At 63.9% G+C, this 49916-nt stretch carries 24 protein-coding genes, 1 tRNA gene and 2 pseudogenes (1 of these 27 running past the window's edge); 15 read left to right on the top strand and 12 right to left on the bottom strand.

Annotation, left to right across the window (positions count from 1 at the left end):
* Window positions 1-261 precede the first annotated feature (261 nt).
* From ACTHN9_RS11400 to ACTHN9_RS11390, 3 genes are all read right to left on the bottom strand, one after another.
* A tRNA-Leu gene (locus ACTHN9_RS11400) sits at window positions 262-348 on the bottom strand.
* A gap of 101 nt (window positions 349-449) precedes the next feature.
* A complete protein-coding gene (locus ACTHN9_RS11395; RefSeq protein ID WP_440536863.1) occupies window positions 450-2207 on the bottom strand; it encodes a ShlB/FhaC/HecB family hemolysin secretion/activation protein in 1758 nt (585 codons plus the stop codon).
* A gap of 61 nt (window positions 2208-2268) precedes the next feature.
* Window positions 2269-2802 carry an acyltransferase gene (locus ACTHN9_RS11390; RefSeq protein ID WP_440536862.1) on the bottom strand — a complete coding sequence of 178 codons (534 nt, stop codon included), beginning with the start codon at window positions 2800-2802 and terminating at the stop codon, window positions 2269-2271.
* A 689-nt stretch (window positions 2803-3491) separates the two neighbouring features.
* Here ACTHN9_RS11390 and ACTHN9_RS11385 point away from each other — a divergent pair.
* Window positions 3492-5060 carry a hypothetical protein gene (locus ACTHN9_RS11385; protein WP_440536861.1) on the top strand — a complete coding sequence of 523 codons (1569 nt, stop codon included), beginning with the start codon at window positions 3492-3494 and terminating at the stop codon, window positions 5058-5060.
* Between the two features lie 111 nt (window positions 5061-5171).
* Here the strand turns inward: ACTHN9_RS11385 and ACTHN9_RS11380 are convergent, their stop codons facing one another.
* From ACTHN9_RS11380 to ACTHN9_RS11365, 4 genes are read right to left on the bottom strand one after another with little or no spacing between them, the layout of a single operon-like run.
* Entirely contained in the window at window positions 5172-6503 is a 1332-nt protein-coding gene (locus ACTHN9_RS11380) for an O-antigen ligase family protein (protein WP_440536860.1), read from the bottom strand.
* Window positions 6504-6520: 17 nt separating this feature from the next.
* Complete coding sequence (locus tag ACTHN9_RS11375; protein WP_440536859.1) at window positions 6521-7696, bottom strand: polysaccharide biosynthesis/export family protein; 1176 nt, start codon at window positions 7694-7696, stop codon at window positions 6521-6523.
* Between the two features lie 17 nt (window positions 7697-7713).
* Window positions 7714-9096, bottom strand: a complete 1383-nt coding sequence (locus tag ACTHN9_RS11370; RefSeq protein ID WP_440536858.1) for an undecaprenyl-phosphate glucose phosphotransferase — start codon at window positions 9094-9096, stop codon at window positions 7714-7716.
* Window positions 9097-9140: 44 nt separating this feature from the next.
* Window positions 9141-10100 (bottom strand): helix-turn-helix domain-containing protein, encoded by a 960-nt coding sequence (locus ACTHN9_RS11365; RefSeq protein ID WP_440536857.1) that lies wholly within the window; start codon window positions 10098-10100, stop codon window positions 9141-9143.
* 530 nt (window positions 10101-10630) lie between these two features.
* Between ACTHN9_RS11365 and ACTHN9_RS11360 the strand changes: the two genes are divergently transcribed.
* The 8 genes from ACTHN9_RS11360 to ACTHN9_RS11325 all read left to right on the top strand — a co-directional run bounded on the left by ACTHN9_RS11360 (window position 10631) and on the right by ACTHN9_RS11325 (window position 21218).
* Complete coding sequence (locus tag ACTHN9_RS11360) at window positions 10631-12166, top strand: mannose-1-phosphate guanylyltransferase/mannose-6-phosphate isomerase (protein ID WP_440536856.1); 1536 nt, start codon at window positions 10631-10633, stop codon at window positions 12164-12166.
* Between the two features lie 89 nt (window positions 12167-12255).
* A complete protein-coding gene (locus ACTHN9_RS11355; RefSeq protein ID WP_440536855.1) occupies window positions 12256-12426 on the top strand; it encodes a hypothetical protein in 171 nt (56 codons plus the stop codon).
* 46 nt (window positions 12427-12472) lie between these two features.
* On the top strand, window positions 12473-14827 hold the full coding sequence (locus ACTHN9_RS11350) for a polysaccharide biosynthesis tyrosine autokinase (protein WP_440536854.1): 2355 nt from the start codon (window positions 12473-12475) through the stop codon (window positions 14825-14827).
* Window positions 14828-14864: 37 nt separating this feature from the next.
* Window positions 14865-15995, top strand: coding sequence for a glycosyltransferase family 4 protein (locus ACTHN9_RS11345; protein WP_440536853.1), 1131 nt, complete (start codon window positions 14865-14867; stop codon window positions 15993-15995).
* Between the two features lie 30 nt (window positions 15996-16025).
* Window positions 16026-17510: a hypothetical protein gene (locus ACTHN9_RS11340; RefSeq protein WP_440536852.1), complete on the top strand. Its 1485-nt coding sequence runs from the start codon at window positions 16026-16028 to the stop codon at window positions 17508-17510.
* A 44-nt stretch (window positions 17511-17554) separates the two neighbouring features.
* Window positions 17555-18589, top strand: coding sequence for an ATP-grasp fold amidoligase family protein (locus ACTHN9_RS11335; RefSeq protein ID WP_440536851.1), 1035 nt, complete (start codon window positions 17555-17557; stop codon window positions 18587-18589).
* Between the two features lie 230 nt (window positions 18590-18819).
* Complete coding sequence (locus ACTHN9_RS11330) at window positions 18820-19830, top strand: glycosyltransferase family 2 protein (RefSeq protein ID WP_440536850.1); 1011 nt, start codon at window positions 18820-18822, stop codon at window positions 19828-19830.
* A 65-nt stretch (window positions 19831-19895) separates the two neighbouring features.
* Entirely contained in the window at window positions 19896-21218 is a 1323-nt protein-coding gene (locus tag ACTHN9_RS11325) for a lipopolysaccharide biosynthesis protein (RefSeq protein WP_440536849.1), read from the top strand.
* 29 nt (window positions 21219-21247) lie between these two features.
* Here ACTHN9_RS11325 and ACTHN9_RS11320 read toward each other — a convergent pair whose 3' ends face one another.
* Window positions 21248-22894 carry an IclR family transcriptional regulator gene (locus tag ACTHN9_RS11320; protein ID WP_440536848.1) on the bottom strand — a complete coding sequence of 549 codons (1647 nt, stop codon included), beginning with the start codon at window positions 22892-22894 and terminating at the stop codon, window positions 21248-21250.
* Between the two features lie 287 nt (window positions 22895-23181).
* Between ACTHN9_RS11320 and ACTHN9_RS11315 the strand changes: the two genes are divergently transcribed.
* The 4 genes from ACTHN9_RS11315 to ACTHN9_RS11300 all read left to right on the top strand — a co-directional run bounded on the left by ACTHN9_RS11315 (window position 23182) and on the right by ACTHN9_RS11300 (window position 27629).
* The gene (locus ACTHN9_RS11315) at window positions 23182-24141 is read left to right on the top strand and encodes an MBL fold metallo-hydrolase (protein WP_440536847.1); all 960 of its coding nucleotides are present in this window, start codon (window positions 23182-23184) and stop codon (window positions 24139-24141) included.
* Window positions 24142-24164: 23 nt separating this feature from the next.
* Window positions 24165-25898, top strand: a complete 1734-nt coding sequence (locus tag ACTHN9_RS11310; protein ID WP_440536846.1) for an FAD-dependent oxidoreductase — start codon at window positions 24165-24167, stop codon at window positions 25896-25898.
* Window positions 25899-25993: 95 nt separating this feature from the next.
* Window positions 25994-26224 carry a DUF2783 domain-containing protein gene (locus ACTHN9_RS11305; RefSeq protein WP_440536845.1) on the top strand — a complete coding sequence of 77 codons (231 nt, stop codon included), beginning with the start codon at window positions 25994-25996 and terminating at the stop codon, window positions 26222-26224.
* Window positions 26225-26300: 76 nt separating this feature from the next.
* Entirely contained in the window at window positions 26301-27629 is a 1329-nt protein-coding gene (locus tag ACTHN9_RS11300; RefSeq protein WP_440536844.1) for an MFS transporter, read from the top strand.
* A gap of 48 nt (window positions 27630-27677) precedes the next feature.
* On the opposite strand, the gene ACTHN9_RS11295 is transcribed toward ACTHN9_RS11300, so the two are convergent.
* From ACTHN9_RS11295 to ACTHN9_RS11280, 4 genes and pseudogenes are all read right to left on the bottom strand, one after another.
* Window positions 27678-42803 (bottom strand): amino acid adenylation domain-containing protein, encoded by a 15126-nt coding sequence (locus ACTHN9_RS11295; protein WP_440536843.1) that lies wholly within the window; start codon window positions 42801-42803, stop codon window positions 27678-27680.
* 520 nt (window positions 42804-43323) lie between these two features.
* Window positions 43324-43491 (bottom strand): annotated as a pseudogene (locus ACTHN9_RS11290) (methyl-accepting chemotaxis protein); the annotation flags it as partial.
* A 117-nt stretch (window positions 43492-43608) separates the two neighbouring features.
* Window positions 43609-45105, bottom strand: a complete 1497-nt coding sequence (locus tag ACTHN9_RS11285; RefSeq protein WP_440536842.1) for a trypsin-like peptidase domain-containing protein — start codon at window positions 45103-45105, stop codon at window positions 43609-43611.
* Between the two features lie 237 nt (window positions 45106-45342).
* Entirely contained in the window at window positions 45343-47274 is a 1932-nt protein-coding gene (locus tag ACTHN9_RS11280) for a diguanylate cyclase (protein WP_440536841.1), read from the bottom strand.
* Between the two features lie 490 nt (window positions 47275-47764).
* On the opposite strand from ACTHN9_RS11280, the gene ACTHN9_RS11275 reads away from it, so the two are divergent.
* Together ACTHN9_RS11275 and ACTHN9_RS11270 are read left to right on the top strand one after the other, a co-directional pair.
* Window positions 47765-49150, top strand: coding sequence for an NCS2 family permease (locus ACTHN9_RS11275; RefSeq protein WP_440536840.1), 1386 nt, complete (start codon window positions 47765-47767; stop codon window positions 49148-49150).
* 442 nt (window positions 49151-49592) lie between these two features.
* Window positions 49593-49916: pseudogene (locus ACTHN9_RS11270) on the top strand (type II toxin-antitoxin system RelE/ParE family toxin) (it continues 34 nt past the right edge of the window).

Here is a 49916-nt window from a genome sequence, read left to right as displayed (position 1 = left end):
CTGCGCTTGCAAGCGCAGCCTTTCGAGTCCCCACGCAAGGTGCGCAGGCACCTTGCTTCCTGGGCGGAATAATGAAAAAAGGCCAGCAAAGCTGACCTTTTTTAAATACGTGGTGCCCAGGAGAGGACTCGGTCACACGAGCGCGACCCCGGCTGCGCTTGCAAGCGCAGCCTTTCGAGTCCCCACGTAAGGTGCGCAGGCACCTTACTTCCTGGGCGGAATAATGAAAAAAGGCCAGCAAAGCTGACCTTTTTAAATACTTGGTGCCCAGGAGAGGACTCGAACCTCCACGATGTTGCCACCGCTAGGACCTGAACCTAGTGCGTCTACCAATTCCGCCACCTGGGCTTCGCTGCGAAAGCGAAGGCGCTATTGTAGCCACTTCGGCGCCGCTGTCAACAATCTCGACAATAAAATTTCGCCGCCCCTCGCCCGCACCGCACCGCCGCTCAACTCCCGATCACCACCGACACCTGCGCAATCGGCGCCTTGGACCCGCCCGGCACCACCGCGCGCAAAGGCTGCCCGTAAGTCAGCCGCGCATTGACGAAACGCGACCACTGAAACCGCACCCCCACGCCCACGCTCGATAACATCCCGGCCTGCACCTCGCTCGGCTGATCGAACTTATTCCAAACGTGCCCCGCATCGAGAAACACATACGGCTGAAACGCCGGCCCGTCGTCGCCGAAGAACGCAAACGCCGGCGTGCGCAATTCCGCCTGCACGTTCCACCCGCGATCGCCCTGCACGCTGTACGGCTCGTACCCGCGCAACGTGTCGTCGCCGCCAAGGCCCATTTCCTCGCTAGGCAACAACGTGTTCGGCGTCCATTGGAATTGCCCGCGCGCCGACAATGCGAAGCCCGCGCCAATCGATAACGTGCGCTCGGCGAGAAGCTGGAGGTACGTATAGCGCGCGGTCGCACCGTTGCGCATGTCCTGAAACGCCGTATCGGTGTTGTTGCCGTCGAGGTGCCCAGGGCTCGCAAACAACGCGACGTTGCCATGCGTTTGACCGAGCGCGTCGCTCTTGCTGGCGTCGTAAGCGGCGACGAACTGGTGAACGTGCGAGTTCGCAGTGAAGACCTGCGTGCCGCCGAATTCCAAGTCGTTGTTCGATCGCTTGAAGTCGTAACCGAACTGCACCTGTTGCTGCCAGCCGTCGACAAACGGCAAATGCCGGTCGTAACGGAAACTGAATTGCGAAGACACCCCCGTTTGATTGAAGTCCTTATCCATGCGTGGGGTGCTCTGGGCATAGACACCGAAGAACTCTACCCGATCGAACCATGGCAATGGCGCCGAATAGCTGAACGAATGCGCCTGGAATCGCGGCCGGTCCGGCCGCCCCGCGAGCGCCGGGTTGCCGCCGAATAAATCGTTGCTGGCTGTATACCGGTAGGCGATCTGCTGATCGAGTCCGAACAGGTTGCCGTAGTCGATGCCCGCGAAGAACCGATCACGCCCGAGCTGCGCCACGCCGCTGTTGTCGTAGCCCGCGCTCACGCGCAGCGGCAGGCGATCGCGCGTCTGCAAGATCACGTCCGTCGCATTCGGTCCCGTGCCCGGCGCATAGACGATATCCACGCTCCGATACGGATTCGCATTGAGCAGCGCCAATCCCGCTGAGACGTCCGATTCGCGTATTGACCCGCCGCGCTTCAACGGCATCTCTCGGACAAGTTGCGCCTCGGAGAAATAGCGATTGCCGCGCGCAGCGACCTTGCCGAGATGAAACTCGGTGACGGCAATGCGCACGACGCCGTCGTCGACATCCTGCTCCGGCACATAAACGTCGACGAGCGGCTCGCCCGCGGCGCGAAACCGTTCGATGACGGCCCGGCGTATCCGCGCTAAGCCCGCAAACGTCAAAGGTTGGCCGATGTCGCTCGCGAATCCGGCCAGAAACGACGCGTCGAGGACCGGTAGATCGACCGCCGCCACAGCTCGGCCCGGCGGTAGCGTTTGCGACCGGACGGCCGTGCGTCCGTCGTCTTTCACGAAGATAAGACCGTGCAGCACCGGGACCGCCACCTGTTGCGAGTCGCTCTGAGGCCCAGGAGGCGAGGGCGGAGCGGTCGGCCGGCTCGGCGCCGGCGGCGGGTTGGGCGCCACGTCCCGGTACGATTGCGCCGTGGCCGTGGCACTGATCGCGGCCAAAATCGCCGCAGTCCATTTGAACTGGCCGCCGACGGTGCGGCTCATGCGCTGGCTTGCTGCGTCATAGCTTTTTTGTCCCCGTGCCGTGCGCGAATGCTTAAGCGCGCTAGCTGCGTTCGATATCCTTGATTTTCCGCGCCGGCACCCCGCCGACGAGCGTATAGGCCGGCACGCTCTTCGTCACCACGGCGCCGGCCGCCACCACCGCGGCCTCGTGAATTGTCACGCCAGGCAAGATCGTTGCACCCGCACCTATCCAAACCTTGTCTTCCACGCAAATTGCCTGATGATCGAGCCCGCGCCCGACGTCGGGTGCATAGACGATGTCGTGCGTCGCCGTCTCGAACGACACGCGCGGCCCGATCTGGACGTCGGCCCCGATCGAAATCCGGCTGTTGCGGCAGGCCAGCCGCGTTTCGGCGTTCAAGTAAGCACGGTCGCCGATCGAAATGCCGCGAATCGTCTCTTCGTTCAAGCTCAACTCGACGCACAACGGGCCGATGATCGTGACGCCTTGCCCGATCGCCATCCCCGCCCGGCGATAGAACGCAGGGCGGATGCGATTAAAAGGGCCGTAAATCGGCATGGCATTGCCGAGGCTCATGAACAAGTGTCGTTTGAATGCCGTCAATAGCTTCATTGTGCTGCCTGCGTACGAGCGCGTCGCGCCACAACGAATAAGCCTACCGCGCCCCGCTCGTTCGGTCCCTTAACTGGCGCATTGAGCGGGAATTTTGGCGCAAATCTCGGCGTATCGAGCATCGCCGCCATGCCACGCCCGTTGAAGCCGTCGGCTGTTGACGCTATCGGCGTTTCGGCGCGAAGCGACTGAAATCGTCATTCGACCGACAATACGACGTCATATATAGGGTCGGCGTCTTTTTTATTTACCCAGTTCGCATCGATGAAAAGCGTCGAAACGATTTCGGAAATTCCTACAAACAATTTTCGAAAACTAGGGGATCCACCTATGTGGTATCGGTAATAACGCGTCGCCAAGCCGTAACAAAATAATACGAAAATACACACTTCGGCAAATCTGACCGTTCGGCGTCTTCGACGCGCGGATTGTCGGAAGAATCCTACATTTTTCGCAGACGACCTACGCGATGTTCCTCCTACGCTGATTTCGCCAGCAGGGGCGTTCGCCCATACTGCGCGTCAACGAGTAGCAGCCGAGTTGTTCCGATCGAGAAGCTTCGCTTCGAAGAGGGCTCGACGAGTCGTGCGCTTGGCCTCGAAGCGGCGCTCGGGTAATAGCCCGAAAGTGTCGAATTTAGTTAGGAATCCTGATCATTTTTTGATTGTACGCGTAGAGAGACCCGCAAGATGAAACGACGTCAATTTCTCGGCTGCCTGACGGCAGCGGCAAGCAGCTACGTTCTGGTCGCCTGTGGCGGCGGCGGAGCAAGCCCGGGCAGCGCGTCGAGCGCGGGTGGCACGAATGCGGTGGCCAACGCCAGTACCACAGCCACGTCGACGGCCTCGCCGAACGGGACCACCGTGCCCTCGGCCGCCTCGATCGTGGACAACGGCGCAAACGTTTGGACCCTCTCGAACGGCTACATCTACAAGAACGGCGTGAAGGACCCGAACTCGTACAACGTCATCATGCTGTTGTGGTACGGCGGTTCGGTCTATCAAGAAAACACGAGCAAGGCGTTCTATCAGTACACGGGCACGACCTGGGTGGCGTGTCTGGATCCGCGCCTGGGCGGCACTTCGGCGGACGGCACGGCGATTCCGCCGGCGTCGTACATCATCGATAAGCAGAACAACCAATACACGCTGTCGAACGGGTATATCTACAAGAACGGGGTCAAAGATCCCTATTCGTACAACGTGAGCTTGCTGCTCTGGTACGGCGGCATGATCTACCAAGCGGGAACGGGCGGCCAGTTCTACGTCAAGACGTGGATGAACACCTGGAAGCCTTGCCGCGATCCGCGCATCAACATGGCGGCGACGGCCGGTTCGTTTTACGGCATCAACGGCCACTACGATTACCCGTTCACGCCGACGCAAGTCGTGGCCGCGCTGCAAGCGCTCGGTTGCACGACCTATCGCGTGGGCTGCGTCAATACGTCGTCGCAAGTGAATGCGCTCGTCGGTTTGGCGCGGGCCTTCCAGACGGCGAACATGACGCTCTTCACGCTCCTCGATTACGGCCTGCGCGATTCCACCGGCGCGCTCTATACGAGCGAATCGGCCGCCTATAACGCCTCGCATTCCGGTGCGGCCGCGATCGCTACGGCTTTGGCGCCGTATGGCGTGACGATGTACGAATGCGGCAACGAACTCTCGCGCGATCCGGCGATCATTCTCAATTCGGCGACGGCCGGCACGAGCAACGCCGACTTCAACAATGCGAATTGGCCGATCCTGCGCGGCGCGATTCGCGGCATGATCGACGGGATCAAATCGGTGCAGCCGAGCGCCAAGGTGGGCGTGAACTTCTGCGTGGCCGATATCGCGGCCTCCGACATGCTCTGGGACGGGATGCAGCCGGACGGATCGGGCGGCTACCCGACGGTGCGCTGGGACATCACGACGTGGCATAACTACTCGCCCTACGGCGATATCTTCAACATCGGCACGGACGGCGCGGGCCCCGGCTTCAACTTGCCGTCGTACTGCAAGGCGCGTTACGGCGTTCCGTTCATGATCACCGAATGGAACCTCGCGCCCGAGCAAAACGAAACGGCCCGTGCGAGCTACGTGACCCAGCAACTCGGCGAGTTTTACGCGGCTCGCAAGACGCAAGGTATTCAGTCGGTCATGTATTACGAGCTGACGAGCGGCGACTACACCTACGGGATCGTGCTCGATAACCTCACGCCGATTCAGCCGACGTACGGCTCGTTCCAATCGTTCGTGGCGAGCAATCCGGACACCTGATTGCCGGATCGGTACCTAGCCGCAACGAGCGAAAGGCCCGAAGCCCTGACGGTTGACGTCGAGGCTTCGGGCCTTATCGTTGGAGCCGCGTAAGTTTTAGCGGTTGTCGCGTCAGCGCCCCGCCGTGGCCGTTGGGGTGGGCGTGGCCGCCACGCGCGGACCGCGCGGTCGAGGCGGGGGCGGGTAAGGCACACGCGGCGCCCTCGGCGGTGCGCTGGGCACCACCGGCCGCCGCATGAACGCGGGGTACGCGACGCGTGCGCGCGATGCCAGCAGCAGCGAGATGACGAGCGCGATAGGCAGCATATTCGACGGGGTCGTCAAGCGATGCTCGGTGCCCGACATCACCAGCAGGCAAACCGATGCCAGCTCGACGAAGCGGAACGCGACGAAGTTGCGGCCGCCATCGCGCATCGCGGCCCAACTGCCTTGCCGGCACCAGGCCACGAGCCGCCAATAGAACGTCAGCATCAGAATCAAGCCGACGACGCCGAGTTCGGCGAGGATATTCAGATACGAATTGTGCGCGTGCGAATCGGTGTGGTTCGCGGTGATGCCGACGGCCCGCCCGAATAGTCCGAAGTAATTGACGACGAGTGCAATCTGATCGTCGAACGAGCCGAAGCCCATGCCGACGATCGGGCTTTGCCGGAAATAGGCGAGGGCACGCGGCCATAGCCACTCGTAGCGAATATCGAGGTTGGCCACTTTTTCGTCGGCATTCTCGATGCTGAACTGATAGCCCATGTAATCGGTCGCGCCGTGCGTGTGATAGGCGGCGATCGCAAGCGACGCCGCGACCATCGCCGCGAGCAGCGTGGCGAGCATCCAACGCTTGCGGCCGAACACAACGTACGGCAGCAGCACGAGGATCCCGAGCATCGATCCCCGGCTGTAGGTCGAGAACAACATCAGCGCATTGGCGGCCATCAGCGCGAGCAGGGAACGGCTGCGCTTCATCGAGTAGCAGGCGATGCCCAGGCACAGCAAGATGGCAAGGAATCCCCCGGCCGCATTACGCGCGATGAAATAGCTGCCGAACGTATCCGCCGGATGACGGAAGATGGTCAGCAAGCCGTTTTGCGCGACGTACCACAGATAGAAGGGGATGTTGATCAGCACCGCAAAATAGTAAAAGCGGCGCAAGACCTTGTTCAGATCCCAGCGGTGCACATACACGCAGCCCGCCAGGATCGGCGCATACGAGATAAAAAAATTCCCGTCGTGTCGGTAAAAATCGAACTCCAAGAACGATGCGGGGTTGTAGTAAAGCGTCGAAAGAACGGCGAACGCGCCGAAGATCGCGAGCGGCGCCACGAAGGCGGGATAGCGGCGTCCGAAGAACCGCCACCCGCAGAGCAGGATCGGCGCGAAGCCGATCGCGCTGATCGGAACGAAATTCGTGACGCTGAAGATCAGCGCGATCAATGAAACGTAGGCCACGCTCGCTCGCCCTCGACTTATTTGGTGACGATCGCCGCTGTCAAGCCGGCATTGATCGCAGGCAACAGCAAGCTCAGCACGCGGTTGAAACGGACCAGCGGGCCGTTATCGACGTAGACGACGTCCTTCGGCTGCAGGTTGAACTGATTGGCCAGCAGCATCGACACGGGCGAGGCGGAATCCAGGTGGTACACCTGCGGCTTGCCGTCCTGTTCGCGAATCACGTAGAGCTGCCGTGCGTTCGCCGTGCCCTGATTGATGAACCCTGCCTGGCTCAGTGCTTCGCCGAGCGTGAGCTGGCCATCGGTGGTCGGCGTCGCGGCCGTCGGCTTGTTCACCTCGCCCATTACGTAGGCTTGGTTTTGGTCGCGTCCGGTGACGCGCAGCATATCGCCCGGCTTGAGCATGATGTCTTGCGGATTCTTGCCGGCGGCGATCAACTGCGTCAGATCGATCGGATAGGACGTGCCGTTGCGCGTAAGCGTCAGGTGCGCGCGATCCGCGTTCGACGTGAAGCCGCCCGCGCGATTGATCGCTTCGGTCAGCGTCATCGGGATGTCGTTGAACGCCTGTCCGCCCGGTGCGCGAACTTCGCCGTCGACATAGACTTGCGCCGAGCGGTACGACGCGACGCGAACCGTGACTTGCGGCTCCTTGAATTCGCGGCTCAGATCTTTGCGAACTTCGCGCTGGACGTCGCTGATCGTTTGCCCGGCCGCGTGGATGGGATGCGATAGATAGGGGAAGCTCAGATTGCCTCGATCGTCGATCACGAAGCCTTGGCCCGGATCGGCGGCCTTGTTGTCTTGCACCTGTTGACCGAGCGCGGCTGCGAGTTCGGGGTGATCCCAAACGGTGATCTGCAGCACGTCGCCAGGGCCGAGCTTATACGGGGCGGGCTTGGAGAACAGGTCGAGGTTTTTCGCCTGCTGCATCTGGCTCGCGCCCGAGCGCATTTGGTTGATCAGATTCAGATCGATGGCCTGAATCGGGATCTGCTCGGCCTGCTGCACCGCCCCATCGGGCGTGGCGGAAACGGGCAGAGAAGGGGGCGTCTCCATATGCTGTCCCGGCACCACCGAGCATGCGGCGAGCAGCGTAGAGAGTACGGCGAGCGCCGCCGCACGTGTCTTCGCGGCGCGCGCGCGCGTCGTACTACTTATCGGGGCAAGCTGTTGTAATGTCTTTTTCATTGTAGTCACTCCATGCATCAATAAGCGTTCGTGTGGCGTAGGCCCTTGAAGATCGTCGCGAGGATGATCCGCATGTCGAGCCGGAACGACCAGTTGCGCAGGTAATAGAGATCGTGGGCAACGCGCTGCTCCATCTTCTCCACTCGCTCCGTTTCACCCCGGAAGCCATTCACTTGCGCCCAGCCCGTGATGCCCGGTTTGATGCGGTATCGATGGATGTAGCCCTGAACGATCGGCTGATAAAGGTTGTCGTGCTCGATCGCATGCGGACGAGGCCCGACCACCGACATCTCGCCGCGCAGCACGTTGATGAACTGCGGCAGCTCATCTAGGCTCGTGCGACGAAGGAATGCGCCCACGCGCGTCACGCGCGGATCGCCTCGCTTGGCCTGTTCGACCACGCCTGCCTTTTGCTGGTGCACGCGCATCGAACGGAATTTGTAGATCGTGAAGACACGCCCGTCCACGCCCTTGCGGCGCTGCTTGAAGAACACGGGTCCGGGCGAACTGAGTTTGACGGCGATGGCGATCGCGATCATGACCGGCGCGAGCGCCAGCAGCGCGGCGGCCGCGAACAATCGGTCGAACAGATCCTTCTTGATCAGCGCGCTCGGCGGCACGGGCGAGGCGATTAGATTGATCGTCGGCAGTCCCAACAAATTGGTGACGCTGCCTTCGAACAGCGATAGCGTGCGCACGTCCGGCATGAAGCGGATGTTCAGCAGGTCGTTACGGAATTCGTTGACGAGCTTCAGAATCGCCGCTTCCTCGGTGAGCGGCAATGCGAGCCACACCTCGTCCAGCTCCTGCTCGCGCACGAACGCGGCGAACGATTCGTGCTCGTCGAAGACGGGAATCTCCGGGTGCGCGAGCGGCGCGCCGCCGGGCTTGATGTTGTAGATGGCCGTGGCGCGAAAGCCCGTCGTCGGCGAAATTTCGATCTTACGGATGATGTCGTCGCAATGGCCGCCGCATCCCGCGATTGCGACTTGATGCAAGTTCATGCCCGCCGTGCGCATGCGTGCCAGCAACGCGTGCATCCAGAGCCGGCCGCCGATCATGGCGACGGCCGACAACACCGTCCAATAGCCGAACCACAGGCGCGAGACGAGCGTGACCATGTGCAGCGAAAACATCAGCGCCATAGCGCCGACCTGCACGACACCCCATGCGAAGGCGACTTGTCGGATCAGCGCGCGCTTGGACCGGCCGCGCCAGGATTCGTAGACGCCGAACGTGGGGAACACGAGCAGCGACAAGGTGGCCGAGAAGGCCACGAAGGCCCAGTACAGACGTCCGTCGGCAACGTCCTCGAATCGCAGCCGCGATGCGATCAGGGCGCCCAGCACGATCATGCCGACATCGAATACGCGCGCCCATAAGTCTTGCAGTCCTCGCATTTCATCACTCCCAACCGTTGATCGGCGACGTGTCGCCTCGGGCCCTACTGACTCAGCGCATGTTTGCGATAGACAGTGGGCGAGACGCCGTAGCGCTTGCGAAAGAGCCGCCCGAGGCGGTCGCCGTTGCCCATGCCGCAACGACGCGCGATTTTGTCGACGGGCAGCTTCGTGCCCACGAGCATTGCGCAGATCGCTTCGAATCTCAGTTGCATGAGGTACTCGAGCGGCGTCACGCCGAATTCGCTCTTGAAGCGGCGCAAGTAGTTGCGCACGCTCATCGCGGCGACGGCCGCGGCGTCCGACACGGAAATGTCGCCGCCGAAGTTCTCGCGCATCCAGCGCGTCGATTCGTGAATCTTGTCGACGGTGGTATTCATGCTCGGCGTTTCGCTGCGCGTCTTGACGACCTCGCCGACCGATGGGGGCAAGCTGCTTGCGATCCGAAGCGACATGTCCTCGCCGTGATCGGACGCGATTTGCGTCAGCGCCATTTGCGCCGCTTTTTGATTGAGCGCCCAGGCCGGCATCGAACCGGAACCGATCCAGAAGACGGGCACGCTCGGACGCACGCGCTCGCCGATATCCACGCCGAATGCCGATGCATGGTGGCCACCGGCCGCATGGGCGGCGTGATTGGCCCCGGACAGCCAGCGCGCGAGTTGCACGTCGAAGCCCGATGTCACACGCACGTCGTTGCTCGCGACGTATAACGCGTGGAAATCGCCGACCGAGTACGCGTCGAGCCGCTGCGTCATCACGGCGATCGACGATGAACTCGTGACGGGGCCGCCGAGCTTGGAGAGCAGCGACACCCGGTAGGGGGGCTGATCGCTCGAAAAGCGCATGAGTGCGTTGGCCAGTTGAAAGACTTCGCTGATCACGCCCGTCGTAAAAAGGCAGTGACCGTCGAAGATGAGGATCCCGATATGGCGCGCGTCTGCGAGCGAGGTCATCTCTCGGCGCATGACGTGCGGTGAAGTGAGTACTGTGGCGCGATCCACGAAGCTTTCCTCCGCATGGTGAACACACATAGGGTGTTGCGGTGCATCATCGTAATCATCATGATGCCATGTCGATTTTTGTAGAAAAAGCTGGCCGAAATCGACGTGTATTTGGCGCCAGAGGTCGCCTCTCGAAAAGTTATTCGCTGAAGTATTTTTTATATTTTTGTTATAGTTTTTTACAAACTCCGCTTTTTTTCATGCACCCCCTTTGGGCCGCTGGGGTCGGGTCTGTCAGCCTTGTAGGGCCTCGGTCGGTAAAAAGTTGGCGGATTAATCGGAAAGATTGGCGATTCGCATAATTGCACGGGTCTGCCATTTACCGATGTTAAGCGTTTGGGCATTCGTAATGTTTGTCCTGCTTCAACTAAATCCGCCAACACCTCGGGATTTTGCGACCATCGGGATTGCGCACTAGGTTGTCTGGCTATGCTTCACAGCAACATGAGCCGATGCGGCTAGGGGCGTGATCGTTTGCGCAACGTCTACCGCTCGCTTCATGCTTTCGCACACACTAGGAGAACAAGCAGATGAGTACTCCTGTTGAAACGAGGGAGAGGCCACGTACGACCGGTGCGGCCACGCAGTTGCGTGCCCCGCATACGCTGGCCGCGCAAACCGCGCTCCGTACGCGAGCCGTCGTGCTCGCGGGCGGCTCGGGTACACGGTTATGGCCGCTCTCGCGCAAACACTTTCCGAAGCAGCTAGTCGATGTGCTCGGCGCGGGATCGCTGTTGCAAATGACGGTCCGGCGACTGCGCAAGCTGGCCGATGTCGAGCTTGCGCTCGACGAATCGCCGATCATCGTATGCGGCGCCGAACACCGCGCCGTCAGCGCGCAGCAGTTGGAACAGCTCGGCACCCGGGCGCGCTTCATCATCGAGCCCAGCGGGCGCAATACGGCGCCGGCGCTATCGCTGGCGGCGCTCCATGCGCTCGAGGACGGCGGCGACGCCGTGCTCGTCGTGATGCCGGCCGATCATTTGATCGGCGACGTGGCGGCGTTTCAGCGTGCAGTGGCGGCCGCTACGCGTCACGCCGAGCGCGGTGCGATCGTCACGCTCGGCATTCGCCCGACGCGCGCCGAGACGGGCTACGGTTACATCGAGCCCGGCGACGACGTCGACGGCTCCGCGCGAAAGATTGCCCGCTTCGTCGAGAAACCTCCGATCGAAGTTGCGCGTTCTTACCTCGCATCGGGCAAGCATTTCTGGAACAGCGGCATCTTCGTGCTGCGTGCGAGTGTCTGGCTCTCGACCTTGCAGCAGATGCAACCCGAGACCTACTCGGCATGCTCGGCGGCATACGAAGCGGGAGAGGATAGCGCAGCGGGCTACAAGCCGAACGAAGAACTTTTCGCGAGCGTGCCGTCCGATTCGATCGACTATGCCGTCATGGAAAACCTCGTGCGCGGCGGCGACGTCGAAGGCATTGTCGTGCCGCTCGAGGCCGAGTGGTCCGATCTCGGCTCGTGGGATTCGGTATGGGACGTGCTGGGTAAGGACGAACACGGCAACGTCGCATCGGGCCGGGTCTTGATGGAAGACACGACCGATAGCTACGTGCGCGCCGAGAGCCGGCTCGTGACGTGCGTGGGCGTGTCCGACGTGGTGGTGGTGGAAACGGCGGATGCGGTGCTCGTCGTCGATCGCTCGCGCGTGCAGGACGTCAAGCGTATCGTCGGACGGATCGCGGAACAGCAAGGCCCGGAGGTCGACGCGCATCGAAAGGTGCAGCGGCCCTGGGGATGCTACGACTCGATCGACAAAGGCGAGCGCTTCCAGGTCAAGCACATCGTCGTCGAAGCAGGCGCGCAACTGTCGCTGCAATTGCACCATCATCGCGCCGAGCATTGGATCGTCGTTCGCGGTACAGCGCTGGTCACGCGCGGCGAGGAGCAGTTCCTGCTCGGAGAAAATCAATCCACGTACATTCCGCTCGGTGTCAAGCACCGGCTCGAAAATCCTGGGAAGGTGCCCCTCGAACTCATCGAGGTCCAATCGGGCGCTTACCTGGGGGAGGACGATATCGTCCGCTTCGAGGATGTCTACGGACGCGCGAACTAGCAGTGCGCGGCCGCGGGCCGAAGTCCTGCTCGCGGCTGCGGCGCGTTTGCCGGCGGAAGATGCATGGCAACCGTTTTTGAACTCGATCCATGAACGTATACGACACTGCGTTGGAGCATGTCCGAAATTCGATCGCGACGGCCGAGGTGCTGGGGCTGAAGTCTTGCGCCATCCTCGTTTCCGATCTGAAGCTCGTGCTCGAAATGCTGGAAGACGCGCTGCGCGACCAGCCAGGCGGCACGCAACAAAAAGCGCAATAAGGGCGGACGCGATCCTGACAACGCTACATTTTCGAGGACGACGCCAGTGAATGATTTGGCTTTAAACTCCCTTTACGTGCAGACGAGCGGCGAACGCAGCCAACTGTCGGCACGCGACATGTTCAGGCTGCTGCGCGACCACATCGTGGAGGTGCTGGGCGTAACGTTGTTCGTTACCGCGCTCGCGCTTGCCTACGTGTTTCTTGCCACGCCCGTGTATGAAGCCGATGTGCTCGTGCGCGTGGACCAACCCGAACCGAATGCGCTCGGCCTGTCGACGCTCAATGGCCAGCAGGGGCAGCAGTACGCGCCGCCGGCCCCTTCGCCGTCGGCGGAGATGGCGGTGATGCAAAGCCGGTCCGTGCTCGAACCGATCATCGACAAGTATCGGTTCGACGTAACGATCACGCCGAAGACGCTGCCGATCGTCGGTAATCTCATGCGCCGTTTCGCCACGCCGGGGCAGCCGTCCCGCGCTTGGTTCGGCATGTCGTCGTACGCCTGGGGCGGCGAGCAAATTCACATCGGCCAGCTCGATGTGCCGCATTCGCTAGAGGAGCGCGATCTCACGCTGACGGCCCTCGACGGCGGGCGGTACGAATTGCGCGGCCCGGGCGGCGCGATTCTGACCGGGAAGGTGGGCGAACTCGCGCATTCGAGCAACGGGGTGTCCATGCTCGTCACGCAGCTCGTTGCACGGCCCGGCACCGAATTCGGCGTGAAGCACTGGGCGATGCTCGATGCGATCAAACGCTTCAGCAACGATCTGAAGGTGAGCGACAAGGTCAAGGACACGGGCCTCGTGCAGATCGCCTATACGGATTCGCATCCGGCCATGGCGGCCGAGGTGGCCAACGCGATCTCGCAGCAGTACATGACGACGGCTGTCGCGGCGAAGCAGCGCAACGATACGGCGACGCTGGCCTTCATCAATCACGAGCTGCCGCGGCTGCACGCCGAACTCGAACAGGCCGAGCAGGCGCAGGCCTCGTATCAGACGACGGCGCAGTCGATGCAGCCGACCACCGAGGCGCAGGCCTATTTGCAAGGCGGCATCGACTTCGATCGTCGTATCGCCGACCTGCAGATTCAGCGGACCCAACTGCTCGACAAATACACGCCCGACAGCCGTTGGGTGCGCAATATCGATCAGCAGTTGAGCCAACTGCAGGCGCAAAAGGCTCAATTCAATTCGCGCTTCACCGCGATGCCGGCGTCCGAACGCAAGAACGCGGACCTTGCGCGTAATGCGAAGGTGGCCGAGCAGGTCTACCTCGGCATGACGCAAAAGGCGGAAGAATTGTCCGTGCGCCGCGCCAGTACGACGGGCGGGGCCCACATCGTCGACGAAGCCGAGGTGCCGTTCAAACCCGTCAAGCCCGAGCCGCTGCTGATCTTGCCGGGCGGCGCGGTGCTCGGTTTGTTGCTCGGCACGATGTCGGTGTTCGTGCGCCGTCACGTCATGACAGGCGTCACGGATCCGCTGTTTGTCGAAGCGCGCCTCGGCGTGCCGTTGATGGGCGAGGTGTTTTATAGCCAGCAGCAGGTGAGATTGGATCAAGAGGTGGGGGCGCTGCAGCGTCGTTCGCTCGCGTCGCGGAGTACGTCGGCGTCGAAAAACGCGCCGCCGATACGCTTGCCCGATCGCAACGAACCTCGCCAGGAGCCGACGGATGGGCGCATCGCGGCGCCGGGCGCCGGCGTATCGAAGGTGCTCGCCGATCGCTATCCCGACGACCCGACGATCGAGGCGTTGCGCAGCGTGCGCACGGCACTCTCGCTCGATTTGGCGCACGCGCCGAACAACATCGTCATGATGGCGGGGCCGACGCCCGCGGCCGGAAAGAGCTTCGTCGCCGCGAACATGGCGGTGCTGCATGCGGAAGTTGGCGCGCGCGTTTTGCTGATCGACGCCGATATGCGCAACGGCCATCTGGCGTACTACTTCGGTCAGCCGAATCGGGGCGGCCTATCGGAGGTGCTCAAGGGCGCGATGCGGCCGCACGACGTGCTGCGCCGTACGGGCGTGGAAGGGCTCACGCTCATGTCGTGCGGCAGCCGTATCACGAATCCGGCGGCGCTCTTGATGCGTCATAACTTCCGCGAGATGTTGCAGCAGTTCTCGCACGAATACGATCTCGTGATCGTCGATACGCCGCCGTTCCTCGTTGTCACCGATGCGGCGATTATCGCGGGCGATGCCGGCGCGACGGTGCTGGTGCTGCGCTCCGGCATGCAAAGCGAGGAGGAAATCGCCGAGACGGTCAGGAAGCTGGAACGCTCCGAGGCCCGGGTGGCGGGGGCCGTGTTCAACGCGATTCCGCCTACTCGGAGTCACCGCTATTACGGCTACTACGGTTCGGGCGACGACACGGAGCCGATGTTCGACGCGACGGCGTAACGTGCTTTGACCGAGCTGCATTCTATTTAGGAGAACTATGCATCTGGTGGTCAATGGCAAGTTCACCGCGCAGCGCTTGACCGGGGTGCAGCGCGTGGCTTACGAACTGATGCGCGCCGTGCGCGCCGGCGAGCCCGCGGCGGACGAAATCGAAGTGGCGGTACCGCCCAATGCGATCGACTCGGCCTCGCCGATCGATCGACTGCGGCGCGTCCCCTGGCTCAAGGGCGATCTCTGGGAGCAGCTTTGCCTGCCGCTGGCGACACGCGGCGAGATGCTGCTCAGCCTGTGCAACAGCGGGCCGGTCTTCAAGCGGCGCCATGTCGTGATGGTTCACGACATGGCCGTCTACGACACGCCTCATACGTTTTCCTGGCTGTTTCGCACGTGGTATCGGATCAAATTCGCGATGCTGGTGCGCAACGCGTCGTTCCTGCTCACGGTGTCGGCGTTTTCGAAAGCGCGTATCTGTGCGCAGCTCGAAGTGGACGAAGCGCGCGTGCGCGTGGTGCGCCCCGCTGCCGATCATTTCGCCCGCATCGTGTCGGAGCCGGCCGTGGTCGAGCGCCTGGGGCTCGTGGGGGTCAAGTATTGCGTGATCGTGGGCAGTCTCGATCCGCGCAAGAATCTCGCGCGCGTGCTGGCGGCGCTCGAACGGCTTGCGCATCTGCGCGACGTGAAGTTCGTCGTGGTGGGCGGGGCGAATTCGCGTGTCTTTGCCCACTCGGGCACACCGAACAGTTCGCCCGGCCCGAACGCGCGCGCGAATGCGCAGATCGTCCGGGCAGGGTACGTATCGGACGGCGAACTCAAGGCGCTATACGAACACGCGGCTTGCCTCGCGTTTCCTTCCTTGTATGAAGGGTTCGGATTGCCGCCGCTGGAAGCGATGTTTTGTGGGTGCCCCGCGATCGTGTCGAAGCATGCGGCTTTGGTGGAAGCCTGCGGCGACGCGGCGATGTACTGCGACGCCGAATCGGTCGAGGACATCGCGCAAAAGATCGAACGCATGCTGACCGACGATGCGCTGCGCGCGCGTTATCGAGCGGCGGGCTCGATGCATGCGCATGCGCACGGCTGGGAGCAGTCGGCGAGCGAATTGATGAAGATTCTGAAGGGGGAAACCTATGAAGCGGGATCGGCGGTGGCGATTCGCTCGCCTGCCTAACACGGGCGGGCGCCAGCCGGGGCGTTTTGGATGACGACGAAGCGGTCCGATTTTTCGTCTCGTCGGCGCGCCTTGTTGGCCGCGTTGGCGGCTGCCGGTGCCGCTTCGAGCGTGGGTGCTTCGGCTGCGGCGTCGATGCGCCGCGCTCGCGTATCCGCACTCGGGTCCGCATCCGGCGAACGCTTCATCACGCAATTGATCGGCGCGAACGGCTGGCCCGTGACGGCGGCCGACATCGCCATGTGGAAGGAGATGGGGATCAGCTGGGGGCGCGATTCGGTGGGGCCGGGCCAGCGCCAGTCGCCCGACGATGCCGTGCAGGTCGACAAGACCGGCGCCGCGTTCGACCACGATCTGCCGCCGTTGATCTTGCAGAACGAACGTAACGGGATCCATTCGCTGCTGTTGCTCGGCTATACGCCGAAATGGAATGCGAGCGTGCCTGGCGACAGCCGCTCGGCGCCGAAGGACGTGGGCGTGTGGACGCGCTATGTCGAGACGGTCGTTAAAACTTACATCGCGCCGCCTTATAACGTGCGCCATTTTCAGATCTGGAACGAGGCGGCCGGGCGCTTGTCCGGCGGCGCGGCGCAGGCGACCTTCTGGCACGGCGGCAACGACCGCAACGACGGTAACGACCGCAACGACGGCAACGGCGGCGCGCGCCACGCGCAGTCGACGCCGTACGACCGGGCCATGCAGGACTACGTCGAGCGCGTGCACATTCCGGCGGCGCGCATCGTGCGCAAATACGGCGGGTATGTCGTGTACGGCGGCTGGCCCGATCAGGGCGGGCTCGACACGTATATGCGCTGGCTCGAATATCGCAGCCCGGTGGCCGGTGCGCGGATGCTCGATTGGGTCGACTATCTCGACACTCACTACCTCGGCGTGGACGCGCTGACGCCGCTCTACGAGCGCTATGTGGCGGGCGGTTCGGCGCGCGGTGTGTGGCAGACGGAAATCGGCGATCGGTACATGGAAGATCCGCATTACCTGCCGATGTATTTTTTCAAATTCGCGGTGTGGGCGCTCGACCACGATTGGCACGATCCGAATCAGTATGTGTCGATGGTTTATCACTGGGACGGCTTCGAGCCGTACCGCCTCACGCATCGAGGCAATCCCCGCACCTATAACGTGTCGGGGCGCTCGCTCGTCGTGTTGAAGCAAGCCGCGGGCGCGGCGCTCGCGCCCTTCGCCGGGCGGATCGTTTTCGGTGAAGGCGCAACAGGGCTTGCCTTGCGTTCGGGGGCGAATCTCGTCCTCCAAGTGCGGGCCAGCCCGGGGCCGAGGCGCGTCGCCGTGGCCGGGTTGGGTGCGGGTGGGGCGGATCGTTTCGATATAGGCATGATCGATGCGTTGACAGGCGAGCCAGCCGATACTTCGGCGCTCTCGGTGCGCGCCGATGGCGATCGGTTGTCGGTCGACTTTCATATTCCAGATGCGGCGAACGGACGAAAAGGGCAGGCACCGATGCATTTGGCCTACCTGACCGTATCGCCGCGCGCATGACGGCGAATCCCGGTGGGTTCGCTCGTTGTACTAAGGAGACTGATGTGAGCGAAGGCGAAGTGCGCGTGAACGCGTATGCCGATCGTATCGAGGCCGCCCATGCGGCCACCGAAATCGGGGCGACGCCGCATGGAGGAAGCGCCGTCGGCGCCCACCCGCCCGAGAAGACGTGGCATCGAGTGGCTCGGGCCAGTTGGCGCGCGGCAAAGCGGTTCTTGCCCGATTACGCGATGGTCAGGATTCAATTTCGGCGGGAGATCGGGCATTGGCCGAATCTGCGCCATCCGACGGAATACAGCGAGGCGATCTTGCTCCGCTGCTTGCAGCCGGATATGCGCTGGGCGGCGTTGACCGACAAGCTCGCGGTGCGCGAGTACGTGAGGGAGAAGATCGGCGAGGAGCACTTGATTCCGCTGATCTGCGTGCCCGAGCGGCTGACGCGAGAGGTGTTCGATGCCTTGCCGACATCGTTCGTGATGAAGGCCAATCATGGGTGCGCGTTCGTCAAGGTGGTGCACGACAAATCGACCACGTCGTTGGAAGCGTTAAGCGAACTCGCCGCGAAATGGCTGGCGACCGACTACCACCGTCTCTCGGGCGAGCGGCACTACCATGTGATCGAGCCAAAGATCTATTTCGAACAATTGCTGCTCGACGAGACGGGCAAGATTCCGTCGGACTTGAAACTGCATGTGTTCGGCGGTCGCCCGCAAGGCCCATGCATCCAGACGATGGTGGTCGCGGATCGCTTCGGCGATGTGCGCGGCGATCTTTACGACGAGCATTGGCGCCGGATGGGCGTGACGTTCGGCCACTATCGGCCCAGCGACGCACCCGTGCCGCGACCCGCGAATTGGGTGGAGATCGAGCGTATCGCAAAGCGCCTTGCCGAGGACTTCGCCTACGTGCGAGTGGATCTCTATTCGACGGGCAACCAAGTGTATTTCGGCGAGTTGACGTTCACGCCGGGCGGCGGACGGATGCGCTTTACGCCCGGAACTCACGAGCAGTACTGGGGGCGCATGCTCAAGGAGTCGATGGAGGGCTTCGAGCGGATGCGGCAGGCCGGTTGCGCGTAAGAGCGCGGCGAATGCGTGGCGAATGCATGGCGCCGTCCCGCCTAATCGGTCAAGAGTTCGGGCTTTTTAGCCCGCTTTGTTCTACCCCCCTTTCTGTCGCTTATTCTGCAATGCAACACAAAAGGGGGCTGCCGACTTATCCGCTTGGCGAGGATAGCGCGCGTGGCGTCGCGGAGACTGCCGACGAATGAATCCTTCAGTGAGTGTTTGCCAAGAGGAGTAGCGTGCCGATGAAGTCCGTCACGATCGCGATCTGCAACTATAACTACGAACGGTTCCTCGCCGATGCCATCGATTCGGCATTGGCCCAGGACTATCCGCATACGAGCGTGCTTGTTGTCGACGATGGTTCGACCGATGGGTCGCGCGACATCATCTCGCGTTACGGCACGCGCATTCGTGCGGTGTTCAAAGAGAACGGCGGCCAGACCTCGGCTTACAACCGCGCTTTGGACGAAATCCGCTCCGATTACGTCATCCTGCTCGATGCCGACGATTTGCTGTATCCGAATGCCGTCACGGAAGTGATGCGACGCTTCGATTCCGCCGATTACGTCAAGGTGCAGTTTCGCCTCGATGTCATTTCTCGCGACGGCAGCATGACCGGCGTGACGGTGCCGCATTCGGACGCACCGGCCGATTGCGGCACGCTGCTGCGTCAAGGGTGGCTGTATCCCTCGCCGCCCGCGTCGGGTAACGCTTACAAGGCCAGCGCGCTGCGTCGGTTCTTTCCGATTCCCGAGACCTCGGAGGGCCGTTACGGCGCCGATTTTTTTGCCATTTATGGCGTGGCGCTCGTCGGTCAAGTTGCCTCGATTGCTCAGTCGCTTGGCGCTTATCGCGTGCACAAATCGGCACCCAAGGACGTGTCGTTCGCCAATTCGGAAAAAAACAGCAAGGCACCGAAAGCCTATGCGGCACGATGGGGCGCATTGCGATACGTGGCACGCAATCGGCTCAATATCGACTTGCCGCAGTCGTTTCACGATTTCTCGCACGAGAAGGCCATTTTCTGCAGCGAGGTCTATGACGCGCCGCTCGTCGAGCGTTGGCGCTGGTTCGCGTTCGAATCGCGCGGCTACTTGCATTCGATCGTGGCGAACCCCTTTTGGGGCGTGCCGAAAAAAGTCGGCACGCTCGGGTTGTCGTGCCTATGCCTCGTCCCTTACGCGCCGCTGTCGAACTATGTGGTGCGCTTCATTTCCAATCCGCTGGCGCGTCGAGGCAGCGCCGCTCACTGAAGGCGGTGAGCAGGCAGGCCCGATGCGCTCGTCGCTAACCTGGCGGCGGCCTATGAAATATTGCTATGGACAAGAAAGAGAACACCCGCGTACTCGTATTCGTGTACGTCGGCTACATCATGAGGTACTTGTACCTCCTGGTGGTCATCCCGTTTTATGGGCGTGTGCTCGGCGTGACCGAGTACGGCCGCGTGCTCGCGGCCATGTCGTTAATGAACGTCATCTGGATGCTCGTCAGCTTCGGCTTCACGTTCGTCGGCATGCGCGATGCCTCGCGTACCCATGAGCGGCGCGAGCACAACCATATCTTTTCGTTGCATACGAGTGCCCGGATGGCGATGGGCGGCCTCGGCGGCCTCATCGGGATCGTGGCGACGCTGTGCTCGCCCGTGCTGTCGCAGCGTCCGCTGATCGGCATCTTTGCGATGCTGCTCGGGGTGCTCAACGGATGCAACGTCAGCTGGCTGTTTCAAGGCCGGCAACACTTTCGCACGCCGATCGTGCTCGAAGTGGTCGGCTTCGTGATGAGCCTCGTGCTCGTACTGACGCTCGTTCACGGACCGGCCGATTCGACGATGGTGCTGGCGAGCTTGCTCGCGGCCGGCGTCTGCACGACCGCGATCTCTTATCGGTTGACGGTGAAGGATCTCGGCTGGCCGCGGCTGTCCTTGCGCGGCGTGCCGGGGCTCATGCGCGATTCGACGATGCTGTTCCTGTATTCGACGGGTTCGGTCGTGCTGACTTCCGCATCGACGTACCTACTGACGCTGCTCTCGACGCCGACGCAAGTCGGGTATTACGGCGCGGCGGAGCGTTTTGCGACGATCGGCCTGAGCCTCATGGGGCCCGCCTCGCAGGTGTTCATTCCGACGATCTCGCGGCAGATCGCGCAAAACGACCACCATGGTGCGCGTACGACGACCCGGCGCGGCGCCACGTTGTTGCTCGGATATGGCTTTCTCGCGCTAGGCGGGGCGCTCGTTCTCTCGCCTTATGTGTTGCCGTTGATTCTCGGCGCCGCGTTCAAGCCGAGTGCCCACGTGTTGCAATGCTTCGCATGGATGTTCCCGTTTTCGGCGTTCAACCAATTCGTCGGCTTCTATATCCTGTTGCCGCGCAAGAAAGATCGTGCCATGGCGGTTGCCGGCTTGATGTCGGCGGCGGCCAATCTCACGTCGGCGCTGCTGCTGGCGCCGCATTTCGGCGCGATCGGCATGGCGCTCGCGCGCGTGATCGGCGAGGGCACGCTATCGGTGACGTTGCTCGTGTTCGCCTGGCGCACCGGCTTGCTCGGCGCGATATTCGGGCGCCGCGTGCCCGGGGAAGAGCCGAAGCGGCAACCGGCGGCGAATGCCGCGCGCGACGATAGGGTTCGCGGCATGACGTAACGCGTGGAGCGCAACGGTTCGACTCTGCATCAGGGCGCCCAGCCCAGGCGCCACGACAATTGACGGGTCGTTTGCAGCAAGCTTTGCGCGGGCTGCGCGCGGTCCGCACTGTCGAAACTCCCCGTCGATCCGATCAATGCGACGACCAAGCGCACGGTGTTGGTGTGGTCGAATACCGGCGCGGCTAGGGCATCGATGCCGGGAATCGGCGCACCCAACGCGCGATCCATGCCGTCGCGGCGAATGCGCGCGAAAACCGATTCGCTGGGTCGGTTAAAGCCGGAGCCGTCGCGCCATTCGTTGTGGGGTCCTTCGTTTGTCCCGGCATCGGATCCCCCCTCCACGGTCTTCCCCGCCAGACGCAAGGGCTCGAGCGCGAGCAAATCGGCCAGCGGCGCCTCGCCGAGATACGCCGCGAATACGCGGCCTATCGCGGTATGGAGCAGCGAGACGACGGTGCCCGCACGCAAGCTGATGTGCGCGGGCTGCGCCGATTCCTCGAGCCGGATCACGGTGGGTCCCAGCGGACCGAGCACCGCGGTGGCGACAGTGAGTCCTGTTTCGGCAGCCAGCTTCGCGATCTCGCGCTCCGCGTCGCGTTCGGGTGCTTGCCGCTGTAGCGCCGTCAAGCCGAGTTGCAGACCCAGAGGTCCCGTATCGAACGCCCCGGCCTCGTCGCGCGAGAGCAGACCGATCCCGACGAGGCTGACGAGATGCGAGAACGCTTTGGCCGCGGGCATCCCGGCGGCCGCGGCGAGATCGCGCAAGATCAGCGGCCGGCCCGCGCGCACGAGCGCGACGAGCAACTCGCCGGTGGTGTCGAGCGTGCGAATGCCGCGCTGTCCTGTGTCCTGCGCGCCGGGCTCGACGTTCCAGTGACGCGTGCGGGCCACAGGCTCGCCATGAGCGGCTGTTCGCAGGGCGCGTTCGATGGACGCAGCCGAGGCGCGCAGGGCCTCGGCGAGTTTTCCGTTCCAAGCGATGTCGATCGTGCTCGACGGGCCGATCGCGGTCAGCGTCAATTGCAACGCCCCGGCCGGATCGAGAATCGGCACGCTCATGCTGCTGATCGACGGCGTCGGTGCATCGATGCCGCGTTCGATGCCGCGCTGACGGATGGCCTGTAGCTCGCGCTCCAACGTCTCGCTCTGTCCTTGCGGCGCCTGCGCGCTCGGCTGCATGGCGCGCCGCTGCGCTGGCTCCAAAAAGGCGGAGAACACGCGCCCCGTCGACGTGGCCGTCAGCGACATGATCGAGCCGACGTGCAAATTGACGTGAAGCGGCGCACCGGCATGCTCGTAGTGAACGATCGTCGGCCCGTGCGGGCCGGCCGTGCAGATCGCGATGCAGCATCCCGAGCGCAAAGCGAGCGACGCGACTTCATTCACGGCGGCACAGTAGGCGGGTCGATGCTCGAGCAACTGAAGCGCGAGACGTAAGGCCAACGGTCCCGGCTCGTAATCGCCGAGGGCATCGCGCTTGACGAGCCCCAGCCGCATAAGACTGACGAGGTAGGTGTGCACCTGTGCGGGCGCGATGCCCGCGGCCGCGGCCAGCTCGGCCAAGCCGACGCAGCCGCGCCGGGCCAGTACCTCGAGCAGCTTGCCGCTGACGTCGACGCTCTGCACGCCGCGTGAGGCGCGCGGCTCGGCGGGAGAAGGGGAATGCGTGGCCAAGCCGACCTCGGACGAATCGAAAACGCAGATCTTATCCGACAGCTCGCGCCGGGTGGGGTTGCGATTTGCGTATAGCAAACATGTTTGCTGTTGACAAAGCGAGGCAGCGAGGCCTACCATGGGTTCGACTCGGTACACGACGAGGTGCGATCCCGCACCTTCGATCGCGGCCTATTCGTCGGCAGCCTTTAAAAAAAGATTGGAGCGAGACGCTGTTTCAGCCGCCCGGCGTGTCCGCCGCGCGCGCATCGTGCCGCTCTGGTCGTCACCTATCAAGCGAGACAACCATGGCAAAAGCATTCGCATCGCAGGCCGATCTCGAACAGAAGAAGGTCACGTTCACGCAGCTTTCCGAGAACGCCTACGCTTACACCGCCGAAGGCGACCCGAACTCCGGCGTCGTGATCGGCGACGATAGCGTGCTGATCGTCGACACGACGGCGACGCCCGCGATGGCCGGCGATTTGATCGCCAAGATCCGCACGATCACGGATAAGCCAATTAAGCACGTCGTGCTGTCGCACTACCACGCCGTGCGGGTGCTAGGGGCGTCGGCCTACTTTGCGGAGGGTGCGCAAAACGTTATCGCGAGCGCAGGCACGTACGAGATGATCGTCGAGCGCGGCGAGGCCGATATGAAGTCGGAAATCGAACGCTTCCCGCGCCTGTTCGCGGGCGTGGAGACGGTGCCGGGGCTCACGTGGCCGACACTCGTGTTCGAGCGCGAGATCACGCTCTATCTCGGCAAGCTCGAGGTCAAGATCATGCATCTCGGCGCCGGGCACACGAAGGGCGACACGATCGTTTGGCTGCCGTCGCAGAAGGTGCTGTTTTCGGGCGATCTCGTCGAATACGATGCCGCCTGTTACTGCGGCGACGCTCAACTCGCCGCTTGGCCCGCCACGCTCGACGCGCTTGCGGCGCTGGGCGCCGAGAAGCTCGTGCCGGGCCGAGGTCCCGCGCTCGTGGGGGCCGAGCAAGTGAAGGCGGGGATCGGCTACACACGCGATTTCGTGACCACGCTGCTCGAACAGGGGCGCAAGGCGGTCGAACGCAAGCTCGACTTGAAGGGCGCGATGGCGTTGGCGCGCGAGGCGATGGATCCGAAGTTCGGCCAGGTGTTCATCTACGAACATTGCCTGCCGTTCGACGTCGCGCGCGCCTACGATGAAGCGAGCGGTATTGCTCACCCTCGCATCTGGACGGCCGAACGCGACCGCGAGATGTGGGCCGCGTTGCAGGACTAAGCGGTGCGTTTGGGGAGACGAACATGACGATCGATTACCAAAACCTGCGCTTCGAGTACTGTCCGGCGAAGGAGCAGGCGAGCGGCGCGGCAAGACGAATCCATCCGGTGGCGGTGGTCGGCGCTGGGCCTGTCGGCCTCGCTACCGCGATCGATTTGGCGCAGCACGGCGTGCACGTCGTGCTCGTCGACGACGACGATTGCCTCTCGAGCGGCTCGCGCGCGATCTGCTTTTCCAAGCGCTCGCTCGACATCTTCGACCGGCTCGGATGCGGCGAGGCGATGGTGGAGAAGGGCGTGCAATGGCACGTCGGCAAAGTGTTTCTGAAGGACGAACTCGTTTATTCGTTCGATCTGCTGCCGGAGAGCGGCCATCGCCGGCCCGCGTTCATCAATCTCCAGCAGTATTACGTCGAAGGGTTCTTGATCGAACGCGCCAAGCAGTTGCCGAACCTCGAGATTCGTTGGAAGAACAAGGTGATCGGCGTCGAGCGTCGCGACGAGCGCCGCGATGGCATGGCGCCCGTCACGTTGACGATCGAGACGCCCGACGGCGAATACGCGTTGGACGCACGTTACGTCGTGGCGGCCGACGGCTCGCGCAGCCCGATGCGTCGTCTGCTCGGGCTCGAAAGCCACGGGCGCACGTTTCGCGACCGGTTCCTGATCGCCGACATCAAGATGGAGGCCGATTTTCCGACGGAGCGCTGGTTCTGGTTCGACCCGCCATTCCATCCGAATCAGTCGGTGCTGCTCCATCGTCAACCCGACAATGTGTGGCGGATCGACTTTCAACTCGGATGGGACGCCGATCCTGTCCTCGAGAAATCCCCCGAGCGCGTCATCCCACGCGTGCGCGCGCTGCTCGGGCCCGACGCGAAGTACGAGATCGAGTGGGTGAGCGTCTACACGTTTTCGTGTCTGCGGATGGACCGTTTTCGCCACGGCAACATCGTGTTCGCCGGGGACGCGGCGCATGGCGTTTCGCCGTTCGGGGCGCGCGGCGCGAACAGCGGGTTTCAGGATGCCGAGAACCTCGCATGGAAGCTAGAGATGGTGCTCTCGGGCCGCGCGCCCGATGCGCTGCTCGATACCTATGCGCAGGAGCGCGAATACGCGGCCGACGAAAATATTCTCAATTCCACGCGCTCGACCGATTTCATTACGCCCAAAAGCGCCGTGAGTCGCGTGTTTCGCGACGCGGTGTTGAGTCTCGCACGCCACCACGATTTCGCGCGCCGGCTCGTCAACAGCGGGCGGCTCTCGGTGCCTGCCGTCTTGCGCGAATCGACGCTGAACACGCCGGATCGCGATCGGTTCGGCGCCGCGCTCGTGCCGGGTACGGCCTGCGTCGACGCTCCGGTGTTGCGCGACGGCGTGCCAGACTGGCTGCTGGCGCACATCGGCGGGCGATTCACCGTGTTGGCGTTCGCCGGACCCGACGGGATCGGTAACGGTGCGAAGAGTGCCGTTGCTCGGGCACGCACGCTCGGTGTGCCCATGGACGTCGTGCTGATCGAGCCCGAGGCGGGCGGCGCTGTTGCCGATGGGCTCGCCGCCGAGGCGTCTGCCATCGATGCGACGGTGTTGCGCGACGTCGAAGGTCGCGTGGCGCAGCGCTACGATGCGGCGCCTGGAACGACCTACCTCATGCGACCGGATCAGCATGTATGCGCACGCTGGCGGGCGCTGCAAGAGGACGATCTGGCGGAGGCGATCGAGCGCGCATTGGGTGTAAGCGCTTCGGCGTCCGTCTAGGGCGGCGCTGCGGTATAGCCAGTTGTATGCTGACTCAATCGATTAGGAATCCTAATCGAATATCGATGTAATAGCCGAGCCAAACGGAGCCGACCATGACGCTCAATCTAAAACCCAACCTCGCGCGACCGGACGATTTCTACGAAGCGCTGATCGATATGCATCGGGATCTGACTGATGCGCAAAGCCAGAGTGCCAACGCACAGCTCATCGTGCTGCTGGCCAATCATGTCGGCGATCACCCCGTGCTGGTCGAGGCGATGCGGTTGGCGCGCGAGGGCGCACTCGATACGCGCACGCACGCGGGGCCGGCCGGTACCCGATGATCCCGGTGCGCAAGCGTTGCTACCGATCGGCGCACTAGACGCCGACGCCATTTATCCCCTTCCTGGAGCGAGACACATGACTCATTCGATCGATGCCGCCACCGATGCGGCAGGCGCAACAGCGGCCGCCGACGACGCGCTGTACCGCAAGATTTCGCTGCGCGTCGTGCCGTTTCTCTTTCTCTGTTACGTCGTATCGTTTCTCGACCGAATCAACATTGGCTTCGCCCAGCTTCAGATGAAGCACGATCTCGGTTTCAGCGATGCGATGTACGGCCTGGGGGCCGCCGTCTTCTACATCGGTTACGTGTTGTGCGAAGTGCCGAGCAATATGCTGCTGGCGCGCTTCGGGGCGAGGCGGACGTTTGCGCGCATCATGCTGCTGTGGGGCATCGCTTCGGTGGGAACGATGTTCGTGAGAATGCCGAGCCACTTCTATCTGCTGCGTTTTGCATTGGGCGTGTTCGAGGCCGGCTTCTTCCCCGGCATCGTGCTCTATCTGACATATTGGTTTCCCGCGCCGCGTCGGGCGGCGGTCTTGTCGATCTTTTTCGCCGGGGTGGCGGTAGCCGGCGTGCTCGGCGGTCTGTTTTCGGGTTGGCTCATGCGCGGCATGGCCGGCACGCTTGGGCTTGCCGGATGGCAATGGATGTTCGCCATCGAAGGGTTGCCGGCGCTCGTGCTCGGCTTCGTCGCACTGACGCGGCTCGTCGACGATCCCGCACAGGCCGCTTGGCTCAGCGCGCGGGAAAAGGCGCGCTTGGCGCAGGCGCTCGCCGACGAGACCGGCGGCGCCGCGCGGGCTGCCCATTCGGCGAGCGCGCTGGTTCAAGCGCTGCGCACGCCGCGCGTCTATCTGCTGGCCTTCATCTATTTTTCGCTGACCTGCGCTTCGTTGACGCTGAACTTCTGGATGCCGTTGATGATTCGCGATTTCGGCATGACCGACGTCGTGTCGATCAGCCTATATACGGCGGTGCCGAATGCTTTGGGCGTAATCGGGCTGATCGCCATCGCTCGCCATTCGGATTGCACGGGCGAGCGACGCCGGCATTTTGCGGGCTGCACGATGGCGGGCGGCCTCGCACTCGCAGCGCTGACAGCACATTTGCCCAGCTTCGCGGCGATGCTGGCGCTCCTGTCGTGCGCGACGGTTTTAATTTTTGCGGCGTTGCCGATCTTTTGGACGATGCCGTCGCGCTGCTTGTCCCGAGCCGCCGCGGCGCCCGGGATCGCACTCGTCAGCAGTATCGGCATCACGAGCGGCATCGTGAGCCCTTGGGTGATCGGACAGATCAAGGTGCGCACGGGCAGCATGGACGACGCGCTCTATCTTCTGACGGGCTTGCTCGTCGCGAGCGGATGCGCCGTTCTTGTAACGATGAAGGACGCCACCGCCGCATGACGACGGCGCCTGCGGATTGCTTCGGCCTGCGATGGAGCAGACGGGGCATCACCGCGCCGCCGCGACGCCTGCTAGCGCCGAAGCCAGCCTTGGCCCGATCTGCGCCAACGCGTGCGGGCGCATCATGGCCTCGTGCGCGCAGTCCACGTCGAGCGTTTCGATGCGTCCGTCTACATACGGCTGCCAGGCCTGTGGCGTACGGGGGACGAGCGTTTGGCCATCCGCTTGTCCCGCGCGGAAGAATAGAACGTCGCCGCGATACTTGCGGGGCGTAAACCGCGAGGCGAGGGCGGCTGCCACTTTGAATTCGTCGACGATCGCGTCGATGACGCGGTCGCCCAGCATCGACAACGCGCCTTCGGACGATTGCGCGAGGTGCTGCTTGACGGTGCGCAGGGTCAATGGGCCCTCGCTCGACTTCGGCGTCGAATCGGAAAGCGCGCGCATCAGCAGCCGCATGACGTCCTGATCGGTGGGCGAAGCGAGTTCGGCATCGTGTGCAAGCGGATAGCCGTCGAGCATGACGAGTTGCTCGACGCGCTCGCCGCTTTCCTGCAGTTGCGTGGCGATAGCATGGGCGATGTGGCAGCCTAGCGACCAGCCGAGCAGGTGATAGGGGCCTTCGGGCTGCACGCTGCGGATTTGCGCGAGGTAGTCCGTTGCGATCGCCTCGATCGTCGGCGCCGAACGCGCGCCGCGTAGCCCGCGCGCCTGCAATGCGAAGACGGGGCGCTCGGGAAGGTACCGCAGCAGCCCTGCGTAGGGCCAGCTAAAGCCCCCCGCGGGGTGGACGCAGAACAGCGGCGCTCCGCTTCCCCGTTCGCGCAGTGGGAGCAGTACCGAGAGCGCATCCGCGTCCCCTCCGCTGCCGATTCGTCGGGACAACTGAGCGATCGTGGGCGCTTCGAATAGCGCCCGGATCGACAGCTCGCGTCCGAGGGTCTCTCGCACCTCGCCGATCATGCGCGCGGCCAACAGCGAGTGGCCGCCTAGATCGAAAAAGTTGTCATGCCTGCCCACACGATCGATGCCGAGCAAGCGACGCCAGATGCCGGCGAGCGCCGCTTCGGTTTCGCCTCGCGGTGCTTCGTAAGATGCAAGATCGAGCACGCCCTCGTTGGGCTCAGGCAGCGCTCGACGGTCGAGCTTGCCGTGGCGGGTGAGCGGTAGCGCATCGAGCGGGACGAACGTCGCGGGCACCATGTACTCGGGCAGGCGCGCTTGAAGATGGGCACGCAAGGACCGAGCGAGCGCAGGCGTATCGCGTGCGGTTTCGTAGGCCACGACGTAAGCGATGAGGCGAGCGTCGCTCGTCGCGTCGTTCGCGGCAACGACGGCGCAGTCGCGAAGCGCCGGATGAGTTCTAAGCTGCGCCTCGATTTCGCCGAGTTCGATGCGAAAGCCGCGAATCTTGACTTGCTGATCGTTGCGGCCGACGAACGCGATGCGGCCGTCGGGTAGGTATCGTGCGAGATCGCCGGTACGATACATGCGCGCACCGATGTCGCCTGTCGCGATTGCGAAAGGATCGGGCACGAAGCGCTGCGCATCGAGATCGGGACGGTTCAGGTAGCCTCGCGCGACACCCGCGCCGCCGATGTAGATTTCGCCGATGGCGCCCGTGGGGACGAGATGGCCGTAAGCATCGAGCAAATAAATGCGCGTGTTGTCGATCGGGCAGCCGATCGTCGGACCGGATTCGTTCGGATCGATCGGCCCGCTACTGGCGACGACGGTGGCCTCGGTCGGTCCGTAGTTGTTGAACAATTGCACCGAAGCCGGTAACGGGGCGGGTAGCCCGCTGAACCGATCGCCCCCGATGAGAAGACGCCGCAAGTTGGGCGGCAAACCCGCTTCGACGGCAAGCAACGCCAACGGCGTAACGAGAAACGCGCAGTCTATCCGTTGTGCGCGCCACCAACGGAGCACGGCCGCGGTGTCGTCGGCAAGGTCCGACGGCGGCAGCAGCAGCGTCGCGCCGCTGGCGAGCGCGGGCCAGATCTCCCACGCGGCCGCGTCGAACGCCAACCCCGCCGTACAGGTGGTACGGCTGCCGGCGTTTAGCTCGAAGCGGCGCACATGCCAAGCGATCAAGTTCCCCAGTTGCCGATGCTCGACCATGACGCCTTTGGGCGTCCCCGTGGAGCCCGAGGTATAGATGACGTAGGCCAGGTGGTGCGCACGAGGACCGGCGAGCCGATCGGGCTCGGGATCGGTGCTCGCCTCTTGCCATGCGAGGTGTCGTACGTCGACATCGAGCACGGGCATGTCGTTGCGCAATAGGGGGCCTAAATTACGGCGCGCGGCGCGATCGGCGAGCATGGCGACGGGCGTCGAATCGTCGAGCACATGCGCGATGCGGGCGGCCGGGTAGGCCGGATCGATCGGCACGTACGCGCCGCCGGCTTTGAGCACCGCCAGTAGACCGACGATGAGATCGATACTGCGCGATAGGCACACGGCCACGCGTGCGTCCGGCCGTACGCCGCGCGCAACCAAGTGGCGAGCGAGGCGATCGGCGCTCGCGTTCAACTGGGCGTACGTGATGCGTCGCTCGCCCATTTCGACTGCGACGGCTTCCGGTGTCCGTCTCGCTTGTTGTTCGACGAGTTCGTGTACGCATAGATTGCTCGGATAGCGGCGCTGCGCTGCCTTCCACGCCGCGCTCAACTGCGCCTGCTCTTGTGCATCGACGAGCGGGACCTGCGCGAGCGGATGGTCCACGCCGCCGGCGATCGCGCGCAGGATCGTCGCAAGGTAGCCGCCATGGCGCGCCACGGTTTGCTCGTCGAATAGTGCGGCGGCATAACGGAGCACGCCGGTGACGGTGTGGCCGTCGTCGGTCAAATCGAGTTCGAGATCGAACTTCACGCGATCGAACGAGCCGGGGATGGGCTCGACACGCAGCGTCGGCGATTGGAGCGGGCCGATGTCGACGTCCTGCCAAGCGATCATGACTTGGAAGATCGGCGTGTGATCGAGCCGCCGATAGGGTTGCACGATGTCGACGACCTGTTCGAACGGTAGGTTCTGGTGTTCCTGCGCGCCCAGCACGGTGTCGCGCACGCGCGCGAGCAGTTCCGCGAGGCCAGGGTCCCCGCCGAGGTCGATTCGAAGCGCCAGCGAATTGACGAACAGCCCGATCAACGGCTCCAATTCCGGGCGCGGACGATTCGCGGTAGGGGTGCCGATGACGATTTCCGATTGCCCCGACAGACGAGCGAGCACGACGGACCACGCAGCCACCATGAGCATGAACAGCGTCACCCCGCGCTGCCGCCCGACGCGGCGCAGGGCTTGCGTCAGCTCGATATCGAGCGCGACCGGAACGTGTCCGGCGTCGAATTGCTGACGGGGCGGGCGGGGGCGATCGGTCGGCAGCGCGAGCAAGGCCGGCGCGCCGGCCAACGTCTCGCGCCAATAGTGCGCTTCGCCGGCCAGACGCTCGGCGGTGAGCCAGCGGCGTTGCCACGCGACGTAGTCGGGGTATTGGATCGCGAGTTCGGGCAGCGGATCGATCGTGCCATCGAGCGATGCCTGGTAAAGCGCGAGGATCTCGCCGACGACGACGCGAATCGACCAGCCGTCCGAGACGATGTGATGCTGGACGAGCATGAACACGTGCTCGCCTTCGGCAAGGCGAACGAGCCGCGCCCGAATGAGCGGCCCGGCGGCCAAATCGAATGGCGCGCGCGCTTGTGCCTCGCATAGATGGCGCAGATCGGTCAAGGTGTCGGCCGAGGTCGCTAAATCGTCGATGCGCCATGCCATACCTTGCTCGGCCGGCAACAGGCGCGCGGTGGGCTGGCCTTGTTCGACGGGGAATACCGTTCGCAGCGCTTCGTGCCTGCGCCACACGCAATCGAGCGCTCGGCGCCAAGCGTCGACGTCGAGCGTGCCGCGCAGACGCAGCATCAGCGGCACATGATACGTCGTGCCCTCGCCATCTCCTTCCAGCGCCGCGAGGAACCATAGCCGTTGCTGAGCGAACGACAAGGCGAGCGGCGTTTCGCGCGTTGCGCGCGCGATCGGCGGCAAGCTGGCCGGACGCGAATGCCTGGCCGCGTTCGACACGGCTTCGGCCAGCGCGCAAAGCGTCGGACAGGAAAAAACGGTCGAGAGCGCAAGCTCGACCGATAGGAGGGCGGGTAGGCGGCTCAGCAAACGCACGGCTAAGAGCGAATGACCGCCGAGCGCGAAGAAGTTGTCGTGCCGGCCGATCCGATCGACGCGCAGCAGCTCGCGCCAAAGCGCGGCCAACGTTTGCTCGATGTCGCCTTTCGGCGCTTCGTAGTCCTGATGCGCGAACGCTTCGTCCGACGGAGCAGGCAACGCTTTGCGGTCCAGCTTGCCGTTGGCGGTGACGGGCAGCGCCTCGAGTACGACGAAGGCGGCCGGCAGCATATACTCGGGCAGCTTGGCGTGCAGGTGCGCACGCAGCGCGCGCGATAACGTGTCGAGCGCAACGGAAGCTTGCGTGTCGCGGATCGTGACATAGGCGACGAGACGCGGCGCCTCGCCGTGGTCTTCGCGTGCGAGCACCACGGCCTCGCGCACCGACTCGTGGGCCGTGAGCAGCGCCTCGATCTCGCCCAGTTCGATGCGCAAGCCGCGGATCTTGACCTGATGGTCATTGCGCCCAAGGAAGACGATATTGCCGTCGGGAAGGTAGCGCGCGAGATCGCCGGTGCGATACATGCGCGCACCGACACTGCCGGCCGCGCGGGCGAACGGATCGGGTAGAAAGCGCTCGTCGGTCAGTTGCGGCCGATTCAGGTAGCCGCGCGCGACGCCGATCCCGCCGATGTACAACTCGCCGACGGCCCCAATGGGCACGGGCACGCGACGCTCGTTCAACAGGTAGATGCGCGTGTTGGCGATCGGTTTGCCGATCGGCACGATGTCGTTGTCGAAGACGGCGGGACAAGTCCAGGCGGTGACGTCGATGGCCGCCTCGGTCGGGCCGTACAGGTTGTGCACCTGCGCATTGGGCAAGCGGCGCCGGCACTGCTGCACGGTGGAGGCCGGCAGCGCTTCGCCGCTGCACACGATATGCCGTAGCGAGGTGCATTGCGCGGCCCCGCGCGCCGCGAGGAAGCTGCTTAGCATCGACGGGACGAAATGCGCGATGGTGATCCGCTCCTCGGCGATCAGCGAGGCGAGGCGCTCCGCGTCGCGATGAACGCCGGGCGCCGCGATGCATAGCGTGGCGCCGTTCGACAGCGTCCAGAAAAATTCCCAGACGGAGACGTCGAAGCTGAACGGTGTTTTTTGCAGGACGATGTCGCACGCATCGAGCCGGTAGGCGCGTTGCATCCAAATCAGCCGATTCACGACGGCGCGGTGTTCGTTCTGCACGCCCTTGGGGGTACCGGTCGAGCCCGACGTATAGATGACGTAGGCTAGACGATCGGGGCCGAGCCCGAGCGTGTCGGCTCGCGGGTTCGAATCGGATTCGCCTTGCCAATAGGTTCTGGGCGTATCGATATCGAAGACGTGGCCCGTTTCGGCGATCAGCGGATCCAACGCTTCGTGTCCGGTCCGATCGAGCAGCACGGCCGCCGGTTGTGCATCGCCGAGAATGTGCGCGAGTCGTTCGCTCGGGTAGCTCGGATCGAGCGGGACGTAAGCGCCGCCCGCTTTCAAGATCCCCAACAGCGCAACGACCATGGCGATGCTGCGATCGGCGCAAATTGCGACACGGGACTCGGGCCCGACGCCCTGTGCGATCAAACGATGTGCGAGGCGATTGGCCCGCGCATTGAGCTGGGCGTACGTCAAACGGCTCGCGCCGAACGTCGCGGCGATCGCGTTGGGCGTGCGCTCGACTTGACGTTCGAACAACTGGTGCAAGCAAACGTCCGAAGGAAACGTCTCGCTCGTCGCATTCCATCGATCGAGTAACAGCGCGCGTTCGCCCTCGGTGAGCAGGTCGATGTCGTCGGGATCCGCGTGAACGTCATCGCATACGCGGTCGATGAAGCCGACCAGTCGATCGGCGTGTCGCTCGACGGTGACGGCATCGAACAGCGCGCCGTTGAATCGTAGCTCTAGGTCGATCGATGCCGCACGCCCGAATTGCGTGAACAGGAACGACAACCCGCTTTCGGGGCCCGAGAGCCATCGAATCTGCGTCGGCTCGCCGGCGATCTCCACCCCATGGCGCAAGAACAGCGTGTTGACGCTGATATCGGTCTGGCGCGGATCGATGCCGCACGCTCGAACGAGTTCGCTATAGGGGTACGCCCCATGCTTCACGGCGCTTTTGAACGCGTCGCAGATGCGCGCCAATGCGGTGGCGAGCGTCGGTCGAGCGGCGGCAGCGTCGGCATCGGCATCGGCATCGGCATCGGCATCGGCATCGGCATCGGCATCGGCATCGGCATCGGCATCGGCATCGGCATCGGCATCGGCATCGAGACGCGCGTGCAACGGCAGCACTTGCGCGAACTGCCCTGGGATGTCGAGCGCTTCTCTGGCCCGGTTCAGCAAGGAGATGCCGACGGTGAGCGCTTGCCGTTGGCAAAGCCGAGCGAGATAGAGCATCGTCAGCGCAGTCAGGCATTCGGCAGGCGACAGCGCCAACGTTTTGGCCACGCTCGACAGTTTGGCGTGCAGCGCGGTCGATAGCGGACGACGAACCGAGGCCACGAGCACAGGGGCATTCGTGCTGTAGGGACGATCGGCTAGCTGCGCGATCAACGGAGGGCCGTCGATCTCGGCGCATCGTTCGCGCCAATACTCGGCGTCGCGCGCGTAGGTGGCCGAGGCGAGATAGCGATGCTCCGATGCGATGGTGTCCAAGAAGAAGCGATCCGTTTCGAACCGATACGAAGGCGCGTCGGTCAGCAGCGCGTAGTTCTTCGCGATCCGCTCGAACAGGCGAATAGCGGACCAGCCGTCGTTCTGCACGTGATGCGTGCGCAGCGCGACGAGTACGCCGTCGCTCGCCTCGAAGGTCGCGACCGCGGCGGTCGTATCGGGAACCGTATCGTGCAGACGGCGATGCCAGTCGAGCACGACTTGCCAGGTCTCGTCATGCGCGATGGGCCCCGACAGCGCGATGCGCTCGTGCAGTGTCGCGGGGGCCGGCGCTTCGCGCTGTAGACCCAGTGCCGTCCATTCGATTCGGAAGGATTGGTTCTGCACGATCAGCGCGCGCGCCGCGCGTGCGAGGCGATCCCGATCGATCGTAGGCGGGCAGCGCATGACGGCAACCGAGGAGAAGGCCGTGCCGCGCGGGGCCGCGTGTTCGCGCAGCCAAAGCGAGCGCTGCGCGGCGGACAGCGGGTACCATGCGCCGGTCTCGGGCGCGGGCGTATCGACGAGACGTGCGATGGCGGCACCGTGCGGGCCTGGGCGTACGCGCGCGAGGCTCGATTCCCAGATCGATTCCACGGATGCATCGGGATGCTTCACGCCGTACGAAACGAATTCGATATACAGCGCGACGATCGCCTCGACGCTCGCACGATCGAACAAATCGGCGCTATAGATGACGTAGCCCGTCGCAACGTCGCTGCCCGTTTCGAAGATGACCGCGAGGTCCGCGCCGCGGGCCACGTCTTCGCGTGCGATCGACTGAGCCGAGAGGCCCGCGAACGAAGCGCGCTCGCCGGCAATGCCGTGCTGAAGCTGGCAAAACACCTGGAAGATCGGGTCGTATGACGATGAGCGCGGCGGGTTGACCGCCGCGACAATATCGGCGAACGGCAGCGAGGCGATGTCGAGCGCGGCGAGCAACGTGTCCGCACCGGCTGCCCAATAATGAGCGAGTGCCTTGTCCGGTTGCACGCGATGCCGAAGCGCGATCGTGTTGACGAAGAGTCCGACCATCGATTCCGATCCGGGCACATCGCGTCCTTGAGCGACGGTGCCGATCACGATCTCGCGACTGCGCGCCAGGCACGCGCACAGTAGGGCCAGCATGGATTCGAGCACGATGAACGGCGTGACGCGATGCGCCGCCGCGGCATGCTTGACGTCGTCTGCAAAATGAGCTGGGTAGGGCAGAGGAACGCGGCCGGCTTCGCTCGACATGACGTGCGGACGCGGGCGATCGGCGGGAAGATCGACATGCACGGGTGCGCCGGCCAGCCTCTCTTGCCAGCGGCGTCGCAAGTCGGCCACGCGCGTCGCATCGAGCGTGCGGCGTTGCCAGGCGGCGTAGTCGCGATATTGAAGCGCGGGCGGTGCCAGCTCGGGAGCGCGACCGGCCGCCAGTGCTTCATAGGCCGCCGCGAAATCGCGCCAGACGAGCGTCCATGAGACGGCATCGACGGCGACATGATGGACGGCAATGAGCAGGATCGCGCGCGAAGCGGTATCCGCGAACAGCGTTGCGCGAAAGAGCGGGCCGGCGAAGCAATCGGGCGTCTCGGCCGCCTCGGTTTGTGCGAGGCGAAGCCCGTCCGTGTCGACGTCGACGACGTGTCGCACCTCGAGCGCGAACCGGCCCGGTGCGTCGATGACGGGACGCACGATACCGGTTGCGGCATCGTGCTCGTAGTGCGTGCGCAAGATTTCGTGCCGGTCGACGACCGCTCGCAACGCTCGAGCGATCCAATCGCGATCGGACACGCCGGTCAGCGCAACGAGGTTCGACGAATTGAGCAGGCCGGGCCGCGACGATGACGCTTCGATCGCCAGTGCGCGCGCTTCCGCGAAGGACAGCGGTAGGTCGGCGCGACGATCGATACGAACGATGCGCTCGAGCGGTGCCGATGCGTCGAGCGTATCGATAGCGGCGGCCAGTTGCGCGATCGTCGGCGCTTCGAAGACGGTTCGAAGCGCGACGGTCTTGTCCGTGACCGCATCGAGCTGCGCGACCATCCGCATCGCCAGGATCGAATGGCCGCCCAATTCGAAGAAATTGTCGTGCCGGCCGACGCGATCGACGCGCAGCAAATCTCGCCACAGCGCGGACAGCTTATGCTCGACATCGCCTTGGGGCGCTTCGTAGCGTCGGCGAACGAACGCGTCGCCGGAGGGTAGAGGCAGCGCGTTGCGATCGAGTTTGCCGTTAGCCGTGACCGGGAACGTATCGAGTGCGACGAAGGCGGCCGGCACCATGTAGTCGGGCAATTTAGCTTGTAGATACGTGCGCAATCGATACGATAGGTCGTCTTGCGGGGCGCGTTCCGGCGTCGTGACGGGGGTCACGGGGGTGGCGTGGGTGACGTAGGCGACAAGACGCGGCTGCGCGTGCCCATCGTCTCGCGCGAGGACCACGGCCTCGCGCACCGATTCGTGCTGCGCCAGTTGCGCTTCGATTTCGCCCAGTTCGATGCGCATGCCGCGGATCTTGACCTGGTGGTCGTTGCGGCCCAGGAAGACGATATTGCCGTCCGGTAGATAACGTGCGAGGTCCCCGGTGCGGTACATGCGGGGGTGGGGTTTGTCGACGGCCGCGGAGAATGGGTCGCGCACGAACCGCTCGGCTGTCAGTTGCGGACGGTTCAAGTAGCCGCGCGCGACGCCCACGCCGCCGATATAGAGTTCGCCGACGGCGCCGACCGGCACGGGCTCGCCACGCGCGTCGAGCAGGTAGATGCGCGTGTTGTCGATAGGCTTGCCGATGGGGACGATATCGCCGTCGAAGGAGGGGGGACAGGTCCACGCGGTGACGTCGATGGCCGCTTCGGTCGGCCCATATAAGTTGTGCAAATCGGTGTTCGGCAGCATTTGGCGACAGCGGCGCACGGTGGCGGCCGGTAGCGCTTCGCCGCTGCACACGATGCGTCTTAGCGAAGTGCAGCTTGCGGCGGGTTCCGCATCGAGGAAGCTGCCCAGCATCGAAGGCACAAAATGGGCCGTGGTGACGCGTTGTGCGACGATGAGCGACGCGAGGCGCTGCGCATCGCGATGAACGCCGGGAGGCGCGACGCACAGCGTGGCGCCGCTCGACAGCGTCCAAAAAAATTCCCAGACAGAGACGTCGAAGCTAAACGGCGTCTTTTGCAGCACGACATCGTCGTCTTGAAGACGATACGCGCGCTGCATCCACGCGAGCCGGTTCACCAGCGCGCGATGCTCGTTCTGCACGCCTTTCGGCAAGCCTGTCGAGCCGGACGTATAGATGACGTAGGCCAGGTGCCGCGAGGTCAAGCCTACCGTTTCGGCACGAGGGTTCTCCACCGCTTGCCTATCGTGCGCCGCTTCGGGCTTGTCGAGGTCGACGACCGGCAGCCGATCGGGCAAGCTAGCCTTTAACGCTTCGCGCGCGGTGCGATCGGCGAGCAGCGCCATCGGGTCCGAATCGCCGAGGATATAGGCGAGGCGCTCGGCAGGATAGCCGGGATCGAGAGGCACATAAGCGCCACCAGCCTTTAGCACACCTAACAAAGCGACCACCATCTCGATGCTGCGTTCGGCGCAAACGGCGACGCGTGCGTCCGGGCGCACGCCGCATTCGATCAAACGACGCGCGAGGCGATTGGCGGCTGCGTTCAGTTGCGCATAGGTCAGACGCTGTTCGCCGAACGCGACCGCGATGGCGTCGGGCGTGCGTTCGACTTGCCGCTCGAACAATTGATGGAGGCAGAGCGTGTCGGGAAAGGCGCGCTCGGTCGCGTTCCATTCTTCGAGGAGGCGATGCCGCTCTCGCTGCGGTAGCGCAACCAATGTCTCGAGCGGGACGTCGGAAGGGCTGTCGAGCGCGTGCGCGATCCGATCGAACGCATCTTCCAGGTATTCGCACAGCAGCGCGGGCGAAACGGGGTCGATCGCCTGGGCGGTGAGACCCAAATCGTAGCCATCGTCGTCCACCGACATCGCGAGCGGATAGTTCGTGCGCTCGTGTCCGCCGAACCATTGCACGCCGGGTACCGTCGCCGCAGTCTCCTCGGGCGCGGCCGCATTGTGCCGGTAGTTCAGCAGGGCGGAAAATAGCGGAATGGCCGGGCCGACCGCGCTGCATCGCTGCGCCAACGCGAGCGATGCATGCTCGTGCGCCAGCAACTCGGCGAGCCGCCGTTGCGTGGCGCGCGCCGCGCGCTCGACGCTGCCGGCGTCGATATCGATACGAAGCGGCAGCGTGTTGATATACAGGCCCATGGCGCGATCGACCTTGGCGCCGGCCGCCGTTCGGCCGAAGAGCACCGTGCCGAACACAACCTTGCGTTCGCCGCTGACGGCAGCGAGCACCACGGCCCAGCCAAGATGGCACAGTGCGGCGACGCCGATCCCAAGGCGGCGCGCGTGCCGGCGCAGGCGCTCGGACAACGGCGCGGGTACCGGGCGCCTTGCTTCGATCGCATTCGCGCCGTCGTGGCGCACGCTCGCGAGGCCGAACGGCAGGGTGGGCGCGTCGACGTCCGCCAGCATCTCGCGGAAGAACGCTTCGTGCGCATGCGGCGGCGTGCCTAGGCGTGCTTGGGCAACCAGATTGCGGTACGGCACGGGCTCGGGCAACTGCGCTTCGCGGCCTTCGAGCACGGCTTTCACTTCGGCATGCATCGATTCGAGCGTCGTATGATCGCCCACGAGGTGGTGCATCAAGACGAGCGCATGCCAGCCGTCGGACGAGCCGGTGTCGGGCGCGATCGCGAAACGCAGCAACGGTGCGCGCGTCAAATCCATCCGGTAGCGAAGCATGCCGAAGCGCCGCCGCAGTTGTTCGTCGATAGGGCCTTCGTTCGGATCGAAGTCGAAGGTGTCGACGGGCAACAGCGCCTGACGATGGACGATTTGGACGGGTTCGGACAATCGATCCCACGCGAAAGCCGTGCGCAGCACATCATGGCGCTCGATCACGCGCTGCATCGCTTGCAAGTAGCGATCGAGCGTCGGCCGGTCCGCGAAGCGCATCTGCGCGCTGAGTAGATAGGGATCGGCCGCTTCGCCGATCAGATGGTGAAAGAGGATGCCGTCCTGTAGGGGCGCGAGCGCGTAGATGTCTTGAATGTTGCTAGCGCCTGCCGGTGTCAGGTCGATGAGACGATCGATGTCGGCTTGCGATAGATTGGCGAGCGGCAAAGCATCGGGCGTGATCGGTGCCTGCGTGCGGTGCGATAGGCGATTCGGCGGCACGACGATGTCGTCCGGGCGTTCGCGTTGCAACGACGCGGCGAGCGAAGCCGGTGTCGGGTTCCGAAAGAGTTCGCGGATCGAGACAGGCCAGCTCTGTTGGCGCAACTGATCGATCATGCGTATGGCAAGCAACGAATGGCCGCCGAGCGCGAAGAAGTTGTCATGTCGGCCGATCCGATCGGCATCGAGCAAGGCGCCCCAAATCTGCGCGATCAGGCTTTCGATCGCCCCTTGCGGCGCCTCGTCGTCTTGATGCGGGAAATCTTCGTGCGATGGCGCGGGCAGCGCCTCGCGATCGAGTTTGCCATTGCGCGTCAAAGGCAGCGCGTCGATCCGCACGAAGGCGGCGGGCACCATGTAGTCGGGCAACTGCGCGCGCAGGTGGGCGCGTAGCGCGTGCGCGAGTCCTGCCGAGGGCTTGTCCCGACCGTGCAAAACGACATACGCGACCAAGCGCGCTTGGCGGTGCGCGTCGTCGTCTGCCACGACGGCGGCTTCGCGCACGTCCTCCTGCCGAAGCAGCAGCGCCTCGATTTCGCCCAGCTCGATGCGAAAGCCGCGAATCTTGACTTGCTGATCGTTGCGGCCGAGAAAGACGAGGCGTCCGTCGGGCAGGTAGCGGCCCAGGTCCCCGGAGCGATACATGCGGGCGTAGGGCTTGTCGCAGGCACGCGCGAATGGATCCGGGAGAAAGCGCTCGGCGTTGAGTTCCGGCCGGTTCAGATAGCCGCGTGCCACGCCGGCTCCGCCGATGTAAATCTCGCCGATGGCGCCGGCCGGTACGGGATCGCCGTTCGGATCGAGCAGGTAGATGCGCGTATTGTCGATCGGCCGCCCGATCGGATGAACGGCTTCGCTCGGATCGATGGGTCCGCTGGTGGCGACTACGGTGGTTTCGGTGGGGCCGTAGTTGTTGACGAGTTCGACCGATGGCGGCAACGGTACGGGCAGCCCTGCGAATCGATCGCCACCGACGAGCAGACGGCGCAGGCTTCGAGGCAAGCCCGCTTCGATGGCGAGTAGCGCGAGCGGCGTGACGAGAAAGGCGCAATCGATTTCCTGTCGGCGCCACCAGTCGAGCAGCGCGGTCGTGTCGCCGGCGGTATCGGCCGGCGCAAGCAGCAAGGTAGCGCCGCCGCAGAGCGCGGGCCAGATTTCCCACGCGGCAGCGTCGAACGCCAAGCCCGCGGTGCTCGTTGTGCGGCTGCCGGGGTGCAGCCCGAAGCGGCGTACATGCCAGGCGATGAGGTTGCCGAGTTGCCGATGCTCGACCATGACGCCCTTGGGCATGCCGGTAGAGCCGGACGTGTAGATGACGTACGCCAGATGGCCCGCGGTCAGAGTCAGTTGCGCGGGCACCGGATCGTCGGCGGGTGCTTCGCGCGACGCCCGCTCCGTCGCATCGAGTTCGATCAGGGCAACGCCGCCGGGCAGCCGTTCGCCGATCACGTCCCGCCCGCCGCGATCGACGAGCGCGGCGAGCGGGGCGGCGTCGCTTAAGATGTGCGCGATGCGAGCCGCTGGATAGCCGGGATCGATCGGCACGTAGGCACCGCCGGCCTTGAGGACGGCCAACATGGCGACGATCAGCTCGATGCCGCGCGACGCGCAGAGCGCGACGCGCGTATCGGGGCGTACGCCCAGCGCGATCAAACGATGCGCAAGGCGATTGGCGCGCGCGTTCAATTGCGCGTAGGTCGCGCGTCGTTCGCCGCATTCGACGGCGATCGCTTCCGGCGTGCGTTCGACCTGTTGCTCGACGCGTTCATGCACACAAAGATGCGACCCGTAATCGGATTCCGTGGCATTGAATCGATCGAGCAAGCGTTCGCGTTCGCTCGCATCGACGATCTCGATACGGCCCAGCGGCCGGACTGGGTCGCGCAGCGCTTCCCGCATGAAGTGCAGCAATCGCCGGGCGTGCGCGCAGAGTGCCGGCTCGTCGTACAAGCGCGCATTGCCGTCGACGTGCAGTTCGAACGAGGACGTGCCGGGCTGCCCGATCGCCGTCACGGCGAAGTCGTTGACGAGACCGTTGGCCAACGAATGGAGCGTGGCCGCGCTATCGCCGAAACGGAACGAATTGTCGAAGGCGATGATGTTGATGCGGGGGCCGAACATCGGCGCTTGCGACGCGCCGGCCATCCGCTTGATGTCCTTGACGCGATACTGCTGGTGCTTCAAGTGCTTGAAAATCTCGGCGCCCGCACGCTGCGAGAGGTCGACCAATGTATCCTCGGCATGCAGCGCGATATGCAGCGGCAGCACATTGGCAAAGGTGCCGGGCGTCTCGCGCGTGTCCTTCGTGCGGGCCGCGACAGGAAAATCGAAAACCGTCGTGCGGCCGCCGCTATAGCGAAATAGGTAAGCGGCGACGATCGCCGTCAGCACCTGCGGCCATTTGCCGATCTGTTGCTCCGCGCGAAGCAGGGCACTCGCCAGCGTTTCCGGAATATCGACCGTGCTTCGCGCGAATGCACCGGTCGAATCGGGCGGCCCGCCGTCCATCGTTGCCGGTTCGGGCAAGGCCGCGACATAGTCGCGCCAATAGGCTTCATCGGATGCGTAGCGCGCCGACGCGCGGTAGCGATCGTCGCTGTCGAATAAGGTATCGATCCCGGCAAAAGCGCAGGGCGGGATCGCGTGCCCTTTCGTCAGTGCGCCGTAGATCTGAGCGACGCGCCGAGCCGCGATCGGAATGCTGACACCGTCGACTACGATGTGGTGATAGCGCTGATACCAGATGTAGCGTCGTTCCCCCAGCTTGAATAGCCGGTGAACCATGAGCGGGCCCGCGACGAGATCGAACACCGCTGCCGAGATGGCTTGCATCGCGGCATAAGCGGCGGCAAAAGGGTCCGCCCAGTGCGAGACGTCGATGCAATCGAAGGGTAGCGCCGGTGCGGACTCGAGCCGCTGCACGGGACCGCGCTCGCCTTCGAAAAAGCGCAGGTGCAATATCTGGGTTTCATCTACGAATCGACGTAGTGCCTTTTCGAAAACGGCCGAATCCACGGGGCCGCGAATATCGGCATATCCTCCGCTGTCGTACAGCGGATTAATCGGGTCTAGTTTTTGCGAAAACCACATTTCCAATTGCGGTGCGGTTAGATCGCGCAACCGGTCGAACTTGGATTCACTCACGGCGCTACGCCTCGACAAGAGAAAATGAATCCCCGTATTCGCTGTCGGCGGCCGGCGCCGGCAGCGGCCATGTCGCGGACACGCATGAGGGTCCGTTCGTTAAAGTCGACTGACGGTAAAGGCAAAATGGGCGCAACAGTACACTCGTCTCGCGCGCGAAACGCCAGGCGCAATATCGACTACTAAACTAGCAAACGTTTTTGAATTTAGCAAAGGCTGTTTTTTGCTGTTATGGATCTCGGCGCGATAAATGCCGTTGCTTGGAAATGATCGATTGAGTTTGGCTTAGTGGTAAATGCGCGCGTGGAATGCCGTCAGAGCGACGGTGAAATAGCCGCGATATAGCGGCGTTTCGTTTGCCGAGCGAATTCGGACGAGACAAGTGCGCATCATGGCGGCGATATGTTGCATTCGCCAGAGGAAGGCGAAAGCGAATGCAACGAGCACTCGCGGGGGCACGCGGGCGCGCGGTGTCGGCGCCGCGCGTGCCCGTGCGCGGGTGGCGGCGTCAGGCTGGCCTGAGCTTGAACACCTCGACCGTCGTACGCAGCGATTCGGCCTGTTCGGCCATGGCCTGAGCGGCCGCCGACGCTTGTTCGACGAGCGCCGCATTTTGCTGCGTGACTTCGTCCATCTGCGTGACGGCGGTATTGATCTGTTCGATGCCCGTCGTTTGCTCGGAGCAGTCCGCCGCGGGAGCGGATGATCGATCAAGCACCGGCGGCGATCCGCGCGCCGGTGCTCGTTGCTCGGGATCAGCCGTGCGTCGGGCACCGCAGGGCGTCGTGCAGTGCGGGGAGGGGACCTAGCGCGTCGCGAGCGACACGAACATTCGCGCATCGTCGCGCTGAATCAATAGCGCGACCTCCTTTCCGCCGTGGGCGATCGATCGTTCCAACGCTTCCGGTGTACCGACCGATTCGCTGTTGACGGACAGCACGACGTCGCCCGCTTGGATACCGGCGTTCGCCGAGGCGCCCGTTGCCGCATCCACCATCACGCCCGCGGACAGCCCCATCGTGCGTCGGTCCTCGTCGCTCAACGCGTGCACCGCCAATCCCAGCCGCTCCAATACGCCGGCCTGCGTCGCCGCGGGATTCGCGGGCGCCGCATCGGTGCGCGTGGCGACGACAGTCGTCGTCAACGACATCGGCTTCTTATTGCGCACGATCGTCAGCGCGACCTTGGTCCCCGGCTGCAACGCGGAGACGTACTCGGTCAGATCCGTTCGACGCTCGATCGCCTTGCCGTTGATGCGCGTGACGACATCGCCCGGCTTGAGGCCGTTCGAGGCGCTGCCGCGTGCGGTGGGCGCGACGTCGGTCACGAGGGCACCCATCGCATGCGGCAAGCCGAACGCGGCGGCGAGCCCCGGATCGACGTCTTGCATGCGCACGCCCAAGCTGCCGCTGGCCAGCTTGCCTTGCTCTTGCAACTGCGCGCGCAGCTTGAGGACGGCTTCGATCGGAATCGCCAAAGCCAAGTTGCGGTAGCGCCCATTGTCGGCATAGACCTGGATGTCGACACCGATCACGGTGCCGTTGCGGTCGAGCACCGGCCCGCCCGAGTTGTCCGGGTCCGCCGCGAGGTCGGTTTCGAGGAACGCAAACGTGCTGCCATCGGGCAACGCGTGCGGCGTCACGCTGACGAGTCCCGACGTGACCGTGTTTTGCGCGCCGTCGGGCGCGCCGATGGCGAGCACGCGCTCGCCTACCCGTGCTCGCGACGAATCGCCCAGCCGCATCGTGGGCAGCTTCGACGCATGGTCGATCTGCAGCAAGGCGATGTCGCTTTGCGGATCGACGGCGAGCACGTCGGCCTTGAACCGGCGCTTGTCGGTGAGCGTGACGGTGACTTGTTCGGCGCGGTTGACGACATGGGCGGTCGTTGCCACGATACCGTCCGCGCTGATGATGAAGCCCGAGCCGGCGCCCCAGAAGACGCGAGGCGGATCGGCGACGCTCGGCTGCGAGGGCGGCGGGGCCGCCGTCGTTCTAAGCAGCGCGAAGACGGGATCGTCGGGATCGAGATTGTCGAGCCCCGGGGCGGCGGCGCGTTGATAGGCCTGATCGCCTTGATCGGCTTGATCGCCGGACTCGGGTGGCGGTGCCGTGCTGATGTTGACGACGGCGGGACCGTATCGTTCCACCATCGCGGCGAAATCGATTTGGGCCGATGCCGGCGCCGGCGGCGATGCGTGTGCGGTTCGCGCGGGCGAGGCGCCCGGTTGCGCGGCCGACGCCGCCGATGAAAGGAATGCCACGCCGCCGAACAATATGATCGTCGCTGCGGTGCGGCCCACGGTTAGGGCTCGCGCCCTCGGTCTCTGGCTGCGCACGGCTTACCCCCTGCAATGGTTGTCTTGCGGGTGGCCTTGTGGACGGGCGATTGAATGGACTTATCGTGTGTCGGCCAATGTCGGCCAGTGTCGGTCACCAGCACATGCATTGTTGTGGATGCGCAATGGATCGGCTGTGAGCGAGCGTACGGTCGGCGTGTAACAAGTCCGAGTCTCGGCGATGTCGCTTCGCGTTCCACCTCATTGATCGAAGAACTTAGGGGACGGGACACTCATGCTTTTTGAACCGGGCGCCGCAAGACACTCGCCAATGCTCTTTGTCGGAGGTTGCGCAGCGATCTGCGCCGAGCCTTCGTCGTTGACTTCGATCCGGTTGCGCCCGCGCTCTTTGGCGAGATAGAGCGCCTTATCGCAGCGCGAGAGCGCTTGGTAGGCGCCGCTGTCGGTCGTGCGCATCCGGTCGATACCGATGCTCACTGTCAGCGGGACATGCGTCTCGTCGAACACGAGCGGCGTATTGTCGAGGCGCTGCTGCACGCGCCGCGCGAAGGCGACGGCTTGCTCGTCGCCGGTCTCGGGCAACACGGCGGCAAACTCTTCGCCGCCGATCCGGCCGATCAGGTCGCCCGCGCGCGCCTCGGCGCGCAGCGCATCGGCGAAATGACGCAGTGCCCGATCGCCGAGCGCGTGGCCCCAACGGTCGTTCAGACGTTTGAAATGATCGAGGTCGAGCATGAGCACCGCGGCTTCGCCGCCGTGCGCGTGGCGGATCCGCGCGAGTTCCGCCTCGCTTTGCATGGTGAAATGCCGCCGGTTCGGCAATTGGGTCAGGTGATCGACGGTGGCGAGTTCATGCAGCTCCGCTTCGATTCGCTTGTGCTCGGTCGCGTCCGTGATGAACCCGTGCCATAGCGTACTGCCGTCGGGCATGCGTTGCGGCCGGGCGTCGCCCTGGCGCCAGCACAGCCCTTGGCGCGGGAGATTCACACGGTACTCGAGATGCCACGGCGTCAATTTCGAAGCGCATTCGCGCAACGACTGCCGGAACAGGGCAAGATCGCGCGGATCGATCCGCGCTTCGACCGCATCGCTACTGCGCGCGACGTCCTCGGGTGTCAATTCGTAGATATCGTGAATGCCGTCGCTCGCGTAGGGGAAGGCGCCGCGCCCGTCGACGGTTTGACGGTATTGAAAGACGAGGCCGGGCACCTCGTTGGTGAGATTCGTGACGAGGTCGATCGTTTGCTGCAGGTTCGTTGCCGTCTCGCGCAATGCGGTAATGTCGGTGCTCGTCCCTACCATGCGTTGCGCGCGTCCATCGCTGCCCCGGGTGACCACCTTGCCCCGGCTGCAAATCCACTTGTAGCTGCCGTCCTTGCAGCGAATCCGGTGCTCGACCACATAGCTGTCCGTGCGGCTTTCGAAGTGAGCTTGCATCGTCGCGCGCACGTAGGTCAAATCGTCGGGATGCACGCGCGAGTAAGCGTCCTCGATTCGGGTGCTGAGTTCGTGCGGCTCGTACCCCAGCATCGCTTTCCACGCGGGCGAATAGCGAATCTCGCCGGTGACGACGTCGCGGTCCCATAGGCCGGTTCCGCTTCCCGTCAACGCGAGCGTCACGAGTTCGCCGTCGATATGAAACGACGCAGCGGGCCTGCGGGATGCGCCATGCGCGCGCACCCGGGTAAGGGTTTGCGCGGCCAATACCGCCAGATCCCGCAAAAACAGCATGCGCGCCGGATCGAACGCGCGCGGGGTGTCGTCGAGCAGACACAGCATGCCGAGCCGTTGTCCGTCGGCGCCCACGAGGGCCTTCCCGGCAAACAATGGGGGCCATTGCGCCGCTGTATCGTGCGCGGAGGAAAAGCGCGGATCGGCCTGCGTGTTTTCGACGACGATCCATCCGCCGTCGCTCGTATGCGTGCCCGCCGGCCCGGCGAATACGTCCGGCGGCGCCGAGCGAGGCCATGCTCCGTCGGCGGCCAGCACACGTTGAACGAGGGCATCCGATGCGACGAGCAGCGCGGCTGCGACGCCGAAGTGAGCCCGCGCAAGGCGGGTCACCGCTTCGCATTCGGCGCGCAGCGATGGCGGCATCGTTGCGCGTTCCGATGAATGGTCGGATGAAATCGCCTTCCCCATGGCATCGTCGCGCAAGTCTGTTTTTAGCATACGAAGCCGCTTGAAAAAAATGCCGTCAACGTCTATTTAACGGCCCGTTCCGCGCTCAGGTTTAGGGTCGATTTGGAAAAAGTATGCGGGTCGGCCGTTCGGCTGGGGCGACGCTGTCGCCGCTTCGTCGAACGTACATTCCGTCGGTGCCGATCCGGGCGGCCAAATAACCGACATCACAGATTCGCACTAGGCGTAAACACGCGGTGGGCAATGACGAAACGCCGGTTTCACGGGGATATAAGCGCTGTGACATGGGCTGCATGTTTCACGTCCGATAGGCCGACATAGGGCGTTCATCTAACCTTCGCAACGTCGAAGTGCCATGACGTGCGGCGCCAACACGACTAGCACATGGTTTCGAAGCGACGAGTCCCGCGCGGCTCGAGCGTCCCAGACGTAAGCCGACAAGCCTCAATCTACAAAATCCGAGACAAACCTGACGACGGTCTGCGAGGCCGTTTCAGCACGCTGATAAAGGAGCAAGCTCATGAGCGATACCCCTGCGCAACCGACGGTCGGCGTCGGTGCAACCCGCGATTTCGGCACCCAGGGTGTCATCGACCGATACTTCGGCATTTCCACGCAGGGCAGTACGCAGCGTCGCGAAATCGTCGCGGGTGTCACGACCTTCCTGGCGATGGTCTATTCGGTGTTCGTTGTGCCCGGCATGCTGGGCAAGGCCGGGTTCGATACGAGCGCGGTGTTCGTCGCCGTCTGTCTCACGACGGCCTTCGGTTCGCTGTTGATGGGGCTCTGGGCGAAGCTGCCGATCGCGATCGGCTGCGCGATTTCGCTCACGGCGTTTACTGCGTTCGGTCTCGTGCTCGGCAAAGGCATTTCGCCGTCGGTCGCGCTTGGGGCCGTGTTCTTGATGGGCCTGGTTTTCACGGGTATTTCGGTGACCGGGATACGTTCGTGGATCTTGCGTAATTTGCCGACCGGCGTCGCGCACGGTACCGGCATCGGCATCGGCTTGTTCTTGTTGCTGATTGCGTCGAACGACGTCGGTCTGGTGATCAAGAACCCCGGCGGCGGCTTGCCGCTTGCGCTCGGACATATCGGCGCGTTTCCGGTGATCATGTCGGTGATCGGTCTCGCCGCCATCTTCGGGCTCGAAAAGCGCCGTGTGCCCGGCGGCATCTTGCTGGTGGTCGTGGCGATTTCGGCGATCGGGCTCGCGTTCGATCCGAGCGTGACCTATCACGGGATCTTCGCGTTGCCTTCGTTGAGCGCGCCGGGGCATACCTCGCTGATCGGCGCGATGGACATCAAGGGGGCGCTTTCGGTTGCCGTGCTGCCGAGCGTGTTCGCCCTCGTGATGACGGCCGTATTCGATGCTACAGGGACGATCCGCGCCGTGGCGGGGCAGGCCGACCAACTCGACCAAAACGGGCGCATCGTGAATGGCGGCCGCGCGCTGACGGCGGATTCGCTCAGTTCGATCTTCTCCGGTTTTCTCGGCGGGGCGCCGGCGGCGGCTTACATCGAGTCGAGCGTCGGGGTGGCCGCGGGGGCGAAGACGGGTTTGGCCGCGGCGGTGGTTGGCCTGTTGTTTCTTGTGGTGATGTTTTTTTCGCCGCTCGCGGGGCTCGTGCCGTCGTATGCGACCGCGCCCGCGCTGATGTACGTGGGCTTGTTGATGCTTTCCAATGTGAGCAAGCTGCACATGGACGATATGGTCGATGCGATGTCGGGGCTCGTGACCGCCGTGTTCATCGTGCTCACGGCCAACATCGTGACGGGCATCATGCTCGGCTTCGCGACGCTCGTGATCGGGCGTGTCGTGAGCGGCGAATTTCGCAAGCTCAATGTCGGGACGGTGGCGATCGCTGTCGTGCTGGCCGCGTTTTATCTGGGCGGCTGGGCTATTTGAGCGGCCCGAGGCCGATGATTGTTCGCGGCGTCGCGCTTGCGCGGCTCGCGCGGTGCCGTGGTATGACCGAGTAGTCTCATCTGCCATCTTGTCGTTGGTGGATTGCAAGCCTGGGAACGGTTGTTTCCGGGCTTTTTTGTAGGTGGGCTTCGAAGGAATCAGGCGCGTGGCGGTTCATATTCGAAGCGCTTCTCTCGGGCGGGTGAGCTTCGTTTCGAGAGCGGGGTTTGTCGGGTCTGACAAAACACAGTCAGCGCGAGGGTGCGGCCAAAACACCTCCAACCCGAGGGCAGATCGGAGGTGCCCATTCGGCCGAATCGTCGGGACACCGGGCAATGCGTATCGTGTGGACCAGTGAAGCGCGCCTTCTTTAGCCCGCGTTTGCGCGCGGCCACCGCGTCCTGTGGACCTCCGCTTATCTACATTTAGGTATAATTCGACAATGCTGAAGACAATCAAAGCACTGCGTTGGGTCGGTTCGACGAAGAAGGACTTGAGCGCCATGCCCGCGGATGTGCAAGACACCTTCGGCTGCGCGCTGCACTTGGCTCAAGTGGGCGGCAAACACAGCCAAGCCGTTGAAGGGCTTCGGTGGGGCGGGTGTATTGGAAGTGGTGGAAGACCATCACGGCGATTCATATCGTGCAGTGTATACGGTGCGGTATGCGCAAGCGGTGTACGTGGTGCATTGCTTCCAGAAGAAATCGACGAGTCGTATTGCGACGCCGAAGCCGGATATGGAATTGATCGAGCGGCGTTTGAAAGC

Origin of the sequence: Trinickia sp. (assembly GCF_051953405.1) — a bacterium.
Classification (GTDB): Bacteria; Pseudomonadota; Gammaproteobacteria; order Burkholderiales; family Burkholderiaceae; genus Trinickia.
The sequence above is the reverse complement of the archived record's forward strand: the minus strand, read 5'-3'. Positions and strand labels throughout refer to the sequence as shown.

Excerpts from the sequence above, each read along its gene's own strand:
- ACTHN9_RS11395 (WP_440536863.1), bottom strand. The coding sequence starts at position 2,207 with ATGAGCCGCACCGTCGGCGGCCAGTTCAAATGGACTGCGGCGATTTTG.
- ACTHN9_RS11390 (WP_440536862.1), bottom strand. The coding sequence starts at position 2,802 with ATGAAGCTATTGACGGCATTCAAACGACACTTGTTCATGAGCCTCGGC.
- ACTHN9_RS11385 (WP_440536861.1), top strand. The coding sequence starts at position 3,492 with ATGAAACGACGTCAATTTCTCGGCTGCCTGACGGCAGCGGCAAGCAGC.
- ACTHN9_RS11375 (WP_440536859.1), bottom strand. The coding sequence starts at position 7,696 with ATGAAAAAGACATTACAACAGCTTGCCCCGATAAGTAGTACGACGCGC.
- ACTHN9_RS11370 (WP_440536858.1), bottom strand. The coding sequence starts at position 9,096 with ATGCGAGGACTGCAAGACTTATGGGCGCGCGTATTCGATGTCGGCATG.
- ACTHN9_RS11360 (WP_440536856.1), top strand. The coding sequence starts at position 10,631 with ATGAGTACTCCTGTTGAAACGAGGGAGAGGCCACGTACGACCGGTGCG.
- ACTHN9_RS11355 (WP_440536855.1), top strand. The coding sequence starts at position 12,256 with ATGAACGTATACGACACTGCGTTGGAGCATGTCCGAAATTCGATCGCG.
- ACTHN9_RS11345 (WP_440536853.1), top strand. The coding sequence starts at position 14,865 with ATGCATCTGGTGGTCAATGGCAAGTTCACCGCGCAGCGCTTGACCGGG.
- ACTHN9_RS11340 (WP_440536852.1), top strand. The coding sequence starts at position 16,026 with ATGACGACGAAGCGGTCCGATTTTTCGTCTCGTCGGCGCGCCTTGTTG.
- ACTHN9_RS11330 (WP_440536850.1), top strand. The coding sequence starts at position 18,820 with ATGAAGTCCGTCACGATCGCGATCTGCAACTATAACTACGAACGGTTC.
- ACTHN9_RS11325 (WP_440536849.1), top strand. The coding sequence starts at position 19,896 with ATGGACAAGAAAGAGAACACCCGCGTACTCGTATTCGTGTACGTCGGC.
- ACTHN9_RS11315 (WP_440536847.1), top strand. The coding sequence starts at position 23,182 with ATGGCAAAAGCATTCGCATCGCAGGCCGATCTCGAACAGAAGAAGGTC.
- ACTHN9_RS11310 (WP_440536846.1), top strand. The coding sequence starts at position 24,165 with ATGACGATCGATTACCAAAACCTGCGCTTCGAGTACTGTCCGGCGAAG.
- ACTHN9_RS11305 (WP_440536845.1), top strand. The coding sequence starts at position 25,994 with ATGACGCTCAATCTAAAACCCAACCTCGCGCGACCGGACGATTTCTAC.
- ACTHN9_RS11300 (WP_440536844.1), top strand. The coding sequence starts at position 26,301 with ATGACTCATTCGATCGATGCCGCCACCGATGCGGCAGGCGCAACAGCG.
- ACTHN9_RS11280 (WP_440536841.1), bottom strand. The coding sequence starts at position 47,274 with ATGCTAAAAACAGACTTGCGCGACGATGCCATGGGGAAGGCGATTTCA.
- ACTHN9_RS11275 (WP_440536840.1), top strand. The coding sequence starts at position 47,765 with ATGAGCGATACCCCTGCGCAACCGACGGTCGGCGTCGGTGCAACCCGC.